The sequence below is a fragment of the Pseudomonas sp. RIT-PI-AD genome (assembly GCF_025642785.1).
Taxonomy (GTDB): Bacteria; Pseudomonadota; Gammaproteobacteria; order Pseudomonadales; family Pseudomonadaceae; genus Pseudomonas_T.
Genome location: NZ_JANZKU010000013.1, coordinates 1 through 57,208, shown reverse-complemented (window position 1 = coordinate 57,208; position 57,208 = coordinate 1). Strand labels below are relative to the sequence as shown.

The 57,208-nt window shown below is 68.1% G+C and carries 46 protein-coding genes and 1 riboswitch (1 of these 47 cut by a window edge); of the genes, 21 read left to right on the top strand and 25 right to left on the bottom strand.

The window, feature by feature from the left end; genetic code table 11:
• The 4 genes from OGL92_RS13140 to OGL92_RS13125 all read right to left on the bottom strand — a co-directional run.
• Positions 1–1,347 carry the 5' portion of an ATP-binding protein gene (locus OGL92_RS13140; RefSeq protein ID WP_263144097.1) on the bottom strand. The gene continues 531 nt to the left of window position 1, outside the view, so 1,347 of the gene's 1,878 nt are visible here — the first part of the coding sequence; it begins with the start codon at positions 1,345–1,347; its stop codon lies off the left edge, out of view.
• Between the two features lie 198 nt (positions 1,348–1,545).
• Complete coding sequence (locus tag OGL92_RS13135) at positions 1,546–2,412, bottom strand: neutral zinc metallopeptidase (protein WP_263144095.1); 867 nt, start codon at positions 2,410–2,412, stop codon at positions 1,546–1,548.
• 226 nt (positions 2,413–2,638) lie between these two features.
• Positions 2,639–3,004: a hypothetical protein gene (locus tag OGL92_RS13130; RefSeq protein ID WP_263144094.1), complete on the bottom strand. Its 366-nt coding sequence runs from the start codon at positions 3,002–3,004 to the stop codon at positions 2,639–2,641.
• An 11-nt stretch (positions 3,005–3,015) separates the two neighbouring features.
• Positions 3,016–3,432, bottom strand: a complete 417-nt coding sequence (locus OGL92_RS13125) for an NlpC/P60 family protein (protein WP_263144092.1) — start codon at positions 3,430–3,432, stop codon at positions 3,016–3,018.
• Positions 3,433–3,714: 282 nt separating this feature from the next.
• On the opposite strand from OGL92_RS13125, the gene alaC reads away from it, so the two are divergent.
• Positions 3,715–4,953, top strand: a complete 1,239-nt coding sequence (gene alaC / locus OGL92_RS13120; protein WP_263144090.1) for an alanine transaminase — start codon at positions 3,715–3,717, stop codon at positions 4,951–4,953.
• Positions 4,954–5,147: 194 nt separating this feature from the next.
• Complete coding sequence (locus tag OGL92_RS13115; RefSeq protein WP_263144088.1) at positions 5,148–6,353, top strand: hypothetical protein; 1,206 nt, start codon at positions 5,148–5,150, stop codon at positions 6,351–6,353.
• A gap of 3 nt (positions 6,354–6,356) precedes the next feature.
• On the opposite strand, the gene OGL92_RS13110 is transcribed toward OGL92_RS13115, so the two are convergent.
• The 5 genes from OGL92_RS13110 to OGL92_RS13090 all read right to left on the bottom strand — a co-directional run bounded on the left by OGL92_RS13110 (position 6,357) and on the right by OGL92_RS13090 (position 10,237).
• Positions 6,357–6,785, bottom strand: coding sequence for a DUF411 domain-containing protein (locus OGL92_RS13110; protein WP_263144087.1), 429 nt, complete (start codon positions 6,783–6,785; stop codon positions 6,357–6,359).
• Positions 6,786–6,938: 153 nt separating this feature from the next.
• Positions 6,939–7,301: a DUF4880 domain-containing protein gene (locus tag OGL92_RS13105; protein ID WP_263144086.1), complete on the bottom strand. Its 363-nt coding sequence runs from the start codon at positions 7,299–7,301 to the stop codon at positions 6,939–6,941.
• Positions 7,298–7,624 carry a sigma-70 region 4 domain-containing protein gene (locus tag OGL92_RS13100; RefSeq protein ID WP_263144085.1) on the bottom strand — a complete coding sequence of 109 codons (327 nt, stop codon included), beginning with the start codon at positions 7,622–7,624 and terminating at the stop codon, positions 7,298–7,300. The genes OGL92_RS13105 and OGL92_RS13100 overlap by 4 nt, the downstream gene beginning before the upstream one ends.
• Positions 7,625–7,736: 112 nt before the next feature.
• A complete protein-coding gene (gene trmA, locus OGL92_RS13095) occupies positions 7,737–8,822 on the bottom strand; it encodes a tRNA (uridine(54)-C5)-methyltransferase TrmA (protein WP_263144083.1) in 1,086 nt (361 codons plus the stop codon).
• Positions 8,823–8,944: 122 nt separating this feature from the next.
• On the bottom strand, positions 8,945–10,237 hold the full coding sequence (locus OGL92_RS13090; protein ID WP_263144082.1) for an NCS2 family permease: 1,293 nt from the start codon (positions 10,235–10,237) through the stop codon (positions 8,945–8,947).
• 375 nt (positions 10,238–10,612) lie between these two features.
• On the opposite strand from OGL92_RS13090, the gene OGL92_RS13085 reads away from it, so the two are divergent.
• The 3 genes from OGL92_RS13085 to OGL92_RS13075 are packed head-to-tail and all read left to right on the top strand — an operon-like array spanning position 10,613 to position 14,366.
• A complete protein-coding gene (locus OGL92_RS13085; protein ID WP_263144081.1) occupies positions 10,613–11,176 on the top strand; it encodes a (2Fe-2S)-binding protein in 564 nt (187 codons plus the stop codon).
• Entirely contained in the window at positions 11,173–12,171 is a 999-nt protein-coding gene (locus tag OGL92_RS13080; protein ID WP_263144080.1) for a xanthine dehydrogenase family protein subunit M, read from the top strand. The genes OGL92_RS13085 and OGL92_RS13080 overlap by 4 nt, the downstream gene beginning before the upstream one ends.
• Entirely contained in the window at positions 12,168–14,366 is a 2,199-nt protein-coding gene (locus OGL92_RS13075; RefSeq protein ID WP_263144079.1) for a xanthine dehydrogenase family protein molybdopterin-binding subunit, read from the top strand. Before OGL92_RS13080 ends, OGL92_RS13075 begins: the two co-directional genes overlap by 4 nt.
• Before the next feature lie 327 nt (positions 14,367–14,693).
• Here the strand turns inward: OGL92_RS13075 and OGL92_RS13070 are convergent, their stop codons facing one another.
• A complete protein-coding gene (locus tag OGL92_RS13070) occupies positions 14,694–15,914 on the bottom strand; it encodes an MFS transporter (protein ID WP_263144078.1) in 1,221 nt (406 codons plus the stop codon).
• Between the two features lie 174 nt (positions 15,915–16,088).
• On the opposite strand from OGL92_RS13070, the gene OGL92_RS13065 reads away from it, so the two are divergent.
• Positions 16,089–17,060 (top strand): XdhC family protein, encoded by a 972-nt coding sequence (locus tag OGL92_RS13065; RefSeq protein WP_263144077.1) that lies wholly within the window; start codon positions 16,089–16,091, stop codon positions 17,058–17,060.
• Positions 17,061–17,110: 50 nt separating this feature from the next.
• Here OGL92_RS13065 and OGL92_RS13060 read toward each other — a convergent pair whose 3' ends face one another.
• The 5 genes from OGL92_RS13060 to OGL92_RS13040 all read right to left on the bottom strand — a co-directional run bounded on the left by OGL92_RS13060 (position 17,111) and on the right by OGL92_RS13040 (position 22,389).
• Positions 17,111–17,914 (bottom strand): transglutaminase family protein, encoded by an 804-nt coding sequence (locus OGL92_RS13060; protein WP_263144075.1) that lies wholly within the window; start codon positions 17,912–17,914, stop codon positions 17,111–17,113.
• A 65-nt stretch (positions 17,915–17,979) separates the two neighbouring features.
• Positions 17,980–18,561 (bottom strand): TMEM165/GDT1 family protein, encoded by a 582-nt coding sequence (locus OGL92_RS13055; RefSeq protein WP_263144212.1) that lies wholly within the window; start codon positions 18,559–18,561, stop codon positions 17,980–17,982.
• A 93-nt stretch (positions 18,562–18,654) separates the two neighbouring features.
• Positions 18,655–18,773, bottom strand: a riboswitch (yybP-ykoY riboswitch).
• Positions 18,774–18,808: 35 nt separating this feature from the next.
• Complete coding sequence (locus OGL92_RS13050) at positions 18,809–20,275, bottom strand: amino acid permease (protein ID WP_263144073.1); 1,467 nt, start codon at positions 20,273–20,275, stop codon at positions 18,809–18,811.
• A gap of 85 nt (positions 20,276–20,360) precedes the next feature.
• Complete coding sequence (locus OGL92_RS13045; RefSeq protein WP_263144071.1) at positions 20,361–21,362, bottom strand: class I SAM-dependent methyltransferase; 1,002 nt, start codon at positions 21,360–21,362, stop codon at positions 20,361–20,363.
• A gap of 67 nt (positions 21,363–21,429) precedes the next feature.
• Positions 21,430–22,389 (bottom strand): 2-hydroxyacid dehydrogenase, encoded by a 960-nt coding sequence (locus OGL92_RS13040; protein ID WP_263144070.1) that lies wholly within the window; start codon positions 22,387–22,389, stop codon positions 21,430–21,432.
• Positions 22,390–22,509: 120 nt separating this feature from the next.
• On the opposite strand from OGL92_RS13040, the gene OGL92_RS13035 reads away from it, so the two are divergent.
• Entirely contained in the window at positions 22,510–23,136 is a 627-nt protein-coding gene (locus OGL92_RS13035; RefSeq protein WP_263144069.1) for a LysE family transporter, read from the top strand.
• Positions 23,137–23,164: 28 nt separating this feature from the next.
• On the opposite strand, the gene OGL92_RS13030 is transcribed toward OGL92_RS13035, so the two are convergent.
• The gene (locus tag OGL92_RS13030) at positions 23,165–23,938 is read right to left on the bottom strand and encodes a helix-turn-helix transcriptional regulator (protein WP_263144068.1); all 774 of its coding nucleotides are present in this window, start codon (positions 23,936–23,938) and stop codon (positions 23,165–23,167) included.
• A gap of 87 nt (positions 23,939–24,025) precedes the next feature.
• On the opposite strand from OGL92_RS13030, the gene OGL92_RS13025 reads away from it, so the two are divergent.
• Positions 24,026–25,210, top strand: a complete 1,185-nt coding sequence (locus tag OGL92_RS13025) for an MFS transporter (RefSeq protein WP_263144066.1) — start codon at positions 24,026–24,028, stop codon at positions 25,208–25,210.
• Here OGL92_RS13025 and OGL92_RS13020 read toward each other — a convergent pair.
• The gene (locus OGL92_RS13020; protein WP_263144065.1) at positions 25,183–26,373 is read right to left on the bottom strand and encodes a thiolase family protein; all 1,191 of its coding nucleotides are present in this window, start codon (positions 26,371–26,373) and stop codon (positions 25,183–25,185) included. The two genes, OGL92_RS13025 and OGL92_RS13020, sit on opposite strands and share 28 nt — an antisense overlap.
• A gap of 164 nt (positions 26,374–26,537) precedes the next feature.
• Here OGL92_RS13020 and OGL92_RS13015 point away from each other — a divergent pair, with 164 nt between their 5' ends.
• From OGL92_RS13015 to OGL92_RS13000, 4 genes are all read left to right on the top strand, one after another.
• On the top strand, positions 26,538–28,220 hold the full coding sequence (locus OGL92_RS13015; RefSeq protein WP_263144064.1) for a fatty acid--CoA ligase: 1,683 nt from the start codon (positions 26,538–26,540) through the stop codon (positions 28,218–28,220).
• Positions 28,221–28,446: 226 nt separating this feature from the next.
• Entirely contained in the window at positions 28,447–30,375 is a 1,929-nt protein-coding gene (locus OGL92_RS13010) for a DUF1302 domain-containing protein (RefSeq protein WP_263144063.1), read from the top strand.
• A 109-nt stretch (positions 30,376–30,484) separates the two neighbouring features.
• Complete coding sequence (locus OGL92_RS13005) at positions 30,485–31,846, top strand: DUF1329 domain-containing protein (RefSeq protein WP_263144062.1); 1,362 nt, start codon at positions 30,485–30,487, stop codon at positions 31,844–31,846.
• Positions 31,847–32,078: 232 nt separating this feature from the next.
• Complete coding sequence (locus OGL92_RS13000) at positions 32,079–34,829, top strand: LuxR C-terminal-related transcriptional regulator (protein ID WP_263144060.1); 2,751 nt, start codon at positions 32,079–32,081, stop codon at positions 34,827–34,829.
• Positions 34,830–34,870: 41 nt separating this feature from the next.
• On the opposite strand, the gene OGL92_RS12995 is transcribed toward OGL92_RS13000, so the two are convergent.
• Both OGL92_RS12995 and OGL92_RS12990 read right to left on the bottom strand, forming a co-directional pair.
• Positions 34,871–35,701: a metal-dependent hydrolase gene (locus tag OGL92_RS12995; RefSeq protein ID WP_263144059.1), complete on the bottom strand. Its 831-nt coding sequence runs from the start codon at positions 35,699–35,701 to the stop codon at positions 34,871–34,873.
• A gap of 338 nt (positions 35,702–36,039) precedes the next feature.
• The gene (locus OGL92_RS12990; protein ID WP_263144057.1) at positions 36,040–37,956 is read right to left on the bottom strand and encodes a M14 family metallopeptidase; all 1,917 of its coding nucleotides are present in this window, start codon (positions 37,954–37,956) and stop codon (positions 36,040–36,042) included.
• A 315-nt stretch (positions 37,957–38,271) separates the two neighbouring features.
• Here OGL92_RS12990 and OGL92_RS12985 point away from each other — a divergent pair, with 315 nt between their 5' ends.
• From OGL92_RS12985 to OGL92_RS12970, 4 genes are all read left to right on the top strand, one after another.
• Complete coding sequence (locus OGL92_RS12985; protein WP_263144056.1) at positions 38,272–38,916, top strand: MBL fold metallo-hydrolase; 645 nt, start codon at positions 38,272–38,274, stop codon at positions 38,914–38,916.
• Between the two features lie 113 nt (positions 38,917–39,029).
• Complete coding sequence (locus tag OGL92_RS12980; protein WP_263144054.1) at positions 39,030–39,752, top strand: OmpA family protein; 723 nt, start codon at positions 39,030–39,032, stop codon at positions 39,750–39,752.
• Between the two features lie 200 nt (positions 39,753–39,952).
• On the top strand, positions 39,953–43,672 hold the full coding sequence (locus OGL92_RS12975; protein ID WP_263144052.1) for a response regulator: 3,720 nt from the start codon (positions 39,953–39,955) through the stop codon (positions 43,670–43,672).
• 136 nt (positions 43,673–43,808) lie between these two features.
• Positions 43,809–45,956, top strand: coding sequence for an EAL domain-containing protein (locus OGL92_RS12970; RefSeq protein ID WP_263144050.1), 2,148 nt, complete (start codon positions 43,809–43,811; stop codon positions 45,954–45,956).
• Between the two features lie 24 nt (positions 45,957–45,980).
• Here OGL92_RS12970 and OGL92_RS12965 read toward each other — a convergent pair whose 3' ends face one another.
• The 4 genes from OGL92_RS12965 to OGL92_RS12950 all read right to left on the bottom strand — a co-directional run bounded on the left by OGL92_RS12965 (position 45,981) and on the right by OGL92_RS12950 (position 50,809).
• Entirely contained in the window at positions 45,981–46,895 is a 915-nt protein-coding gene (locus OGL92_RS12965; RefSeq protein WP_263144048.1) for an acyltransferase, read from the bottom strand.
• Positions 46,896–47,063: 168 nt separating this feature from the next.
• Entirely contained in the window at positions 47,064–49,142 is a 2,079-nt protein-coding gene (gene pta, locus OGL92_RS12960; protein ID WP_263144047.1) for a phosphate acetyltransferase, read from the bottom strand.
• Between the two features lie 123 nt (positions 49,143–49,265).
• Positions 49,266–50,453, bottom strand: a complete 1,188-nt coding sequence (locus OGL92_RS12955; protein ID WP_263144045.1) for an acetate kinase — start codon at positions 50,451–50,453, stop codon at positions 49,266–49,268.
• Positions 50,453–50,809 carry a DUF3565 domain-containing protein gene (locus tag OGL92_RS12950; protein ID WP_263144043.1) on the bottom strand — a complete coding sequence of 119 codons (357 nt, stop codon included), beginning with the start codon at positions 50,807–50,809 and terminating at the stop codon, positions 50,453–50,455. The genes OGL92_RS12955 and OGL92_RS12950 overlap by 1 nt, the downstream gene beginning before the upstream one ends.
• Between OGL92_RS12950 and OGL92_RS12945 the strand changes: the two genes are divergently transcribed.
• The 4 genes from OGL92_RS12945 (at position 50,778) to OGL92_RS12930 (ending at position 53,853) form a co-directional block, all read left to right on the top strand.
• Positions 50,778–51,263 carry a peptidylprolyl isomerase gene (locus OGL92_RS12945; RefSeq protein ID WP_263144042.1) on the top strand — a complete coding sequence of 162 codons (486 nt, stop codon included), beginning with the start codon at positions 50,778–50,780 and terminating at the stop codon, positions 51,261–51,263. The genes OGL92_RS12950 and OGL92_RS12945 overlap by 32 nt on opposite strands.
• Positions 51,264–51,411: 148 nt before the next feature.
• Positions 51,412–51,894, top strand: a complete 483-nt coding sequence (locus OGL92_RS12940; protein WP_263144040.1) for a glutathione peroxidase — start codon at positions 51,412–51,414, stop codon at positions 51,892–51,894.
• Positions 51,895–52,089: 195 nt separating this feature from the next.
• Entirely contained in the window at positions 52,090–52,680 is a 591-nt protein-coding gene (locus OGL92_RS12935) for a TetR/AcrR family transcriptional regulator (protein ID WP_263144039.1), read from the top strand.
• Between the two features lie 63 nt (positions 52,681–52,743).
• Positions 52,744–53,853 (top strand): NADH:flavin oxidoreductase, encoded by a 1,110-nt coding sequence (locus tag OGL92_RS12930; RefSeq protein ID WP_263144037.1) that lies wholly within the window; start codon positions 52,744–52,746, stop codon positions 53,851–53,853.
• 133 nt (positions 53,854–53,986) lie between these two features.
• Here OGL92_RS12930 and cysZ read toward each other — a convergent pair whose 3' ends face one another.
• The gene (cysZ, locus tag OGL92_RS12925) at positions 53,987–54,739 is read right to left on the bottom strand and encodes a sulfate transporter CysZ (RefSeq protein ID WP_263144035.1); all 753 of its coding nucleotides are present in this window, start codon (positions 54,737–54,739) and stop codon (positions 53,987–53,989) included.
• A gap of 176 nt (positions 54,740–54,915) precedes the next feature.
• On the opposite strand from cysZ, the gene OGL92_RS12920 reads away from it, so the two are divergent.
• Positions 54,916–56,451 (top strand): FAD-dependent oxidoreductase, encoded by a 1,536-nt coding sequence (locus OGL92_RS12920; protein ID WP_263144034.1) that lies wholly within the window; start codon positions 54,916–54,918, stop codon positions 56,449–56,451.
• Between the two features lie 443 nt (positions 56,452–56,894).
• On the opposite strand, the gene OGL92_RS12915 is transcribed toward OGL92_RS12920, so the two are convergent.
• Positions 56,895–57,208: hypothetical protein (locus tag OGL92_RS12915; protein ID WP_263144032.1), on the bottom strand; the 314-nt coding region annotated here is incomplete at its 5' end.

Sequence of the window (57,208 nt, the reverse complement as noted above, 5' to 3'; positions counted from 1 at the left end):
CAGGAAGGGCACCACCGCGTAGCGGTTGCCGTGGGCCACGGGCACGCCGAGGGTGCGGAACAGCATTTCCTCGAAGCCGCTGTCGCTGTCCAGCAGCACGTGGAGGGCGCCCTTGGACTGCAGGTCGCGGGCCACCAGGTCGCCCTGGGAGGTGGGGATGCGCACGCTGTCCATCATCAGCGCGAACAGGCGCTCGTCGCACAGCGAGGCGCCGAGCAGCGCTTCGTTGTGCCGCAGCAGCACCCGGCGCCAGGCCTCCGGCTGGCTCCGCGCGATCTCGCCGAGGCCGCTGATCAGCGCCTCGCTCAGGGCGTGCTGGATCGCCGTGTAGTGGGCGTCCCGCTGCAGGTCCTCGCGGCTGGCGGTGGGGGTCAGGCGGTTCGATTCGATCACCCCGCCGATGAAGCCGGCCCAGGGCGGCAGCAAATCGCGGGCGTCGTCGTCGAGGAGCATGCCGCGCAGGAAGATCGACAGGTTGCGGTTGTCGCTGGTGCCATAGGTGCCGCCGTCCTGGACCCACAGCAGGCCGATGGCGTCGCTGCCGCCCTCCGGGCGCAGGTCGAAGGTGCAGATCGGCTCGAAATCGTGTTCGAAGTGGGCGGCGAATTCCAGCTTGCGCCGGCGCGCCTGCAATGGATGCAGGGCACTGCGATCGTCGCGCCGCCAGGGCGGCGGCTCCGGGTTGATCGGTTCGCCCGCGCCATCCACGTGGATCGGCTCGCGCAGCAGCACGCAGTAGCGGCCGAGGATGTCGCGCAGGCGCGCGTCATGGGCGAGGGCGGCGAATTCGTCGTGCAGCTCCAGCAACACCTCGCTGCCCACCTCGCGCGGCGCGATGGGGCTGACGCTGTATTGCTCGGCGCTGCTGGAGACGTAGCAGTGGCCCTGGTCGGGCTGCTGGTAGGAGGTGGTGCGCACGCTGACCCGCTTGGCCAGGACGAATGCCGAGAGAAAGCCCAGGCCGAACATGCCGATCAACCCGCTGTCGTCGTCCTGCTGGCGCAGGGTGCGGGTGTAGCCGACGCCGACGGTGGCGAGGAACGCGTGGATCTCGTGCTCGGTCAGGCCGGCGCCGGTGTCGACGATGCGGATGGTCTTGGCGGCGCTGTCGGCGATCACGTCGATACGCGCCGCGCCTTGCCAGTCCGGCTGCTCGATCCGCCGACGGACGATGGAGTCGTGGGCGTTCTGCACCAGTTCGCGCAGCGCCACCATCGGCGTCGAGTACAGGTGCTTGCTCAGCACCGACATCAGGCCGCCGAGATCGACGCCGGCGCGGCGGATCTGCGCGGTCTGGGCGGATTCGCTGGGGGGAGTGTTCATGGCTGGGACCCTGCTACTGTTCATGCAAAGGGCGAGATGATAGCCGCATGGCGCCCTGGTGGCCTCAGTGGCGTGCTGACATGGGCGGTTACGCACCGAAAATCGGCGAGAGGCGAGGGCGAGCCAGGGACGCTGCGCGCGCGGCGGCCCTGAGGCGGGTGCGCTTGTGGCGCGTCCCTTGGCGAGCGACCCGCCTCGGCGGGTCGCCGTTTGTAGCGAGGGTCAGAGGCCGCGGGTGGCGAAGGTGTCGCAGCGCGAGAGTTCGCCCTGGTCGAACCCGGTGCGGAACCAGCGGACCCGTTGTTCCGAGGTGCCATGGGTGAAGGAGTCGGGCATGACGTGGCCGCGGGTCTGCTTCTGCAGCCGATCGTCGCCAATGGCGTTGGCCGCCTTGAGCGCATCCTCCAGGTCGCCCGGTTCAAGCCAGTTCAGGCGCTTCTGCGCGTGATAGGCCCAGACCCCGGCGAAGCAGTCGGCTTGCAGTTCCTGGCGGACCAGCAGGCCATTGGCGCCCTCCAGGCGTTCGCCGCGCTTGCGCGCCGCATCGACCTTGGCCGACACGCCCAGCAGGGTCTGCACGTGGTGGCCCACTTCGTGGGCGATCACGTAGGCCCGCGCGAAATCGCCCGACGCGGCGAAGCGGGTTTCCAGGTCGCGGAAGAAACTCATGTCCAGGTAGACCTGGCGATCTCCCGGGCAATAGAAGGGGCCCACCGCCGAGTCGGCGAAGCCGCAGGCGGAGTTCACCCCGCCGCTGAACAGTTCCAGCTTGGGCTGCTGGTACTGCTTGCCGCTCTGGGCGAACAGGGCGCCCCAGGTGTCCTCGGTATCGCCGAGGATGGCCCGGACGAAATCGGCCTGGGTATCGTTGGCCGGGGGCGCCTGCTCGCTCTGCTGGCTCACCGCCGGGCCGGTGTCCTGGCCGGCGAGCATCGCCAGCAGGTCGAGCGGGTTCTGCCCGGTGATGACGCCGAACAGCACGACGATGGCGATCCCGCCCAGGCTCAGCCCGCCGCCGATCCGCCGCCCGCCGCCGCTGCCACGTGCATCCACTACGTTGTCGCTGCGCCGCCCTTTGCCCCATTGCATGGTACTTCTCCTGTTCGCTGTGCCGAGCCGAATGGCGGATGGGCGCCCGCGTTCGGCGCGGCGCCGTCATGCCATGACCCGCGGCCGGTCGGCCACGGGTCGGAAACGTCCGGGCCCTCGCGGGCACCGGCTTCTGGTTATGGACCCGGCGCGGCGCTTTTCGTCCCCGGAAATTCATGTCCGGACCGCGCGCGCCGGGCGATGCGGGGACGGACGCCGCGCGGGCTCAGGGGCATTGGCGCGGATCGACGTCCTGCCGGTAGGCCATGGAGCCGCTGAAGGTGGTGATCCTCAAGGTGCCGGGCCGCGGGCCCGGCTCCACTGCCTTGACCAGGGACAGGTCGAGCACGCAGGCCTTGGCCAGGGTGTCGGCCTCGATGCACACCGGTCCCTGCCAGGCCTGTGGCGCCGCCTGGTCGTCGGGCTCGTAGAGCAGGACGCGGTAGCCGTCGACCTGGCGCAGGCTGTGGGGCGTCCCGCTGTCGCAGCGGGACGGCGACAGCGAGGGGGTTTCCGCGGCGCAGGCGCCGAGGCTGGCGCCCAGCAGCAGGGCGCCGAGGGCGAAGAGGGTGTGCAAGCGGTTGGGTTTCATCCGGCCTCCGGTCATTGCTGCCACGCCCAGCTGGCGTAGATCACGCGGTCGCGGTCGGTGGCGTTCCACGACCAGTTGAGGGTGGTGTTCTTCTTGCCGACCCCGCCCAGGCTGCCCCAATAGGCGGTGGGGTATTTGCCCTGGCTCAACGGGCCGTCGACGACGATCACCACGTGTCCGTTGGGATTGGCCTTGAGCCCGGCGATCACCAGTTCGCCGTTGGCCGCGTGGTCTTTCGCCTCGCGGCCGCTGGCGAGGCGTTTCCACGGCGCCCGCTGGATCTGGTCGACCATGGCGTTGGCCTGGCCGCTCAGCGGAATGCCCAGTTCGTCGGCGACGCGCTTGACGAAGCCGCTGCAGTCGCGCTTGTGGGCGGCCCAGTGCTTCTCGCACAGCGCGATGATTTTCTGTGCCTTGTCTTCGGCCATGTCCTGGTCCTTTCCTGGATTCGGTTCCGTGCCCGGCAAGCGGGGGCGGACGCCGAAGCTACCACAGGAACGCGACGCGGCGGGTGGCGCGAGTCCCGTTCGCGGCGCCGGGCAGGCATCCGCACCGATCAGGCCCCGGGTTTTGCGCAAAAAAAATCCTCGACAGGCCGACGGACGGGCTTTATGTTCGCCGCCAGGGTCCGGCTCGCGCCGGCTCCAGGCCGCCGCAGCGGCCGGCGTCGCTCGGACGGTTCCGGGCGCTTACGTATCCTCGAGGACAGCATGACCGACCCGGTTAAGCCGCGCCGTTTCGCGCGCATCGATCGCCTCCCCCCCTACGTGTTCAACATCACCGCCGAGCTGAAGATGGCCGCCCGCCGCCGTGGCGAGGACATCATCGACCTCAGCATGGGCAACCCGGACGGTCCCACGCCGCCGCATATCGTCGAGAAGCTCTGCCAGGTGGCCCAACGCGAGGACACCCACGGCTATTCCACCTCCAAGGGCATCCCGCGCCTGCGCCGCGCCATCTCGCGCTGGTACGCCGAGCGCTACCAGGTGGAGATCGACCCGGAAAGCGAAGCCATCGTCACCATCGGTTCCAAGGAGGGCCTGGCGCACCTGATGCTCGCCACCCTCGACCATGGCGACACGGTGCTGGTGCCCAACCCCAGCTACCCGATCCACATCTACGGCGCGGTGATCGCCGGCGCCCAGGTGCGCTCGGTGCCGCTGATCCCCGGGGTGGATTTCTTCGCCGAGCTGGAGCGGGCGATCCGCGAATCCATTCCCAAACCGAAAATGATGATCCTCGGCTTCCCTTCCAACCCCACCGCCCAGTGCGTGGAACTGGACTTCTTCGAGCGGGTGGTGACCCTGGCCAAGCAGTACGACGTGCTGGTGGTCCACGACCTGGCCTACGCCGACATCGTCTACGACGGCTGGAAAGCCCCGTCGATCATGCAGGTGCCCGGCGCCAAGGACATCGCAGTGGAGTTCTTCACCCTGTCGAAGAGCTACAACATGGCCGGCTGGCGGATCGGCTTCATGGTCGGCAACCCGGAACTGGTCAACGCCCTGGCGCGGATCAAGAGCTACCACGACTACGGCACCTTCACGCCCTTGCAGGTGGCGGCCATCGCCGCGCTGGAGGGCGACCAGCAGTGCGTGCTGGACATCGCCGAGCAATACCGCCAGCGTCGCAACGTGCTGGTCAAGGGGCTGCACGAGATCGGCTGGATGGTCGAGAACCCCAAGGCGTCGATGTACGTCTGGGCGAAGATTCCCCCGGCCTACGCGCAATTGGGCTCGCTGGAGTTCGCCAAGAAACTGCTGGCCGAGGCCAAGGTGTGCGTTTCGCCGGGCGTCGGCTTCGGCGATTACGGCGACGACCACGTGCGGTTCGCCCTGATCGAGAACCAGGACCGCATCCGCCAGGCGGTGCGTGGCATCCGCGGGATGTTCCGCGCCGACGGCGTGCTCGCGCCGGGTGCCCGACGCGAAGGCCCGCGCCAGGGCTGAGCGGCCGCGGTGCGACACCGGCGTGCGTTGACAAGTCGGTGCCGCTGGCTAGCGTGAACTCCGGGGCGCCACGGATAACGGCGCCCCGCAACCTCGCCGGTGGATGCGGCGAGCCGACAACCCGGGCGGCCCCTGCGTTTCCGCCGTCCGGCCCGGAGTGTCATCGACCACGTGTTCTCACAAGGAGCGTCGCCATGCACGTCCACTCGCACCCTCTCGCTTCCCATGCCCTGGCGCTGGTCTCGGCGCTGCTGGCCGGTGGGGCCTGCGCCGCCGGCCAGGGCGCGCCCAACTATGCCGGTTTCGACCGCAGCCAATGCCTGCCCTACGCCAATCCGGCGCAGGCCGCTTCGTTCGAGGGCGCGCCCCTGCTCAATCTCGTCGTGCAGGACCCGCGCGACGACAATCCGCCGCCGGTGGAGGCGATCCACGAGGTGACCATGGACACCGGCTCGGTGGGCCTGGCCCTGGATGCGGCGCGGATACCCGGCTATGCGCAGCTCAAGAGGCTGCCGGAGGCGAAGCCGGGCACGCAATTCCTGTCCAGCAGCAAGATCCTCTGGGTGGGCACCTGGGTACCGCTGCGGGTCACCTTGTTCGACGCGCAGAGGCGCCCCGTGGCGAGCGCCCGGGTCCCGGTCCTCGGGGTGGAGACCGCCGGCGTCTGCCGCGGCTACGTGAGCGGCGACGCGACCTGCAAGCAGCACGCGCTGCCGCCGGCCAAGGATCTGATCTACATGGGCGTCGGCTTCGGCCGCGAGGCGGACAGCCAGCCCCAGGGCACGCCTGACAAGAACGTCCTGCTGCACCTCGACAGCCTGGGCGGAAAAGCCCTGGCGGAGGGCCAACTGAGCCCCGGCTACATCATCGGCCGTGGCGGCATCACCCTCGGCCTGACCCCCGAGAACACCCAGGGCTTCGGCTTCGTCAAGTTGCAGCCCTATGGCGGCGGGGACGGCGACTGGCAGGCCCCGTCGATGTGCGTGAGCCTCGACCCGCAGAGCGATCGCAGCGCCAGCGGCCCGCTGTGCGTCCCCGGCAGCCTGCTGGTGGATACCGGCGTGCCGCAGAGCTACATCACCCTGCCGACGGCGATTCGCTACCGCACCGCCAAGGAGCCGGACGCCAGCGCCCGCAAGGTGTTGATCAGCGTGCTGGCCAAGGGCACCGAGGTCGAGCTGAAGATTCCCGATGCCAGCGCGCCGGTGGCTCAGGTGCGCTATCAGGTGGGCGGCACCCAGCCGGTGACGCCCTTGCAGGTGATCCCCTGGAGCAGCGACAACCGTCCGCCGTTCGTCAACACCGGGCGGCATTTCCTGCGTCAGTACCAGTTCCTCTACGACGCCCGCCAGGGCTACGTCGGCTTCAAGGCGCAGACCGACGGCTGCGGGGGCGCCTGAGCCTCAGGGGTAGTCGGCGAGGACGCGTTCGCTGCCGTCGCGGCCGACGCCAAGCACTTGATAGGGCACCTTGTAGTCGCCCGCGTCCATGCCTGGTGCGCCGGCCGGCATGCCGGGCACGGCGATGCCGAGCAGATCCGGCTGGCGGCGCAAGGCGAGGATCTCGGCGGCCGGGACATGCCCCTCGACGAATTTTCCGTCGATCACCGCGGTATGGCAGGAACCCAGGCGCGGCGGTACGCCGAGCCGGGTCTTCAGGGCCGGCATGTCGCTTTCCGGGTGATCCATCACCTTGAAGCCCTGGGTTTCCAGGTGGCCCATCCAGGCCTTGCAGCACCCGCACGCGGGGTCGCGGTAAACGTCGATGGCGAGGGGTTCGGCCGCCTGGGTGGCGGCAGCGAGCAGGCCGAAAGCGAGCAGCAGGGTGCGCATGGCGATAGCTCCGAAGGAAAGAGGCTTTCAGCATAGCGCCGGACCTCCAGGGGCAGGGTGCTACGGGACGTCGCAGGGGGGTCCCGGCAAGCGCGCGTGGCCATGGGCGACTCGCCGCACCGGGGCCGAAAGATATGGCGCCCGTCGCCCCCCTCAGGGCTGCCCGCTGTGCACCTTGTGCGCCGAGGATGGATTCGCGCCGTGGGGCGCGCGGGCGGATTCGCTCCACAGTGTCATCAGCAGCGCCAGCAGCAGGGCCCCGATGAGCGGGCGGCGCATACCCGCCAGGCGCGAGGGGGCGCGGTACCAGCCGCTGGCGCCGAGTTGGCGCGCGGGTTGGCGCAGCCCTTGCCACAGCCGCTCGACGTCGCTGAAGGCCTGCGAGTGACGCGGATCGGCGTCCAGCCAGCGGCGGAATTCGATGCGCTCGCTGGCCGGCAGCTCGGGGCTTTGCAGGCGCACGTACCAGGCGCTGGCCAGGTCCTCGGGTTCGCGGGGGCCCGGGGCTTCGCTCATCGCCGCTCCCGGGCGTAGCGCTGGCAATGCCGCAGGGCGCGGATCAGATCCCGCTCCACGGTGGGCAGCGGCACGCCGACGCGGTCGGCGATGCTGGCGTAGGACAGGCCGTCCACCCGGCTGAGCAGCAGGATTCGCTGCACGCGGCGCGGCAGGCCGCGCAGCGAATCCAGCCAGGCGCTGGCGTCCGGGGCGAGCCGGGCCGCATCCTGCGGGCGAGCCGGGGCGTGGCGCCGCACAGTGAACAGGCGGCGCAGGGCGAGGGACAGCCCGAGGGCTGGAAGGCCGAAAAGGGACAGCGGAGACGGTGTCTTGCTGGTCATGGCGGGGCACCCGTGGAAAAGAGTCGTTCCTGACGAGTGCAGCTTAGAATTGTTGAGACTTATTCTCAACTGCGGAATGCAAATTTCCCCGCCCGCCCACGTCCGGGCCCGCTCAGCGACGCTCCAGCAGCACGCCGCTTTCCATGTGATGGGTATAGGGGAACTGATCGAACAGCGCGCAGCGCGCCACCCGGTGGGTGTCGTGCAACTGGGCGATGTTGGCCGCCAGGGTCTCCGGGTTGCAGGAAATGTACAGGATGCGCGCGAAGCGCCGGGTCAGCTCGCAGGTGTCGCGATCCATGCCGGCTCGCGGCGGGTCGACGAACACACTGCCGAAGGCATAGCTCTTCAGGTCGATGCCGGCCAGCCGGCGGAACGGCCGAACCTCGTTGAGCGCCTGGGTTAGTTCCTCGGCGGACAGGCGCACCAGGGCGACGTTGTCGATGGCGTTGTCGGCGAGGTTGGCCAGGGCGGCATTGACCGAGGATTTGCTGATCTCGGTGGCCAGCACGCGGCGCACCCGGGTGGCCAGCGGCAGGGTGAAGTTGCCGTTGCCGCAATACAGTTCCAGCAGGTCGTCGTCGCGGGAGCCGAGGGCCTCGTAGGCCCAGCCGAGCATCTTTCGGTTGACCTCGCCGTTGGGCTGGGTGAAGGCGCCTTCCGGCTGGCGGTAGCGGAACTCGCGCCCGGCGACCTCGAGGCGCTCTTCCACGTAGTCGCGACCGATGACGATGCGCTGACCACGGGCGCGGCCCACCAGGCTCACACCGAGGTCGGCGGCCAGGCGCTCGGCGGCGTCCTGCCAGGCGGCGTCCAGCGGGCGGTGGTAGGCGAGGGTGATCAGCGCGTCGCCGGCCAGGGTGGTGAGGAATTCGGCCTGGAACAGCTTGAAGGACAGCGCGCCGCTGGCCTGCCAGCCGGCCTTCAGGCGCGGCATCAGTTGATTGATGCGCTGGCTGGCGACCGGGAATTCGTCGATCAGGATCGGCGTGTGCTTGTCGCCGGCGGCGAACATCGCATAGAAGCGCTCTTCGTTCTCCCGCCACAGGCGGAACTCGGCGCGCAGCCGGTAGTGCTCGTGGGGCGACTCGAAGACGTCCGGCGGCGGCGCCTGGAACGGCGCGAGCAGCTCCTGCAGGCGGGTCTTTTTCGCCTCCAGTTGCGCGCTATAGGTGGCCGGGTCGAAAGGGCGGCTCATGGGCGAATCTCGTCTGGCAGGTTGGGGCGGTTCCGCGCGGACCCCGGCGAGGGGCCGCGGGTTCGCAGCGAAGACGCCCGCCATCGGCGACGGCGGGCGTCGTGGGGCTGGAGCGGCGGCGCTTATTGATAGAAGCCGAGCTTGATCACGAACAGCACCGCCAGGATCACCAGCGCCGGGCTCAGTTCGCTCCAGCGTCCGGCGAGGGTCTTGATCGCGGCCCAGGCGATGAAGCCGAAGGCGATGCCGTCGGCGATGGAATAAGTGAAGGGCATGGCCAACGCGGTGACCAGCACCGGCGCGGCGGTGGTCAGGTCGTTCCAGTCGATCTCGGCGAGTCCGGAGGCCATCAGCACGGCGACGAAGAACAGCGCCGGCGCGGTGGCGAAGGCCGGCACGCTGCCGGCCAGGGGCGAGAGGAACAGGGCGAGGAGGAACAGCACGGCGACCACCAGGGCGGTCAGGCCGGTGCGGCCGCCCGCGCTGACCCCGGCGGCGGACTCGATGTAGCTGGTGGTGGTCGAGGTGCCCAGTAGCGAACCGCCCATGGCCGCGGTGCTGTCGGCGATCAGCGCGCGGCCCATCTTCGGCATGTAGCCGTCGGCGCGCATCAGGCCGGCCTTCTTCGCCACGGCGATGAGGGTGCCGGAGTTGTCGAACAGGTCGACGAAGAGGAAGGCGAAGATCACGCTGACCAGGCCGATGTCCAGGGCGCCACGGATGTCCAACTGGAGGAAGGTCGGCGCCAGCGACGGCGGCATCGAGAACACCCCGCCGAAGTGGGACACGCCCAGGCCGATGCCGGCCAGGGTCACCGCGAGGATGCCGATCAGCACCGCGCCGGTGACCTTGCGCGCCTCCAGGGCGACGATCAGGAAGAAGCCCAGCACCGCGAGCACCGGCGCCGGCTGGCTGAGGTCGCCGAGGGTCAGCATGGTCGCCGGGTGCGGTACGACGATGCCGGCCTTCTGCAGGGCGATCAGCGCGAGGAACAGGCCGATGCCGGCGGCGATGGCCGAACGCAGCGCCAGCGGAATGCTGTTGATGATCCATTCGCGGATGCGAAAGATCGACAGCAGGAAGAACATGCACGCGGAGAGGAACACCGCGCCCAGCGCCACCTGCCAGCTATGGCCCATGTGCAGCACCACGGTGTAGGTGAAAAAGGCGTTCAGGCCCATGCCCGGGGCCAGGGCGATGGGGTAGTTGGCGATCAGCCCCATGATGCTCGAGCCGATGGCCGCCGCCAGGCAGGTGGCGACGAACACCGCGCCCTTGTCCATGCCGGTCTCGCCGAGGATGCTCGGGTTGACGAACAGGATGTAGGCCATGGTCAGGAAGGTCGTGATCCCGGCGAGCACCTCGGTGCGGACGTCGGTGTCGTGCGCCTTGAGGTGGAAGAGTCGTTCCAGCATGGTCGTTTCCCCTGTTCGGGCTGAGGGCGGTCGGCCGCGAGAGCGCCGGCCGGCGCGGGCTGCGCGGTCGAAAAGGCGCGCATCATAGCAGTTCGCCCGGCGCGCGCGCAGTGCCGGCGACGACGCGCCGGGCAGGGCTTTCCCGCAGCGCCCTGGCAAGCGCCACGCGGCCGGCGGGGGACGAGCCGACCGCTCTGGAACGCGGCATACGGCCCGTCCGGCGGGCCTCTTCGCCGCGCGCCTGCCGGCCGTCGCGTGGCTGAACATTTTCTCCGGGCGGGCAGTCGTACCCCATAGACGCAGGTAAACCGAACTGCGCACGCCTATAGCCGACGCGGGTCCGCCCGCCGCTAGCCGATGACCCTGAGGTACCCGATGAGCGCGACCCCCACCGCGGACGGGCAAGCCATTGCCCTCCATACCATCAGCTTGACCCTGAACGGCCAGCCGCAACGCTTGCAGGTAGAGCCCTGGACCACGTTGCTGGACCTGCTGCGCGAACGCCTGAACCTGACCGGCACCAAGAAAGGCTGCGACCACGGCCAATGCGGCGCCTGCACGGTGCTGGTGAACGGCCGGCGCATCAATGCCTGCCTGAGCCTGGCGATCATGCAGGACGGCGCCGAGATCACCACCATCGAAGGGGTGGCCGACGGCGAGGCACTGCACCCCTTGCAGCAGGCCTTCATCGATCGCGACGCCTTCCAGTGCGGCTACTGCACCTCCGGGCAGATCTGCTCGGCGATCGGCATGGCCAACGAGGGCCACGCCCGCAGCCGCGCGGACATCCGCGAGGCGATGAGTGGCAACCTGTGCCGCTGCGGCGCCTACACCAATATCCTCGCCGCCATCGAGGACGCATTGCCCGCCTGCCGCGAGAAGAGCGGCCAGGAGACGGTGGTGCAGTTCCCGGCCTCGCGCCAGGGAGGTGGCCAATGACCCCCTTCGCCTACGCCAAGGCCCGCGACGTGCGGGATGCCCTGGCTCTGCACACCGCCCACCCCGGGGCGCGCTTCATCGCCGGCGGCACCAACCTGCTCGACCTGATGAAGGAAAACCTCACGCGCCCGTCGACCCTGATCGACATCAGCAACCTGCCGCTGACCGACGTCGAGGCGGAAGCCGACGGCGGGCTGCGCATCGGTGCCTTGGTCAGCAATGCCGACCTGGCCTATCACCCGTTGATCGAGCGGCGCTACCCGCTGCTGGCCCAAGCGATCCTCGCCGGCGCTTCGCCGCAGTTGCGCAACATGGCCAGCACCGGCGGCAACCTGCTGCAACGCACCCGTTGCTACTACTTCTACGACGCCGGCGTGCCCTGCAACAAACGCCGTCCCGGCTCCGGCTGCCCGGCCAAGGACGGGCTCAATCGCATCCACGCGATCCTTGGCGCCAGCGACCAGTGCATCGCCGTGCACCCCTCGGACATGTGCGTGGCGCTGGCGGCGCTGGAGGCCAAGGTGCAGGTGGCGGGCAACCGCGGCGAGCGCTGCATCGATTTCGCCGACTTCCACCGACTGCCCGGCGATCGTCCGGACCTGGACAACACCCTGGCCGACGACGAACTGATCACCGCCGTGACGCTGCCGGCGCGGGGTTTCGCCGAGCATTTCGCCTACCTCAAGGTGCGTGACCGCGCCTCCTACGCCTTCGCCCTGGTCTCGGTGGCGGCCGCGCTGGACCTGGATGTCGACGGCCGCATCCTCGAGGCGCGCATCGCCCTCGGCGGGGTGGCCCACAAGCCCTGGCGCGACCCCGAGGCGGAGCGCAGCCTGCGCGGCGCGACCTGTGACGAAGAAGCCTTCGGCCGGGCCGCCGAGGCCTTGCTGCGGGGCGCCCGGGGGCATGCCCACAATCACTTCAAGATCGAGCTGGCTCGGCGCGCGATCGTTCGCGCCCTGAGCCAAGCGGCCGCCGCAGAGGGCAACGTATGAACATGCACGTGGGCAAGCCCCTCAACCGCGTCGACGGTCCGCTGAAGGTGACCGGCCGCGCGCAATACGCCGGGGAATTCAACGTTCCGGGCCTGACCTACGGCGTGGCGGTGAACAGCACCATCGCCAAGGGCCGCGTACTGTCTCTGGACACCGACGCGGCCCTGGCGGTGGAGGGCGTTGTGGCGGTGCTCAGCCACCTGAACCGCCCGCACATGGCGGCTTACGACGAAAGCTACGAGGACATGGACTCCGCCGACGGCGCGCCCTTCCGTCCCCTGTACAACGACCGCGTGCTCTACAGCGGCCAGCCCCTGGCCCTGGTGGTGGCGGAGAGCTTCGAGGCGGCGCGCTATGCCGCCTCCCTGGTGCGCCTGGAATACGAGGAAGCCCACCACCAGACCGATATCCAGCGGGAAACCCCTCACCCGGCTCCGGCCGAACTGCCCGAGCCGCGCGGCGATGCCGACGCCGCCTTCGCCGCCGCGCCGGTCCGGGTCGAGGCGGCCTATTCGTCGCCGGTGGAGCACCACAACCCCATGGAGCCCCACGCCTCCACAGTGATCTATCAACCCGACGGCGGCCTGACCATCTACGACAAGACCCAGAGCGCGCTGAACACTCTGGAGTTCGTCTCGCACATCTTCGGTCTGGCGGACGGCGATGCGCGGGTGTTGTCGCCCTTCGTCGGCGGCGCCTTCGGTTCCGGCCTGCGTCCCCAGTACCAGGTGGTGCTGGCGGTGATGGCGGCGCTGCACCTGAAGCGGTCGGTGCGGGTCACCCTGACCCGTCAGCAGATGTTCACCTTCGGCCACCGGCCGCACACCTTGCAGCGCCTCAAGCTGGGCGCCGAGGCGGATGGCAGCCTGAAGGCGGTGGTCCACGAGGTGCTGGGCGAGACCTCGCGCTTCGAGGACTTCACCGAGCACGTCGCCGAGTGGTCGGGCGCGCTCTACCACTGCGACAACGTTCGCCTCGACTACCAACTGGCCTCGCTCGACCTGTATACGCCGCTGGACATGCGCGCGCCGGGGGCGGTGCTCGGCATCTACGCCCTGGAATGCGCCATGGACGAACTGGCGGTGGCGGCGAAGATCGACCCCGTGCAGTTGCGGGTGAAGAACTTCAGCCCGATCAACCAGAACGAGGGCAAGCCCTATTCCAGCAAGCAACTGCTGGCCTGCTACGAGCAGGGCGCCGAGCGCTTCGGCTGGAGCCGACGCAACCCCGAACCGCGTTCCATGCGCGAAGGCGAGCAACTGATCGGCTGGGGCATGGCCAGCGGTGCCTGGGAGGCCATGCTGATGCCGGCCAGCGCCAAGGCGACCCTGGCCATCGACGGCTCCCTGGTGGTGGCCAGCGCCACCGCGGACATCGGCACCGGCACCTACACGGTGATGACCCAGATCGCCGCCGAGGCCCTGGGCCTGCCGATGGACAAGGTGACCTTCAAGCTCGGCGACACCAGCCTGCCCAAGGCGCCCTTGGAGGGCGGCTCCTTCACCGTGTCGTCGGTGGGCACCGCGGTCAAGCAGGCCTGCGAGGCCCTGGGCGAGAAGCTCCTGGAAACCGCGCAGAAGCTGGAGCATTCGCCCTTCGCCGAGGCCGAGCCGGCCGACGTCGAGTTCGTCGACGGCCAGTTGCGCCTCAAGGCCGATCCGCACACCGCCATGGCCTATGGCGAAATCCTGCGGAAAAGCGGTTCGCCGAGCCTCGACGCCCAGGTGGACGCCAAGCCGGACGCGGAGCGGGACAGGTATTCCACCGGCAGCCATGCCGCGGTGTTCGTCGAGGTCAAGGTGGACGAGGCGCTGGGTACCCTGCAGGTCAGCCGCGTGGTCAGCGCCATCGCCGCCGGCCGGGTGATCAACCCGAAGACCGCGGAGAACCAGATTCTCGGCGGCGTGGTCTGGGGCATCGGCATGGCCTTGCATGAGGAAACGCAACTGGACCATCGGCTCGGACGCTTCATGAACCACAGCCTGGCGGAGTACCACATCCCGGTGCAGGCCGATATCCAGGCCCTCGACGTGATCTTCGTCGAGGAACAGGACCGCATCGTCAACCCGCTGGGCTCCAAGGGGGTCGGGGAGATCGGCATCGTCGGCGTCGCCGCGGCCATCGCCAACGCCGTCTACCACGCCACCGGCAAACGCGTGCGCGACCTGCCCATCACCCTCGACAAGCTGCTGTGAGCGCGCCGGGCGGATGGCCTCCGCCCGGAACAACCCGCTCTCGCCCTGTCCGGCACCAGCCGCGAAAACTCCCCACCCATCGCCCGTCACCGCCCCGTAGGGTGGATAACGCCTTCTTCATCCACCAGGGTGCGATCACGGCCGCCACTCACCGCCTCCATCGCGCCGCCAGCGACGTATTGCGAGCGACCTCGCCTCACTCACGTCCCGCCCACCGACGTAGGGTGGATGACGCCTTCCTCATCCACCCAGGTGCCTAAGGACTACGCGCCATCGGCGACGCACCCGCCTTCACCCTGTCGCGGTCGGCCCCGGCCGTATCGACGCTCAATCCGCCGGCGGCTGGTGCATGTGGTCGCGTTTGGCGAGGGTGGGGAAAAGCTTGATCCACAGGCCGCTGACCACCAGGGTCCCGATGCCGCCGAGGACCACCGCCGGCACGGTGCCGAGCCAAGCGGCGGTGGCGCCGGATTCGAATTCGCCGAGCTGATTGGAGGCGCCGATGAACAGGCCGTTCACCGCGCTGACCCGGCCGCGCATTTCGTCCGGGGTTTCCAACTGCACGAAGGCGCCGCGGATCACCATGCTCACCATGTCCGCCGCGCCGAGCACCACCAGCACCGCCAGGCTGAACCAGAAGGACGTGGACAGGCCAAAGGCGATGGTGGTGACGCCGAACAGCGCCACCGAGGCGAGCATCACCGGGCCGACCTTGCGTTCGATGGGGAAGCGCGCCAGCCAGAACGACATCAGCAGCGCCCCCACCGCCGGCGCCGAGCGCAGCAGCCCGAGGCCCCAGGGGCCGGTGAGCAGGATGTCCTTGGCGAACACCGGCAGCAGGGCGGTGGCGCCGCCGAGCAACACGGCGAACATGTCCAGCGAAATGGCGCCGAACACGTCGCGCCGGCTGCGGATGAAGTGAATGCCGGCGAGCAGCGATTGCCAGGAGGCGCGATTCTGTTTCAGCGGTTCCGCCCGTGCCGGCAGGCTCAGGCTGAGGGCGCAGGCCACGACGTAGAGCAGCGCGGTCGGCGCGTACACCCAGAGTTCGCCGAGGGCGAACAGCAGGCCGCCGAAGGCCGGCGCGGCGATGGTCGCCGCCTGCATCGCCGAAGCCGAGGCCGCCACCGCGCGGGGGAACAGCGCGGCCGGCACGATGTTCGGCAGCAGCGCCTGGGTGCTCGGCATCTCGAAGGCCCGCGCGCTGCCGAGCAGGAAGGCCATGGCGAAGATCAGTTCGCGGGTCACGCCGTTCAAGGCGCTGGCCACCACCAGGATCAGCGCCACCGAGGCCTGGGCGATCTGGCACAGCGCGGCGACCCGGCGCCGGTCGTAGCGGTCGGCGACGTGGCCGGTGTGCAGCATGAACAGGACCCGCGGGAGGAATTCCACCAGGCCCACCAGGCCCAGGTCGAAGACGTCGCCGGTCAACTGGTAGATATGCCAGCCGATGGCCACGGTCATGATCTGGAAGGCGCTGGCGGTGCACACGCGGGCCAGCCAGAACGCCAGGAACGGCTTGTGCCGGCGCAACAGGAGTGGGGTCATGGGGCGATACTTAGGTAGCTAACGGGCGCGCCAGCCTAGCACGGCGTGGCGCGGCGCCGAATGCCTTTCGCGCCCTCCCGCGGTTCGCGGGCGCCGGAAGGTCACGCTGAAAAGTCGACCTTGCGACGACGGCCGTGGTCCAAAACCGGGTCGAACGCACAACCGGACCCCGCCATGCACCATCTCGATCTGCAAGTCATCCAGCGCGCCCGCGCCTGGACAGGCGACGGCCACCGCGTCTGGCTATGTACCGTGCTGTCCACCTTCGGCTCGGCGCCGCGCGCGCCCGGCTCGCTGCTGGCGGCCAACGACGAAGGCGACTGGATAGGTTCGCTGTCCGGCGGCTGCGTCGAAGAGGATTTCCTCGAGCGGCTGGGCGAGGGCGCCTTCGCCGAGCCGGTCGCCCTGGTGCGCTATGGCGAGGGCAGCGACCCGCGCGCGCGGGTGCGCCTGCCCTGCGGCGGCGTGCTGGAAGTGCTGGTGGAGAACCTCGCCGCGAATGACGCGGCCCGGGCCCATCTCGCCGAACTGGAGAGCGCACTCGCCGGGCAGCGACGGCTGGTCCGCGAAATCGACCTGCCGGAGGGCGGGCGCCGCCTGCGCGCCGATTCCGGCCAGGGGCCGCGGGTCGAGCGCGACCCCCGGCAGGTGCGGATCCGCATCGGTGCCGCCCAGCGCCTGTTGCTCGCCGGCTATTCCAGCGTGGCCGAAGTGTGCGCCCGCTATGCCTTGCCCCTGGGTTTCGAAGTGCTGCTCTGCGACCCGCGGGAAGAGGTGCTGCGCGGCGTCGACCTGCCCGGCGTGGAGATTCGCCGCGAATTGCCCTCGGCGGTGATCGCCGCCGGCGCCTGTCATGCCGACACGGCGGTGGTGGCGCTGACCCACGATCCGCGCATCGACGACCTGGCGATGATCGAGGCGGTGCGCAGCGAGGCGTTCTACATCGGCGTGATGGGCTCGCGGCAGACCAGCGAAAAACGCCGCGAGCGCCTGCGCCGCTCCGGTGGGCTCAACGAAACCGAGATCGCCCGGATCATCGCGCCCATCGGCCTGGGCCTGGGTAGCAAGACGCCGGCGGAAATCGCCCTGGCGGTGCTCGCCGACATCCTCCGCGTGCGCAACGGCATCGCCCGCGACGCGCTCTGACGCCGGTCACCGAGCCCGCCGATCGCCCTGCTTGGCGGTCGGCGCCTCAGTCAGTGCAGCGCCGGCGCGGTTCCCAGGCGATGCAGGCGCTGGCTCAGTTGCAGGCGCTGGGCCGGATCCTCGCAGAGCAACAGCGCGTGCTCCAGGTCGAAACGCTCCGCCTGCGGGCAATCCAGGTGTCGATAGATGTCTGCCCGCGACAGGTGGTCGAGCAGGTTGGGCTGCCCCAGCTGCACCACCCGTTCGGCGTCTTTCAGCGCTTCCAGGCAGTCGCCCGCGTGCAGGTAGAGGGTGCGCAGGTTGCGCGACAGGCGTTGCAGCATCTGCGTGGCGCCGACCGGTTGCAGGTGGCTGACGTGCAACTGCGCCTGCGGGCCGAGCTGGCGCAGCAGCAGTTCGCGGCAGTCGCCGGTGTACAGGCGGCGGCCGCCGCAGGGGTCGAGCAGGTGGTCGGCGCCGGGTACGCGCAGCAGGAAATACCCGGGAAAACCCACTCCGGCCAGGGGAATGTCCAGGCGCCGGGCCACTTCCAGGGCGATCAGCGCCAGCGACAGGGGTTGCCCGCGCCGCCGTGCCAGCACCTGGTGCAGCAGCGCCGCGCGCGGGCGCAGGGGCAGGTCGTCGTCCTCGCGGAAGTCCAGGTCGCTGAGGCGGCGCAACAGCGGTTGCGCCAGTTCGGCGGGCGGCTTCTCCGGCAGGCCGGCGAGCACCTGCTGGCTGAGCCCGGCGATGTCGCGCAGGGCTTGCGCCGGCTGCAGCCGCGGGTCGTGCTCGGCGGCGACCCACAACGCGGCCTCGAAGGGGGCCGCGGGCGAGAGGGCGAGGCGGTCGAGACAGGCTTGGCGCGGGTTCATCGGCTTCTCCGGAGGTTCAGGCTGTTTTAGCCGGCCCTCCGGTCCGCGTCCAGTCCCGCGCGCGGTCAGAGCATGCCGCCGACCTTCAGGGCTTCGTAGGCGGCGTAGAGCGCCAGGGCGCCGAAGGCCAGGGCGGCCAGGCGGCGGATCAGCGTCAATGGCAGGCGTTCGGCGGCGAAGTTGCCGGCCAGCACCACCGGCACATTGGCCAGCAGCATGCCCAGGGTGGTGCCCAGCACCACCAGCAGGAAGTGCGGGTACTGCGCGGCGAGCATCACCGTGGCGACCTGGGTCTTGTCGCCCATTTCGGCGAGGAAGAACGCGATCAGGGTAGTCAGGAAAGGGCCGAAACGCTTGAAGCGGGCGCTTTCGTCGTCGTCCAGCTTGTCGGGGATCAGGGTCCATAGCGCCACTGCGGCGAAGCAGGCGGCGAGGATCCAGCGCAGGGTCATCGGCGAGAAGAACCCCGCGACCCAGTTGCCGACGGCGCCGGCGGCCAGGTGGTTGGCGAGGGTGGCCGCGACGATGCCGAGGATGATCGGCAGCGGTTTGCGAAAGCGCGCGGCGAGCAGCAGGGCGAGCAGTTGCGTCTTGTCGCCGATTTCGGCGAGGGCGACGATCAGGGTGGGGACCAGCAGGGATTCCAACATCAGACTTCCGGAGGGGCGGGTCGACTAATCACCATGACACGTACGACTTGCCCGCCCCGGGTCAGGTCATGCGTGTCATAGGTCTTGTCAAACCCTGGGTCTGTCTGCGCAGACCTCGGGTCGCATGCGCCATGGTCGGTGGACCAAGTATGTTGACGCATGCCTGGCGAGCGGGCGCTCGCGGGAGACTACTCCCCTAGGACGGGCGCATTCTGCCCAAGCGGGGCAGCCCCGACAAGCCTTTTCAGTCGTCGGTGCCGCGCACGTCCATCTCCTGGTAGCGCACCAGGCGGCTGCCGTGCTTGAGCCGGTAGCCCAGCCAGATCAGCAGGAACAGCGGCAGGCTGACGTAGGTGGCGGTCAGGCCGAGCCAGTCGATGCGCTCGCCGATGAAGGCCTCGTAGTTCTGCCCGAGGCTGATGAACAGGCACAGGGCGAAGGCGAACAGCGGGCCGAGGGGGAACAGCTTGGCCCGGTAGGGCAGGTCCTCGAGGCGCCGGCCCTGGGCGAGGTAGCCCTTGCGGAAGCGATAGTGCGACACCGCGATACCGAGCCAGGCGATGAAGCCGCACATGCCGGAGGTGTTGAGCAGCCAGGTGTAGACCACCTGGTTGCTGAAGGCCGAGGTGAGGAAGCACAGCGCGCCGACCAAGGTGGTGGCGTAGAGCGCGTTGCGCGGCACGCCGCTGCGCGCCAGGCGGGCGAAGATGCGCGGCGCCTTGCCGTCCCTGGCCAGGTTGTAGAGCATCCGCGTCGAGGCATACATCCCGGAGTTGCCGGCGGAGAGCACGGCGGTGAGGATCACCGCGTTCATCACCCCGGCCGCGGCGGCCAGGCCGGCGCGTTCGAACAGCAGGGTGAAGGGCGACACGCTGATGTCGCTGGCGTCGTTCTTCAGCAGGCTCGGGTCGGTGTAGGGGATCAGCATGCCGATCACCAGGATGGCGAGGATGTAGAACATCAGGATGCGCCAGAACACCTGGCGGATCGCCACCGGGATGTTCTTCTTCGGGTTTTCCGATTCGCCGGCGGCGATGCCGATCAGCTCGGTGCCCTGGAACGAATAGCCGGCGATCATCATCACCCCGACCATTGCTTGCAGACCACCGACGAAGGGCGCCTCGCCCTGGGTGAAGACGCTCAGGCCGGGGGACTCGATGCCGCTCATGATGCCGAACAGGGTGGCCAGGCCGATGCCGATGAACACCAGCACCGCCGCCACCTTGATCAGCGCGAACCAGAACTCGCTCTCGCCGAAGCCGCGCACCGAGAACACGTTGAGCAGGAAGATGATCGCGAGGAAGCCGGCGCTCCACAGGTAGCCGGGCACGTCGGGCAGCCAGAAGCTCATGATCAACTGCGCCGCCACCAGCTCCGAGGCGATGGTGATCGCCCAGTTGTACCAGTAGTTCCAACCCAGGGCGAAGCCGAAGCCGTCCTCGACGAAGCGGCTGCCGTAGGTGGCGAAGGACCCGGACACCGGCAGGTAGGCGGCCATCTCGCCCAGGCTGGTCATCAGGAAGTAGACCATCACGCCGATCAGCAGGTAGGCCAGCAGCGCGCCGCCGGGCCCGGCGGTGGCGACGGTGGCGCCGGAGGCGACGAACAGGCCGGTGCCGATCGAGCCGCCGATGGCGATCATGTTCAGGTGGCGCGGCTTGAGCGCGCGTTTCAGCCCTTCGGGGCGGGGGGCGGCGATGGGGTCGGTCAAGGGGCGGAACTCCGGGAAGCCCCGGCGAGGGGCTGCGAGGCGGCGCGTCCGGGAGGAGGCGTCGCGGCGTTGAAAGGGTGAAGGTTCAGCGGCGGCTCGCCCGGTAGACGCGGAAGCCGTCGGTGGCGGCCAGGGTCCGGCAAGCGCCGAGGTGTTCCTCGATCAGGGGCGGATACTTGAGAAAGGCATTGGCGACCATGCGCAGCTCGCCCTTCGCCAGCAGGTGGCGGCGGGCGTCGCGCAGCATGGCCTCGGTGGCTTGGTAGTCGGTGTGTACGCCCTGGTGGAACGGCGGGTTGCTGACGATCGCCGCCAGTTCGCCAGGGACCGCTTGCAGGCTGTCGGCGGCGATCACCTCGGCGTCGAGGCCGTTGGCCGCGAGGGTCAGGCGGCTGCTCTCGACGGCGAAGGCGTCCACGTCGAGCAGGTGCACCGGGCTGTCCGGGTAATGCCGTTTCAGCCAGGCGCCGAGCACCCCGGCGCCACAGCCGAAGTCCAGCAACGGGCCGCGCGGCAGGCCGTCGAGGTGCTGCAACAGCAGGGCGCTGCCCTTGTCCAGGCGGCCGTGGCTGAACACCCCGGGCAGGCTCACCACCTGCAGGGCGCCGTCGACCAGGTCGAGGCTGAAGCGTTCGGCCCAGGCCTGCGGGTCCGGTGTTTTCGGCGCCCTTTCCACCTGCGCTTCCCACAGCTGGCAATGCCGCGCGCTGTCCAGCTTGCGCGGCGCGCCGAAGGCGGCCAGCTGCTTGCCGGCGCGTTCGATGCCGGCGCGTTTCTCGCCCACCAGGAACACCTCGCCAGCGGGGCCGACCCGCGCGGCGAGGGCGGTCAGCAGGTAATCGGTGAGCTCGCGGGATTTCGGCAGGAAGAGCACGGCGACCCGGCACTCCAGCGCCGGCGCGCGGATGCCGAAGTGGCAGCGCTCGGGAAAACGCTGCTCCAGGCTGGCCTGGTCGCCGGCCTGCCAGCTCCAGCCGAGGGCGTCCGGCAGATGGCCGAGCAGGTCGTCGGCCGGCAACCCGGCCAGCAGCACCGGGCCTCGAAAGCGTTGCGCCTGGCGGAGCAGGACTTCACTGCGGGGATCCATGCGGGTCCTCCTGAAAAATCGGCGATTCTACCAGAGCGGCGCCGGGACACCGGTTTCCTTCGCGCCTTCAGCCGGCGACCACCCGCCGCGGGGCGCCGGCGAAGTACGCCGTGGCGTTCTCCGCCAGTTGGCCGACGATCCGCTGGCGCGCCTCGCGGCTGCCCCAGGCGCTGTGGGGGGTCACCAGCAGGCGTGGGATGTCCGCCGCCAGCAGCGGGTTGCCGCGGGTCGGCGGTTCCTCGCTGAGCACGTCGGTCGCCGCGCCGCCGAGGTGGCCGCGGCGCAGCGCATCGGCCAGGGCCTGTTCGTCCACCAGGCCGCCGCGCGCGGCATTGATCAGGAAGGCGCCGGGCTTCATCTGTGCCAGGCGGCGGGCGTCGATCAGGTTGCGGGTCTGTTCGGTGAGCGGGCAATGCAGGGTCAGCGCATCCACCTGGGGCAGCAGTTCGTCCAGGGGCAGGCGGCCCTCGCGCGGCGGGCGCCCAGGCAGCTGGCCGAGCAGCACGCGCATGCCGAAGGCTTCCGCCAGGCGCGCCACCGCGCTGCCCAGCTCGCCGTGGCCGAGCAGGCCGAGGACCTTGCCGTCCAGCTCGACGATGGGGTAGTCGAGCAGGCAGAACTGGCTGGCGCGCTGCCAGCGGCCCTGACGTACCGCCTGCTGGTAGTCGTCCAGGCGGGTAGCCAGAGCCAGCAGCAGCGCCAGGGTGTGCTGCGCCACCGAGGCGGTGCCATAGCCCTGGCAATTGCAGACGGTCACGCCCCGGGCGGCCGCCGCGGCGAGGTCGACGTTGTTGGTGCCGGTGGCCGATACCAGCACCAGCTTCAGCTCGGGGCAGGCGGCGAGGGTCGCGGCGTCGAGGCGCACCTTGTTGACGATCGCCACCTGCGCGCCGCGCAGGCGCTCGCCGACCTGGCCGGGCTCGCTGGCGGCGTGTACCTGCAATTCGTCGAAGGCCTGGCGCAAGGGCGTCAGGTCGAGGTCGCCGAGGTCGAGGGAACTGAGGTCGAGAAACACGGCGCGGGTCATCGGGTTACCTTCTGTGGCGGGGAGCGGTGATCCGCCAAGGGTGCCAGTCGGGCGCGGCCCTGGACAAGTCCGCCGGGTCCTGCTCAGCTTGCGGGCCCGACCATCCCCTGTGGAGCCGCCATGTACTGGACCGAATTCCTCACCGTCGCCCTGATCCATCTGCTCGCCGTGGCCAGTCCCGGCCCGGACTTCGCCATCGTGGTCCGCGAGAGCGTGACCCATGGCCGCCGCGCCGGCACCTGGTCGGCCCTCGGCGTGGGCTGCGGGATCTTCGTCCACGTCACCTATTCGCTGCTCGGCATCGGCCTGATCGTGTCGCAGTCGATCAGCCTGTTCAACGCGCTGAAATGGCTGGCCGCCGCCTACCTGCTGTACATCGGGATCAAGGCGCTGCGCGCCCGCCCGGCACCGCCGGCGAGCCTCGACAGCGAGCCGGCGCCACCGCGCAGCGCCCGCGGCGCCTTCGTGTCCGGGTTCGTCACCAATGGCCTGAACCCCAAGGCCACGCTGTTTTTCCTGTCGTTGTTCACCGTGGTCATCGACCCGCACACGCCACTGGCAATCCAGGCCGGCTACGGGCTCTACCTGGCGGTGGCCACCGGGCTGTGGTTCTGTCTGGTGGCGCGGCTGTTCAGCCAGGCGCGGGTGCGGGCCGGCTTCGCCCGCCTGGGGCACTGGTTCGATCGGCTGATGGGCGTGGTGCTGGTCGGGCTGGGCATCAAGCTGGCGTTCACCAGCCTGCGCTGAGCCCTCGCGCTTCCTGGGTCGGGCCCGGCTAAGGGCGGACCTCGGCGAGACGGCCGAGGCGCGCCAGGTAGTCGCGGGGGTTCTCCCCCAGCAGCCGGTGGAACATGGCGCTGAAGGCGCGGGCGCTGCCGTAGCCGAGGTCCTGGGCGACGCGCTGGACGCTGTCGCCGGCGAGCAGGCGCGGCAGCGCCTCGGTGAGGCGCAACTGTTGGCGCCATTCGCTGAACCCCATGCCCAGCTCCTGGGCGAACAGGCGCGCGAGGGTGCGCGAACTGGCCCCCACCCGCTGGCCCCAGTCCTCCAGGGTGTAGGGGTGCTCGGGGCTTTCCAGCAAGGCCCGGCAGATGCTTTGCAGGCGCCGGTCGACGGGCATCGGCAGGTGCAGCGGCATGCGTTCGAGGGCGGCGATCTCATGCAGGGTCAGCGCCTGTACCAGGGCAGACACGGCGTCCTCGCCGGGGCGCTGCTCCAGGTGGATCGCCCGCAGGATCAGCTCGCGCAGCAGCGGCGTCACCGACAGCACGCAGCAGGTCTCCAGGCCCGCCGGGGCCGACGCGAGGTACAGGGTGCGCATCTGCACCGCGCCGGACATGAAGATCTCGTGTTCCACCCGCGGCGGTATCCACACCGCGCGGGTCGGCGGGATCACCCAGGCGCCCTTGGCACTGACCAGGCGCATCAGGCCTCGCGCCGCGTACAGCAGTTGCGCGGTGGCGTGGCGGTGGGACGGTACGTGGGCGCCGTCGGGGTAGTCGCGGGCGAGGGCGACGAAGGTGGCGCCCGGGGTGGGTTGAAAGAGCATGGCGGATTCGCTGACTTTTCTGTCAGATAGGCGATTGGCTGCCAACCTAGCATGGCCTGGCACCCCATCGCCAGAGTGGCCCTCGCCATGAATCGACCTCGTACCGTGATCCGTTTCGTCAACGCCGCCCATGTGCTCGACCACATGTTCATGCTGATTTTCCCCGCCGCCGTGCTGGGCATGACCGCCACCTTCGGGCTCGGCTACGCCGAGCTGATCGGGCTGTCCCTGGGCGGTTTCATCGCCTTCGGCGCCTGCTCGCTGCCCGCCGGCTGGCTGGGCGATCGCTGGAGTCGCCGGCAGATGCTGCTGCTGTTCTTCCTCGGCCTGGGCGCGTCGGCGATCCTCACCGGGTTGAGCGATTCGGTGCCGGTACTGGTTGGCGGGCTGACCCTGATCGGCGTCTTCGCCGCGATCTACCACCCGGTGGGCACCGCCATGCTGGTCGCCCACGCGGAAAACCGCGGGCACGCGATCGGCGTCAACGGCATGTGGGGCAACCTCGGCGTCGCCTTCGCCGCCCTGCTGACCGGCTTCCTCACCGCCCATTTCGGCTGGCGCGCGGCCTTCATCCTGCCGGGCGCGGTGTCGCTGGCGCTGGGCCTGTGGTTCGCCCTGTGCGTGAAGGACGAAGCCTCGCCGGCGGCGTCGGCCGCGCCCTTGCGCGGGCAGGAAGCCGGGCAGGTGTCCAGGCGCCGGGTGTTCGGCATCCTCGCGCTGGTCACCGCCACCAGCGGGCTGGTGTTCAACGCCACCACGGTGACCTATCCCAAGCTGTTCCAGGAGCGCCTGCACGATCTGCTCGGCTCGCCGGAAACCCTCGGCCTGGTGGTCAGCCTGGCCTATGCCTTCGGCGCGGTGGCGCAACTGCTGGTCGGGCGCCTGCTGGACCGTTTCAGCCTGAAGCTGCCGTTCGTGGCGTTGACCCTGTGCCAGGCGCCGCTGCTGGTCGGCCTGGCCTATGCCGAAGGGGCGAGCGTGATCCCGCTGGGCGCGGCCTTCATGTTCGCGGTGTTCGGCCAGGTGACGGTGAACGATTCGATGGTCGCGCATTTCGTCGCGCCGCAATGGCAGTCGCGGGTCTTCGCCTTGCGCTATTTCCTGTCCTTCGGCGCCAGCGCCGTGGCGATCCCGCTGATCGCCTTCATGGAACCGCGCCAGGGACTGATCGGGCTCTATCTGTTGCTCTCGGGTTTCGGCCTGGCGACCTTCCTCGCCGCGCTGGTCTTCCCGCACACCCCGGCCTACTCGGCCCAGCGCAGCGCGGCCTGATCCGGGATCAGTTCCACCGCCAGGGCGGTCGCCTCGCCGCCCCCCAGGCACAGGGTCGCCATGCCGCGCCGGCCGCCGGTGTTGCGCAGGGCGTTGATCAGGGTGAGGACGATCCGCGCGCCGGTGGAGCCGACCGGATGGCCCTGGGCGCAGGCGCCGCCGTAGATGTTCACCCGCGCCGGATCGAGGCCGTACTCGGCGATCGCCAGCAGGGTGACCAGGGCGAAGGTTTCGTTGATCTCGTACAGGTCGACGCTGTCCGGGCGCCAGCCGGTCTTGCGGAACAGGTTGCGCAGCGCGCCGAGGGGCGCCAGGGCGAAGTCCGCCGGGTCCTGGCTGTGGCTGGCGTGGGCGACGATCCGCGCCAGCGGCCGCACGCCGTGCCGGGCGGCTTCCGCGGCGGTGGTCAGCAGCAGCGCGCTGGCGCCGTCGGCGATCGAGCTGGCGCTGGCGGCGGTGATGCTGCCGCCCTCGGCGAACGCCGGCTTCAGGCTGTGGATGCGCTCGGCGCGGGCGCCTAGCGGCTGTTCGTCCTGGCTCACCAGCACCTCACCCTTTCGGGTGGCGACCCGCAGCGGGACGATTTCCGCGTCGAGAGCGCCCGCCTGGATCGCGGCCCGCGCGCGGCGCAGCGACTCCAGGGTGAAGGCGTCCATGGCGGCGCGGTCGACGCCGCAGGCGTCGGCGGTGGCCTGGGCGAAGACCCCGACCACCTGGCCGCTGCCGGGATCTTCCAGGGCGTCGACGAACAGGTGCGGGCGCGGCTCGCCGGCCTTCGCCCCCTTGTGCAGCAGGTAGGGGGCGTTGGACATGCTCTCCATGCCACCGGCGATCACCATCCGCGCGCTGCCGGCCTTGAGCTGGTCGTGGGCGAGCATCAGGGCCTTCATCCCCGAACCGCAGAGTTTGTTGATCGTGGTGCAGCCCGCGCTGGCCGGCAGGCCCGCGGCGAGCGCCGCCTGGCGGGCCGGGCCCTGCTTGACGCCGGCCGGCAGCACGCAGCCGAGCAGCACTTCGTCGACCTCCGCGGCGGCGATGCCGGCGCGCGCCAGGGTGGCGCGGATGACGCTGGTGCCCAGCTCGACCGCGGAAAGGCCGGCGAGCGCGCCCTTGTAACTGCCGATGGGGGTGCGGGCACCGCTGATGATCAGGATTTCGCTCATGACAGGTTCCGTGACGGGGTCGGCATCGGCGCGAGGATCTCGCGGCCAAGGCTGCCTGCGGGAGGCCCTCGCGGGCAAATCATTCTTTTGACTGATTGATGCGCCGACGCCCCGTTCTAGAGTGCCCCGACTCCATAACAATAATCAGGCGTGCAGGTATTTCCATGTTGCAGACCCGTGTCATCAAGCCGACCGAGGACGCATATCGCTATCCCTTGCTGATCAAGCGGCTGTTGCTGTCCGGCAGCCGCTACGAGAAGACCCGCGAGATCGTCTACCGCGACCGGGTGCGCTACAGCTACGCCACCTTCGACGAGCGCGTCGCGCGCCTGGCCGGCGCCCTCGAGGCGGCCGGGGTGAAGGCCGGCGACACGGTGGCGGTGATGGACTGGGACAGCCATCGTTACTTGGAATGCATGTTCGCCATCCCGATGATCGGCGCGGTGCTGCACACCATCAACATTCGCCTGTCGCCGGAGCAGATCCTCTACACCATGAACCACGCCGAGGATCGCTTCGTGCTGGTCAACCGGGAGTTCGCGGCGCTCTACCAGGGGATCGCCGGGCAGTTGAACGACGTGCGCGGGACCATCCTGCTCAGCGACACCGATGCCGAGGGCGTCGAGTTGCCGGGCCAGCTCGGCGAATACGAGGCGCTGCTGGCGGCCGCCAGCCCCCAGTACGCCTTCCCGGATTTCGACGAAGACTCGGTGGCCACCACCTTCTACACCACCGGCACCACCGGCAACCCCAAGGGCGTCTACTTCACCCACCGGCAACTGGTGCTGCACACCCTGTCCCTGGCCAGCGCCCTGAGCGCCCAGGACAGCACCCGGCTGATGGGCAGCGGCGACGTCTACATGCCGATCACCCCGATGTTCCACGTGCACGCCTGGGGCGTGCCCTATGCGGCGACCATGCTCGGGGTGAAGCAGGTCTACCCGGGGCGCTACGACCCGGAGCTGTTGGTGGACCTCTGGCGCCGCGAGCGGGTGACCTTCTCCCACTGCGTGCCGACCATCCTGCAGATGGTGCTCAACGCTAAGGGCGCCCAGGGCCTGGATTTCAACGGCTGGAAGCTGATCATCGGCGGCAGCGCGCTGACCCGCAGCCTCTACGAGACCGCCCTGGCCCGCGGCATCCAGCTCACCGCGGCCTACGGCATGTCGGAGACCTGCCCGCTGATCTCCGTGGCCCACCTGAACCAGAACCTGCTGGCGGGCAGCGAGGACGAGCGGGTCGCCTACCGGATCAAGGCCGGCGTCCCGGTGCCTTTGGTGGAGGCGGCGATCCTCGACGACGAGGGGCGCTTCCTCCCCGCCGACGGCGAAGCCCAGGGCGAGCTGGTGCTGCGCGCACCCTGGCTGACCCAGGGCTACCTGGGCGAGCCGGAGAAGAGCGCCGAGCTGTGGCGACACGGCTGGCTGCACACCGGCGACGTCGCCACCCTGGATGACATGGGTTTCATCGACATTCGCGACCGCATCAAGGACGTGATCAAGACCGGCGGCGAGTGGCTCTCGTCCCTCGAGCTGGAGGACCTGATCAGCCGGCATCCGGCGGTGCGTGAAGTGGCGGTGGTGGGGGTGCCCGATCCGCAATGGGGGGAGCGACCGTTCGCCCTGCTGGTGGTGCGCGAGGGACAGTCCCTGGACGTGAAAGCGTTGAAAGCGCATCTCAAGCCCTTCGTCGAGCAAGGCCACATCAATAAGTGGGCTATACCTACCCAGATCGCCCTTGTTACTGAAATTCCCAAGACCAGCGTGGGCAAGCTGGACAAGAAACGCATCCGCCTGGAAGTGCCCCGCTGGCAAGGCGAGGAGAGTGGATTCCTCTCCACCCTTTGAGCCAGCGGGGCCCTTCCCGCCGTAGGGCGGAGCCCGACCAAGCAAGCGCTTGGCTTGGTAATTGCTGTGCTCGGGCGGGCACTTTCCGGCACGGGAGAAGGGCAGTCGAACAGACTGCCCGGTCACGCCGGCGCGACGCTGCAAATCACACTTTCGAGGGATCAAGCGTCGATAGCCGCTGGCTATAGTCCGGCAGCCATAACAAAAAACACATGGAGTCTCGTCGATGACCACAAGAAAACCGCTCTGGCGCCTGGCCAAACTGCCAGTGGCCGTCAGCCTCGCGTCCACCCTCGCCGGTCCGGCATCCGCGGTGACGTTCAACATCGGCGAGATCGAGGGGCAGTTCGACTCCTCGCTGTCGGTCGGCGCCAGCTGGGCCACCGAGAAACCCGACCGGAATCTCATCGGGGTCAACAACGGCGGCAAGGGGTTGTCGCAGACCTCCGACGACGGCCACCTGAACTTCAAGCGTGGCGAGACCTTCTCGAAGATCTTCAAGGGCATCCACGACCTGGAGCTGAAGTACGGCGACACCGGTGTGTTCGTCCGCGGCAAGTACTGGTACGACTTCGAGCTGAAGGACGAGAACCGGCCGTTCAAGGACATCGACGACCACAACCGCAAGGAGGGCGCCAAGTCCTCCGGCGCGCAGATCCTCGACGCCTTCATCTACCACAACTACAACATCGCCGACCTGCCGGGTTCCGTGCGGGTGGGCAAGCAGGTGGTGAGCTGGGGCGAGAGCACCTTCATCCAGAACGGCATCAACTCGGTCAACCCGGTGGACGTTTCCGCCTTCCGCCGTCCCGGCGCGGAGGTCAAGGAAGGCCTGATCCCGGTCAACATGTTCTACGTGTCGCAGAGCCTCACCGACAACCTCTCCGCCGAAGCCTTCTACCAACTGGAGTGGGACCAGACGGTGGTCGACAACTGCGGCACCTTCTTCTCCCAGGCCGACGTGGTGGCCGACGGCTGCGACATGAACCTCGCGGTGCTGAGCAACGACCCGTCCTCCATCGCCCTGATCAACGGCATCCTCGGCCCGTCCGGCCTCGGCGTGACCCCTTCGCCCTGGAACGAGGGCCTGGTGGTACGCCGCGGGCCCGACCGCGACGCCCGCGACAGCGGCCAGTTCGGCTTCGCCCTGCGCTACTTCGCCGAAGAGCTGAACACCGAGTTCGGCGGCTACTTCATGAACTACCACAGCCGCTTGCCGATCTTCAGCGGCCAGGGCGCCTCGGTGGCCGCCGCCAACACCATCAACCGGGTGTCCACCGCCGCCGCCGGGCTGGTCGGGCCGGCCACCGCGGCCCGCCTGGCCGCCGCCGCCATGGCCGGCAACTCCAGCTACTTCGTCGAGTATCCGGAGGATATCCGCCTGTACGGCCTGAGCTTCTCCACCACGCTGCCGGAAGGCACCGCCTGGAGCGGCGAGATCAGCTACCGGCCGAACGCGCCGGTGCAACTGAACACCACGGACATCCTCTACGCCGGCCTCAACCCGATCAGCATCGGCGGCACCAGCCCATACTCCAACGCCTCGGTGCTCGAAGGCCTGGCCGGCGAGGACCTGCACGGTTACCGGCGCAAGGAAATCACCCAGTTGCAGACCACCTTCACCCACTTCTTCGACCAGGTGATGGGCGCCGAGCGGCTGACCCTGGTGGGCGAGGTGGGCTGGACCCACGTCGGCGGCCTGGAAAGCAACTCCGATGCGCGCTATGGCCGCGACCCGGTATTCGGCCCCGGCCCGCTGGCCGGCAGCCTGTCCGGCATGCGCACCTGCGAGGCGCTCAACGCCAGCACCCTGGGCGCCACCAACGTGCCCAACGTCAGCCGCAGCTGCGAGAAGGACGGCTTCACCACCGCCGACTCCTGGGGCTACCGCGTGCGCGCGATCTGGGACTACAACGACGTCTTCGCCGGGGTCAACCTGAAGCCCAACGTGGCCTGGTCCCACGACGTCGACGGCTATTCGCCGGGCCCGGGCGCCAACTTCGAGGAAGGCCGCAAGGCGGTCAGCCTCGGGGTCGATGCCGAGTACCAGAACACCTACACCGCCAGCCTGTCGTACACCAACTTCTTCGACGGCAAGTACAGCACGGTGGAGGACCGCGACTTCGTCGCCCTCAGTTTCGGAGTGAACTTCTAACCAGCAGTGCCGCTGACCGGCCCCATCGCAGGGCCGGCGTGGAAAGAACATCACGACCTTTGTCCTCGTCCCGCGAGAGCGGGCAGGACCCTCGAGGAAGACTGTGCATATGACTAAAACAAGAATGTTGCTGCAAACCCTGGCGCTTTCCCTGCTCGCCGGCAGTGTGATGGCGGCGGTCTCGCCGGAGCAGGCGGCCACCCTCGGCACCAGCCTGACCCCCCTGGGCGCGGAAAAGGCCGGCAACGCCGACGGCTCGATCCCCGCGTGGACCGGCGGCCTGCCGAAGAACGCCGGCACGGTGGACGCCAAGGGCTTCCTCTCCGACCCTTATGCGGCGGACAAGCCGCTGTTCACCATCAGCGCGCAGAACGTCGAGCAGTACAAGGCCAAGCTGAGTCCCGGCCAACTGGCGATGTTCAAGCGCTATCCGGAAACCTTCCGCATGCCGGTGTACCCCAGCCACCGCAGCGCCAGCGTGCCGGACAGCGTGATCGAGGCGACGAAGTACAACGCCTCCCACACCAAGCTGATCCAGGGCGGCAACGGGCTGGAGGATTTCCGCACCGCCAACCCCTTCCCGATCCCGCAGAACGGCCTGGAAGCGATCTGGAACCACATCACCCGCTACCGCGGCGGCAGCGTGCGCCGGCTGGTCACCCAGGCCACCCCGCAGCCCAACGGCTCCTACAGCCTGGTGTACTTCCAGGACGAATTCGTCTTCCGCGACCAGCTCAAGGACTACGACCCGGCCAAACCGAGCAACGTGCTGTTCTACTTCAAGCAGCGGGTGACCGCGCCCTCGCGGCTGGCCGGCAACGTCCTGCTGGTCCACGAGACCCTCGACCAGGTCAAGGAACCGCGTCTGGCCTGGCTCTACAACGCCGGCCAGCGCCGCGTGCGCCGTGCGCCCCAGGTCTCCTACGACGGCCCGGGCACCGCGGCCGACGGCCTGCGTACCTCCGACAACCTGGACATGTACAACGGCGCGCCGGATCGCTACGACTGGAAGCTGGTGGGCAAGCAGGAGCTGTACATCCCCTACAACAGCTACAAGCTGGATTCGCCGAACCTGAAGTACAGCGAAATCATCAAGCCCGGCCACATCAACCAGGACCTGGCGCGCTACGAGCTGCACCGCGTCTGGCACGTGACCGCGACCCTGAAGTCCGGCGAGCGGCACATCTATGCCAAGCGTGACTTCTTCATCGACGAGGACACTTGGCAAGCCGCGGTGATCGACCACTACGACGGCCGCGACAACCTGTGGCGCGTGGCGGAAGCCCACTCCCAGTACTACTACGACAAGCAGGTCCCCTGGTACACCCTGGAAACCCTCTACGACCTGCAGTCCGGCCGCTACCTGGCGCTGGGCATGAAGAACGAGGAGAAGCAGGCCTACGAGTTCGGCTATTCCGCTTCGGAAAGCGACTTCACCCCGGCGGCCCTGCGCCAGGCGGGCGTTCGCTGAGGCGCCTCGACGCGTAACGGAAGCCGGCCCCGCGCCGGCTTCTTTTTGTCCGCGGGTCGTCCGTCGGCCCGTCCGCGACCTTCCGTCGCAACCCGCGTCCGCCTGCGTGCCAGGGCCTTCCCGGCCGGCCCGACGAGCGCGCCGCGCACACGCGCACTTCTAATGCCCCGCCCAAGCCGCTAGTCTCTCGTCGTTCGCGCCCGCTGGCGCAATAACACTACAAGAGGCGGACATGACCGACCCATCGTGCACGATGCCGCCGGCCAGGGGTGAAGCCGCGGCGGTCGACAGCCGTTTCTTTCGCCCACCGCTGCCGGCCGGCCACGTCTCGCGGCCACGCCTCTGCGCCCGGTTGCGCCAGGGCGTGGAGGGCCGTTTGCTGCTGGTCAGCGCGCCGGCGGGCTTCGGCAAGAGTTCCCTGGCCATCGAATTCTGCGAGGAGTTGCCGGGGCACTGGCGCAGCCTGTGGCTGAGCCTGACCTCCCGCGACAACGACCCCGGGCGCTTCCTCGAACGCCTGCTGGAAGGCCTGCGCCAGTTCTTCCCAGCGCTCGGCGAGGACGCCCTGGCCGTGCTGCGGCTGCGCCAGCGCCATCAACCCTTCGCCTTCGAGGAGTGGCTGGACGGCTTGCTCGAAGAGCTCGCCGACCGCCTCGACTCCCGCGCGCCCCTGCTGCTGGTGCTGGACGATTACCACCTGGCCCAGGGCGCGGTGCTCGATCGCTGCCTGCAATTCGTCCTCAACCACCTCCCGGCGGGCATGCTCCTGCTGGTGACCAGCCGCCAGCGACCGGATTGGCACTTGGCGCGCCTGCGCCTCAGCCGGCACCTGCTGGAGCTCTCGGAGCAGGACCTGCGCCTGACCGCCGAGGAAAGCGCGGCCTTGCTGCAGGGCCAGGGCGCGCAACTGAGCCGCGAGAGTCAGGAGCGCCTGCTGCGGCGCAGCGAGGGTTGGGTCGCCGGCCTGCGCCTGTGGCTGCTGGCCAGCCAGGACGCGCCCGACCCGGAAGGCCTGGCCCGCGAACTCAACGGCGCCGAAGGGTTGATTCGCGACTACCTGCTGGAAGAGGTGATCGAGCGCCAGCCGGCCGAGGTCCAGGGCTTTCTCTACGAAACCGCCGCCCTGGAGCGTTTCTGCGGCGAACTCTGCGACAGCGTGCGCGACGCCCACGACAGCGCGGCGATCCTGCGCTACCTGCAAGCGCACCAGGTATTCCTGGTGCCGCTGGACGAGCAGGGCCAGTGGTTCCGCTACCACCATCTGTTCTCCGATCTGCTGCGCGCACGCCCGGCGGTGGCCCTGGCGCAGCCCCAGGCGAGCCTGCACCTGCGCGCCTGCCGCTGGTTCAGCGCCCAGGGCCTGCTGGACGAGGCGGTGGAGTACGCCCTGCGCGCCGGCCGGCCGGACGTCGCCGCCAGCTTGGTGCAGAACCTCTCCGAGGAGCAGCTGCTGGCCGAACAGAACGTGGCCATGCTGCTGCGCTGGAAGCGCGACCTGCCCGACAGCCTGCTGGCCAGCACCCCGCAGTTGATCATGCTCTACGGCTGGGCGCTGGCCCTGGCCTGCCAACTGGACGCCGCCGAGGAGCTCAGCGGCCGCCTGTCGCGTTTCCTGCCGGCGCCGAGCGCTCATGCGCAGCGTGGCCTGCTGGCGCAATGGATGGCCCTGAGCGGAGTGATCGCCCGGGGCCGGGGCGACCTGGCGCGGGCCGAGTCCTTTTGCGGCGAAGCGCTCGGCGTGCTGCCCTGCGAGCGCTTCGGCCAGCGCCTGCTGTGCCTGTCCACCCTGGCCAACATCGCCATGGCCAACGGCGACCTGTGGCGCGCCCGCGGCCTCAATCGCGAGGCGATGGAGCTGGCGCAACGGGTCGGCAACCCGCTGTTCGAGGCTTTGAGCCTGTATGACCGCAGCCGTGTATTGCAGGCCCGTGGCGAGGTGCACCGGGCGCTGGACGAGGTGCGCGAGGGCCTGGCGCGGCTACGCGGCCTGCCGGCGCAGCGTTTCTACGCGGTGCGCGCGCGCCTGACCATGTACGACGGCTACCTGCATGCGCTGCGGTTGCAGCCCGAGGCGGCGCGGGCGCTGTTGCAGGCGGGCATCGCCGAGGCGCGCGCCTGCCGCGACGCCAGCCTGCTGATCGGCTCCTGCGTGCTGGCCGGGCTGGAGGGGCGGCTGGGTCACTTCCGCACCGCGTTCGCCCTGCTCGCCGAGGCCGAGCGGCTGATGCACATCTGGGACGTGCCGCCGATCTACTACCTGGCGATGGTCACCCTGTGCAAATGCGAACTCTGGCAGGCCCAGGGACAACTGGAACTGGCCGGGGTCTGGCTGGGCCGCCTGGCGGAGACCTACGGCGGCGACCAGCCCGCCGCGGCCCCCGAGAGCCATCCGCAACTGCCCCTGTACATCGACCTGCAACGTGCCGCCCTGGCGCGTCGGCAAGGCGATGGGGCCGAGGCCGAAAGCCGGCTGCGCGCCCTGGCCCAGCGCGCCGCCAACCGTGGCGGCCAGGTGCCGATGCTGACCGCGCACGCGCAACTGGCCCTGCTGCTGTACCGTGCCGGGCGCCAGGCGGAGGCGCGCGAGCAGGCGCTCGCGGCCCTCGACGCGAGCGGTGGCGGTGCGCTGCTGCCCTTCGAAGCCTTGCTGCGCCAAGAGCCCGGCTGGTTGCGCGAGCTGGCGACGACACCGCCGGCCTGCGCCGCCCGCGCCGGGGTGCGTGGGGAATTGCTGGCGTTGCTGCCGGAGCCGCCGCGCGCGGAGTCGGCCGCGGAAGCCACCCTCGCCGAGCCTCTCAGCGGCCGCGAGCTGGCGGTGCTTCAATGGATCGCCCAAGGGTGCTCGAACCAGGAAATCAGCGAGCGGCTGTTCATTTCCCTGCATACCGTGAAGACCCACGCCCGGCACATCAACAGCAAGCTCGGCGTCGAGCGGCGGACCCAGGCGGTGGCGCGGGCCAAGGCGCTCGGCCTGCTGTCCTGACCGGCGCGCCGGCGAACCCGGTTCGTGTCGCGCGGCGACGGTCAGGCCGCGGCGCCCTGGTCGAATTCGCGGCGGGTGCGTTCCAGCAGGTCCAGGTTGTCGTGCTGCCAGGGATGGAAGCCGGCCTTGAAGAAGTCCAGGTAGGCGCCGATCAGCGAGCGGAAAAACCCACCGCGTCCCCACATCCAGCGCAGGCCGTCGCGCCAGATCCGCGGCTTCCACAGCAGGCCGTCGCGGCGCAGCATGTGCACCAGCCCGCGCAGGGTGTCGCGCATGAAGAACCAGGAGGCCATGAGCATTGCCCGGCGCAGCATGGCAGGGTCGCCGCCGACCTGGGTGTAGACGTCGAACGCCACCGCCTTGTGTTCGGTTTCCTCCAGCGCATGCCAGCGCCACAGGCGCACCAGTTCTGGATGGGCGCCTTGCAAGTGGCGCGGATTCTTCAGCAGGCCGTCGGCCATGATCGCGGTGAGGTGTTCCAGGGCCACGGTGGCCGCCAGCTGACGGTGCGGCGAGAGTTTCGTCTGGGTGAAGCGGATGCGCCGGCGGGCGCGTTCCTCCATCGGCTGGATGTCGTAGCCGAGATCGCGCAGGCGCTGGCTGTAGGCCAGATGCTCGCGGCTGTGATGACCTTCCTGGCCGATGAAGCCGCGAATCTGCTCCTTCAGCACCGGGTCCTCGATGGCCTCGCGGAACTGCCGCACCGAGTCGATGAAAAAGCGCTCGCCATCCGGGAACAGCACCGACATGGCGTCGAACAGGTGGGTCTTGAAGGCGTCGCCGCCGTGCCAGTGGCGCGGCAGCGGATCGGGCAGGGCGAATGCCAGGTGCCGGGGACGGATCGACAAGCCTTGCGGGGTGGTGCTGGCCATGGGCGTGGCTCCGGTGTGCCTGAAGCCTGAAGCATGGCGGGAGAAATGGAATGCGCACAGGTCGCAGTCGCCAATTCGCAGGTCATTTGCGCCGATGAGTCCCTGGTGGGCGGCATTCGGATGCGCGGTAGCCGCGCATTCCCCGGTCGAGGCACCGGGACGCCCGGGCGCCGGGCGTCCCCATGGCGGTGTCTGCCCGGCGAATGCCGGGAACGCCCCGGCCGATCGAGGGGCTTTCCCTCGGACTCGCGAGCCGGTCTTCTCGGCGCATGCTCTACCGCTAGAGAAGACGGGACGGCGCGGATACGCCATCCATGTCGCGGAACGGCTAGGTGGGCTCAGCGGCGCTCGACCCGGCCGACCGGGTACAGATAGGCATTGGCGTCGTAGAACGGGGTGCGTTGATAGAACCATTGCAGACGAGCATCGGCATCCTTGGCGAAGGCTTCGTCGGTGTCCAGCCTGTGCTGGAATTCCGCCTTCAGCTTCGGGTCCTGCTCCAGCATGCGCCGCGCCATCGGCTCCATCACGTATTCCTCGGGTTCTTCGGCGACCACCAGCGTCGAGTTGAAGAAGCCCCAGGACCAGAACGAGTCCGGGCTAGCGGGCTCGAGCAGATCCATGGCCAATACGCCGAGCGGTTGCCGGACGTCGATGACCGCCGAGCCGGCCGGAAAGGTTTGCAGGCGCTTGATCGGCTTGGCGGTGCCGCTGACCAGCAGATGGCCTTCATAGCCAGGGATCCGGTTCTTGGCCGCCCGGTCCGGTTCGAAGCCGCCGGCGAGCTCGATGTCGTCCATGCGGTACAGGGTGACTTCGATCGGCGTCGGCTTGTCCAGGGTCTTCATGGCGATGCCGTGGGCCCGCAAGCGGTCGATCACCTCGCCCCATTGCACCGGCACGATGTACTCGGCGGGCCGGGCGACGCTCAGGTCCGGCACGTCGTTGGCGGTGACCGGCACCTCCATCTCGAGCGGCTCGTTGGTCCACTTGATGGTCTTCCGGCCGGTGATCGGCGACAGCGCTTCGCTGTAGGCGCCGGTGGTGAAACGCACCGGCTTGGGTGTGCCCGGCTTCCAGGTCAGGGTGACCCTGTCGTCGGCCAGCGCCTTGGCGCGGTCCGCGGCAATGGCGGTTTTCAGCGATTCGGCATTGCTGCCGATCGAGTCGAACATGGCTTTGAGCATCACATAGTTGCCGAGCACCTGAGTCCTGTACGGATGCAGCGCGTGCTGCTCGATCAGCACCGAGGGCACGTTGCGGATGTCGCCGTACTGGTTCGAGAAGCGGGCGAGATCGGTGCGGTACGGGTAATAGCCCTGGGTCGGGTCCTGGTTGTCGTTCAGGCTGATGCACTCGTGGATCTGGTGGCCGTAGCGCCGCACCTCCTCGTAGACCCGCGGCTGCATCAGCGTATCCATCCAGCGCGTGGCGGCTGGCGACCAGCCATCGCCGTTGTGGCAGTAGGAGCTGTCGTACGGGTACATGGCGCCATCGGTCGAGTGGGTATCGGCGAAAAAGCTGAGCTCGTAGTGATTGAACACCCAGGCGACGTTGCGGATTTCGGCGCTGTCGAGCTTGGTGAAGTCGCGGTTCAGGTTCAGATTTTGGCCATTCACCCGCCAGCCAGTGATGTCCGGGCCGTTCTGATTGATCCGGCCATAGGCGCTGGTGCGCATGTCGCCGTCGACGTTCAGGGTCGGGATGAACAGGATGTTGATCTTGTCCAGGAGCGCCGCCAGCGGCTTCTTGCCGGTGGTCATGTCGCGCAGCAGCATGAACATCGCGTCCTTGCCGTTGGCTTCGCCCGGATGGATCTCGGCCTGGACCAGAACCGTCGGTTTACCGGACGCCTTCAACCCCTCGGCGCTCTTGTCCGCTGAGGTCGACGCGACGGCCAGCAGCATGTCATAGCCTTCGCCGCTCTTTTCCGGCATCCAGGTCAGGGCGATCGCGCCCTCGGATGCCGCCGCCAGCTTATCCATGTACTCGCGCGTCTGCGTGTAGGTGCTGGTGCGGTGGAAGTCGCTGGCCTCGGCGACGGTGGCGAGCGGATGGTCGGCACCGACCAGGAATCGGGTGCTGCTCAGCGTCTGCTCGAACATCGGCGGCAGAATGCGCGCCTTGGCGGCGGGAAGGGCGGTCGAATCGTCGACATAGCCGGGCGCCTGGGGCAGGTCTGCCAGCGCCGGCAGGCCCATGAAGGCGAGGGCGCCGGCGGCGAGGGCGAAACGACGGGAATAAGCGTTGTGCATGCGGTGCTCTCCGTAGCGGATGGGTGTGCAAGTGGAGCCGATGACGCCTGGGCTCCCGCTGCTGGCTGCAAGCCGGCAGAGGGCGGCGATCGGCTGGGTACCGGCCTCCTGCCGCTGGCCTGTGCCGGGGATGATAAGGGCATCGAGTGTCCCGAAGGCGAAGCTCATCGCCCGCTCCACCTGTTCTCGCCCCCGCGGTTATTGAAAGTGCCGATCCAGGAGGCCACCCTTATGCCCGGCCAGGCGCCATCGGCGCGGTCTGCGAAACAGTCGGCACCGCATGCATTGCGGCAAACAGCTTCACAAGGAACCTCCATGCAACCCGAGAAACCCGCGCTCATCCGCGAAACCTTTCCCGTCGGCCCCTTGCAGTGCAATTGCACGCTGATCGGCGATCCCGTCGGCAAGACCGCCATCGTGATCGATCCGGGCGGCGATCATCAGAAGATCGTGGCGCGGCTGGCGGCCCATGGGTTGAAGCTGGTGGCGATCATCCATACCCATGCGCACCTGGATCACTTCCTCGCCTCGGGCGAATTGAAGAAGGCGACCGGCGCCACCCTGCACCTGCATAAGGAGGATCGCTTCCTCTGGGACAACCTGGAGATGCAATGCCAGATGTTCGGCGTGCCCTTCAAGCCGGTGCCGGCGCCCGACCAGTGGCTGGCGGACGACGAGGCGCTGGCCTGTGGCTGCGGGGTGGCGCTGCATACTCCCGGGCATACGCCGGGCTCCATGAGCTTCTGGTTTCCCGAGGCCAAGCTGCTGATCGCCGGGGATACCCTGTTCCGCCGCGGGGTCGGCCGGACCGACCTGTGGGGTGGCGACCAGGGCGCGCTGATCCGCTCGATCCGCCAGCGCCTGTATCGCCTGGACGAGGACGCCACCGTGGTCGCCGGCCATGGCCCGGACACGCGCCTGGGCGACGAAATGCGCGAGAACCCCTTCGTGCGCGCCTGAACCGCGGTCCCGCGCGGCTCGACTTTCCAGGCTCGGGGAATTTCCGAAATTTCCGTCCCTCTAACCCGGGTCATCGCCACGCAAGTGGCCGCCCTGTACCAGGAGCCTTTCGAATGCCAATGCTGAGTCGCTCGATCATCGCCGCTACCACCCTCGCGCTGCTGGCCGGCTGCGCGTCCAACAACCCTTACGAGAACCAGGGCGGCGGCGGTAACAAGACCGCCACCTACGGCGGCCTGGGCGCGCTGGCCGGCGCCGTCGCCGGCGCCGCCATCGATCACAACCACCGTGGCAAGGGCGCGCTGATCGGCGCCGCGGTGGCCGGCGCGGCGGGCGCGGGCTACGGCTACTACGCCGACCGCCAGGAAGCGGAGCTGCGCAAGAGCATGGAGGGCACCGGCGTCCAGGTGCAGCGCCAGGGCGACAACATCCAGTTGATCATGCCCGGCAACATCACCTTCGCCACCGACTCCTCGGACATCGCCAGCAACTTCTATACGCCGCTGAACAACCTGGCGACCTCGTTCAAGCAGTTCGACCAGAACAGCATCGAGATCGTCGGCCATACCGACAGCACCGGTTCCCACGCCCACAACATGGACCTGTCGCAGCGCCGCGCGCAGAGCGTGGCCAACTACCTGCTCGCCCAGGGCGTCAACCCACAACGGGTGACCACCCGTGGCATGGGTCCGGACCAGCCGGTGGCAAGCAACGCCAACGAGGGCGGTCGCGCGCAGAATCGTCGGGTGGAGGTCAACCTGCGGCCGCTGCCAGGCGCGCAGGTCCAGCAACAGCCCGGCACGGCGCAACCGGGCACGGTCCAGCAGTACCCCTGACTCGCGCGCGAGTCCGTTCGAGAAAGGCCTCTTCGCGAGGCCTTTCTTGCCTTCGCCGTTCGTCGCGTGTGGGCTGGCATGAGGCCATTCCACGCATTCCTGTCTAGACTGCGACGAGAACTCGTCAGTAACTCGGCGTCAAAAAGCCTCGCCGAGCCCGTTACCGCCGAGCATAAAAAGACGGACCGCGCGGAGGTCGCATGGAAGAAAGGCCCATTCCCGTTAAACGTAGGACGCTGCTGCCGCTGGGGGCGACCCTGGTGCTGCTGTTCTGCCTGAGCGGGCTGGTGCTGTGGCAATGGTTGACCCTGGAGGCGCGCAACCAGCGCGAGTACGAGCAGCGCTTCGACATGGAGGCGCAGGAGATCGCCAAGCGCATCGGCACGCGCATGGAATCCTACGAAATGGTCCTGCGCGGCATGGCCGGGGTGATGGTCGGTTCCGGCGAGGTCTCCATGGACGAATGGTCGCGGGCCGCCGAGCAACTGCAATTGCAGGAGCGTTATCCGGGCATCCAGGCCGTCGCCTGGGCGCGTTACCTGCGCGACGACGAGGTGCAGGGTTTTCTCGACGAATTGAATGCCCAGGGCCGGCAGGATTTCCATGTGTTCCCGCCCGGCCCGCGCGAACACTACCTCACCGTGGACTACATCAGCCCGCTGGACTGGCGCAACCGCCGGGTAGTGGGCTACGACATGCTCACCGAGGAGACGCGCTTCGCCGCCATCGACCGTGCGCGCCTGAGCGGCGAGCCGATTCTCACCGCGCCGCTGCGACTCAAGCAGGAAACCGAGCGCGACATGCAGAGCGGTCTGCTGTTCTACCTGCCGGTGTATCGCCCCGGTGCGCCCATCACCACCGAGGACGAGCGACGCGACGCGCTGTTCGGCACGGTCATGGGGGCTTTCCGCGTCCGCGACCTGATGGACGGCATCCTCGGCGCGCAGGGCGCGCTGTTCCACGTCGAGCTCAAGGACCTCCAGGCTCCCGACACCGTGTTGCTCAACGGCCGCGACGCCTCCGAGAAGAGTCGCTTCGAGTGGCAGGAAAACCTCCAGGTGTACGGCCGCACCTGGCAGGTGAGCGTCCACAGCCGCCCGCAGTACGAGGCATCCCTGGGCCACGATCGCCTGGCGTTCAGCCTGTGGACGGGGTTGGCGGCCGCGGCGCTGCTGTCGATCCTGGTGGGCGGCTACCTGTACTCCCGGGAGCGCGAGCTGGAATCCAACCAGGAGACCGCGGAGCAGTTGCGCGAGCGCGAGGAGCGTTTTCGCCTGCTGCTGGAGCGCCTGCCGGTGGCCACGCTGTTGTGCGGCCTCGACGGGCGCATCGAGATCGCCAACCGCAGCGCCGGCGAATTGCTCGGCTGCTCGGCCGACGCCCTGCTCGGCGAACGGGTGCGCCGGTTCCTGCCGGAGCTCGGCGGCATCGACGGCCTGACCCAGGACAGCGCGTTCGGCGAGCTGGGCGAGTACCAGGCACGCCGCGAGAACGGCGACGTGATTCCGGTCAGCCTCAGCCTGAACATCCTCAGCCACGAAGGGGGCGCGGGCTATCTGCTCAACCTGGTCGACCTGCAGGCACGCAAGATGGCCGAGGAACGCTTCCGCCTGGTGGTCGAGGCGTCGCCGAATGCCATCGTGCTGGTGGACAGCAAAGGCCACCTGGCGCTGGTCAACCGCCAGGCCGAGCAGATGTTCGGCTATACCCGCCAGGAACTCATCGGCCAGCCGGTGGAGATTCTCCTGCCCATGCCGCTGCGCGAGGGCCACGTCAAGCTGCGCCAGGACTTCCTGGACAACCCCGAGCCGCGGCGGATGGGCAAGAACCGCGAGCTTTTCGGCCTGCGCCGGGACGGCCACATGATCCCGCTGGAAGTGGGGCTGTCGCCGATCCGCAGCGGCCAGGAAAACATGGTGCAGGCGGTGATCATCGACATCAGCGAGCGCAAGGCCGCCGAGCAGCGCCTGCGCGACCAGGCCGAGCAACTGATGCTGGCCAATCGCTACAAGTCGGAATTCCTCGCCAACATGTCCCACGAGCTGCGCACGCCGCTGAACAGCATCCTCATCCTCAGCGACCAACTCCGGCAGAACCTCATCGGCAACCTCACCGAGAAACAGGTCAAGCATGCGGACATCGTCTATCGCGCCGGCAACGACCTGCTGCAACTGATCAACGACGTGCTCGACCTGGCCAAGGTCGAGGCCGGGCGCATGCAGCTCAAGCTGGAGCCGGTGAACGTCCAGGACATGCTGGTGGAAATCGACGGCAGCCTGCGGCCGATGGCGGAGGTCAAGGGCCTGCAATTGATCTCCACCGTGGCGCCGGACGTGCCGCGGGTGATTCACAGCGACCGCGTGCGCCTGCACCAGATCCTGCGCAACCTGCTGTCCAACGCCCTGAAATTCACCGAGCACGGCGAGGTGGAGCTGAGGGTGGAGGTCGAACCGAACGGCGGCCAGCAGGACCACGAAGTGCTGCTGTTCATCGTCCGCGATACCGGCATCGGCATCGCCGCGAACCAGCACGAGCGGATTTTCCAGGCCTTCCAGCAGATCGACGGTTCCACCAGCCGGCGCTTCGGCGGCACCGGCCTGGGCCTGGCGATCACCCGCCAGTTGGTGCTGGCGCTGGACGGCGACGTCAGCCTGGAGAGCGCGCCGGGCGAAGGCACCACCTTCACCGTGCGCCTGCCGGTGGCCGTGGCCATCGTCGAGGAGCGCGAGGAGGACGGGCCGCCGGTGCGAGGGGGCAAGGGCGAGCCGCTGCTGATCGTCGAGGACGACGTCAATTTCGCCGCGGTGATCGCCGAGAGCGCGCAGAGCCATGGCTTTTCCACCGTGCATTGTCGCAGCGGCAAGCAGGCGATCCAGCTGTTGCAGGAGGAGCGCTTCAGCGCGGTGATCCTCGACATCCTGTTGCCCGACATCAGCGGCTGGCAGATCTATCGGCAATTGCGCAGCCAGGCCAACCATCACAGCACCCCGGTGCACATCATTTCCTGCGTCCCGCAGCCCTTGGACTGGATCGAGGACGGCACCCGCTACCTGGTCAAGCCGATCGGCCGGGCCGACCTGGAGCAGGTGTTCCACGACTTGCAGAAGGTCAGCGCGGAACCCCACCGCCTGCTGCTGGTGGAAGACGTCAAGCAGGAGCGCGAGCACTACGGCGAGCACCTGCGCCAGCTCGGCTTCGAGGTGACCGCCCTGTCCACCGGCGAGGCCGCCCGCGCCGCGTATCGGGAGGGGCATTACGACGCCCTGGTGATCGATCTTAACCTGCCCGACCAGGATGGCTTCGACCTGCTCGAGGCCCTGCACCTGCTGCGGCCGCTGAACGGCACCCGGGTGGTGATCAATACCGGCGTCGACGTCAACCAGCAGGCCTTGCAGCAATTGCGCCGCTACTCCGCGGTGGTGGTGCGCAAGGCCGGGCCCGACCTGAAAGGCCTCAGCGCCGCGGTACAGGGTTTCCTCGACAGCGTGCGCGAGCCGATCGCGGCGAGCGGAAAGCCACCCCTGGAAGGGCGCCGGGTCCTGCTGGTGGACGACGACGTTCGCAATCTCTACGCCCTGAGCGCGTTGCTCGACGAGGTGGGGCTGCACATCACCACGGCGCGCGACGGCCAGGAAGCCATCGACTGTTACCTGCGCGAGCCCTTCGACGTGATCCTCATGGACATGGCCATGCCGACCATGGACGGCTACACCGCCACCCGCCTGCTCAAGGAGCAGCACGGCTGCAACGTACCCATCATCGCCTTGACCGCCCATGCGATGAAGGGCGACCGGGAGAAGTGCATCACCGCCGGAGCCGACGATTACCTGGCCAAGCCGGTGGCGCGCGAGGACCTGCTCGACCTGCTATACCGCTGGCTGGTGTTGATGGGGGATCAATCGCCGCCGGCGCAGTCATAACCGAAGGGAGCTCGAAAGGCGCGGATGGCTGTGGCGCCGTAGTTGAACTCGAGGGGCGCGCCGTCGTGGCGGCTGCATCCCGCGCAAGACCACCGGCCGCCGGGAACGGTGGGGATTCGTTTGGGGAGAAGGTGTCATGGCCAACGCGCAGCTTAGAATCGTTCCCGACCGCAACGTGTTGCTGGTGGTGGACGACCGCCCGGAAAACCTGGTCGCCATGGAGGCGTTGCTGGAGGAAGGCGACTGGGTGGTGCGCTGCGTGGATTCCGGCGAAAAGGCGCTCCAGCAGTTGCTCGACGACGAAATCAGCCTGGTCCTGCTCGACGTGCAGATGCCCAACATGGACGGTTTCGAGGTGGCCCGGCTGATGCGTGGCAGCCCGCGCACCCGCTATACCCCGATCATCTTCGTCTCGGCCATCGCGCATACCCAGGAAGCGGTGCTGCGCGGCTACACCAGTGGTGCGGTGGATTTCATCCTCAAGCCGTTCGATCCCCAGGTGCTGCGCCACAAGATCCATTCGCTGCTGGCCCACGAGCGCAACCGCCGCGACCTGGTGCACCTGACCCAGCAACTGGACACCGCGCGGGCGTTCAACGCATCGGTGCTGGAGAACGCCGCGGAGGGTATCCTGGTGGTCGGCGAGGACGGCCTGATCAACTTCGCCAACCCGGCCATGGCGCAGATGCTCCACGGCTCGGTCACCGACCTGGAAGGCACGCCGCTGTTGTCCCGCCTGCAAATGGCCGACATGCCCGACGACTGGCGACTTTCGGATTTCTACCGCTATTGGAAGCGCGGCGAGGTGTACCGCCTGCACGACGCCAACCTGCGCACCTTCAACGGCGAGCTGCTGCCGGTGGCCTTGTCCAGCTCCCCGCTGCCGCGCCTGCAACGGTCGATGGTGGTGCTCGCGCTGGACATGTCGGTGGTGCGCCGGCTGCATGCGCAACTGGAGTCCCAGGCGATCACCGACGCCCTCACCGGGCTGCTCAACCGCCGCGGTTTCCACCAGGCGGTGGACGCGTCCCTGGCGCGCATCGGCCGCAGCGGCAAGCGCATCGCCGTGCTCTATCTCGACCTCGACGGCTTCAAGCGGATCAACGACTCCCTCGGCCACGACGCCGGCGACCAGGTGCTGCGCCGGGTCGGCGAACAGCTGAAGAGCTGCATGCGTCCCTACGACGTGCTCGCGCGCATGGGCGGCGACGAATTCACCGCCCTGCTGGACTCCCTGGACCATCCGGAAGACGCCGCGCGGGTCGCGGAGAAGCTGATCGAGCTGGTCTCGGTGCGTTACCGGGTCGACGGGATCGACGTCACCCTCGGCGCCAGCGTCGGCATCGCCTGCTTCCCCGAGTGCGGCCAGACGGTGGACGGCCTGTTGCGCGCCGCCGACATGGCGATGTACGAAGCCAAACGCGCCGGACGCCAGCAGTACCGCTTCTTCTCGCCGGAAATGAACGGTCGCGCACGCTCGCGGCTGATGCTCGAGGAAAGCCTGCGCAACGCCATCGAGCAGGACGATTTCGTCCTGGTCTACCAGCCCCAGGTGTTCCTCGACAGCGGCAAGCTCCGCGGTTTCGAGGCGCTGTTGCGCTGGCAGCACCGGGTGGCCGGCACCGTGGCGCCGAACGTGTTCATCCCGTTGCTGGAGGAAACCCGCTTGATCAACCGGGTCGGCGACTGGGTGTTCCGCCAGGGCGCGCGGCAGTGCTGCGAATGGCGCGAACGCTTCGGCGAGGACCTGGTGCTGAGCCTCAACGTCAGCCCGGTGCAGTTCGGCATGCCGCAACTGGTGGAAGACCTGCGCCAGGTGCTGGAGTCCAACCAGTTGAAACCGTCGCAACTGGAGGTGGAGGTCACCGAAAGCGCGCTGATGCAGGACCTCGACAATACCCGCGAGCAGTTGCGCCAGCTGCGCTCCCTGGGCGTGCGGATCGCCATCGACGATTTCGGCACCGGCTACTCGTCGCTGGCCTACCTGCGCCACTTCGAGCTGGACACCCTGAAGATCGACCGCCTGTTCATCGCCAACATGCTCGATTCGCCCCGCGATGCGGCGGTGGTCAGCACCATCATCGACCTGGGCCGACACCTCGGCCTGGAGGTGATCGCCGAAGGGGTGGAGACCCACGCCCAGCGCCAGTGGCTGATCGAGCACCGCTGCTCGATCATGCAGGGTTTCCTGGTCGCGCCGGGGCTCGCCTTGAAGGACGCCAACGAGTTCCCGCCGCAGCTGGACTGGGACTCGCTGCCGCCGGACAAGCCCGCCGTCCCCTGATCGCCGCCGTCGTCCCGGCGGATTTCAGCGGGGCGCGGCGGGCGGGTATTCCAAGTGCAGGCGGGCGAGCTTCTCGTCCTTCTCCTGCCACAGGCGGTTGACCCATTGCTGGAATTCCAGGCGATAGCCTTCGTCGGTGCTGTAGTTGCGGCCGAGGAACGGGGTGGGGATCTCCAGTTGCTCGTAACGCACCACCACCTGGCGTACCTGGCCGCTGAGGAAGGCCCAGAAGCTCGGCGCGCCGTCGGGGTAGTGAATGGTGATGTTGACCATCGACTTGAGCTGCTGGCCCATGGCGTCCAGCACGAAGGCGATGCCGCCGGCCTTGGGCTTGAGCAGGTAGCGGAACGGCGAGCCCTGTTCGTCGTGCTTGGCGCGGGTGAAGCGTGTGCCTTCGAGGAAGTTGAACACCGCCACCGGTACATCGCGGAATTTCTCGCAGGCGCGGCGGGTGGTGAGCATGTCCTCGCCCTGTTTCTCCGGGTGTTTGGCCAGGTAGGCCTTGGTGTAGCGCTTCATGAAGGGGAAATCCAAGGCCCACCAGCACAGGCCGATCACCGGCACCCAGATCAGCTCGCGCTTGAGGAAGAACTTGAAGAAGGGCATGCGCCGGTTGAGGGTGTGTTGCAGCACCAGGATGTCCACCCAGCTCTGGTGGTTGCTGGTCACCAGGTACCAGCCGTCGTAATTCAACTGCTCGCGGCCCTGCAGGTCCCACTGGGTCTTCTGGGTCAGCCACATCCAGCCGCTGTTGCAGGCGATCCAGGATTCCGCGGTCCAGTTCAGCATGGCGTTGCAGGCCTTGCGCACCGGCTTGAAGGGCAGGCACAGCTTGACCAGCGCGGCGATGAACAGCAGCCAGCACCAGAACAGCGTGTTGGCGAACAGCAGCAGGTTGGCCAGGATGCCGCGCAGCACGGCAGGCAGAAAACTCAGCATGGACGGATCGAGCCTCCAGAGGGGTGCGCGGACGCACCGATGAAATCGGAGAACCGTCCGTAATCCCTCACGGCGGTCGGAAAGGCGCAATGGTTAACGCTCGTGCACTGAACTGCAAGCCTCGACACCGACCCTCGGTCGCCGCGCCGGACGCGGCGACCGGCGACTTCAGGGTTTGGCCGCGGCCTGGATCGCGGTCAGGGCGATGGTGTAGACGATGTCGTCCACCAGGGCGCCCCGCGACAGGTCGTTCACCGGCTTGCGCAGGCCTTGCAACATCGGCCCCACGCTCACCACCTGGGCACTGCGCTGCACCGCCTTGTAGGTGGTGTTGCCGGTGTTCAGGTCGGGGAAGACGAAGACCGTGGTGCGGCCGGCCACCGGGCTGTTCGGCGCTTTCTGCCGGGCGACGCTCTCGATGGCGGCGGCATCGTACTGCAAAGGCCCGTCGATCAATAGCTGCGGCTGCTGTTCCCGCGCCAGGCGGGTGGCCTCGCGGACCTTCTCGACTTCCTCGCCGCTGCCGGAGTCGCCGGTGGAGTAGCTGATCATCGCCACCCGCGGCGGGATGCCGAAGGCCGCCGCCGAGGTGGCGCTCTGCAGGGCGATTTCCGCCAGCTCGGCGGCGCTGGGGTCGGGGTTCACCGCGCAGTCGCCGTAGACCACCACCTGGTCCGGCAGCAGCATGAAGAACACCGAGGACACCAGGTTGTAGCCGGGCGCGGTCTTGATCAGCTGCAAGGCCGGGCGGATGGTGCTGGCGGTGGTGTGGATGGCGCCGGAAACCAGGCCGTCGACCTCGTCCAGGGCGAGCATCATGGTGCCGAGGACCACGCTGTCTTCGAGCTGCTGCTCGGCCATCGGGGCGTTCAGGCCCTTGCCCTTGCGCAGGGCCACCATCGGTTCGATGTAGCGACCGCGGATCAGGTCCGGATCGAGGATTTCCAGGCCGGGCGGCAGCTCGATCCCCTGGGCCTGGGCGACCGCCATGACGTCTTCGGGTTTTGCCAGCAGCACGCAGCGGGCGATGCCGCGCGCCTGGCAGATGGCGGCGGCCTGCACGGTGCGCGGCTCGCTGCCCTCGGGCAGGACGATGCGCTTGTTGGCCAACTGGGCGCGCTTGACCAGTTGATAGCGGAACGCCGGCGGCGACAGGCGCAGCTCGCGCGGGGTGCCGCAGCGGGCGCGCAGCCAGTCGTGGTCGAGGTGGCCGGCGACGAAATCGGTGACCTTCTCCGCGCGCTCGCGATCGTCCACCGGGATTTCCTTGTTCATCCGCTGCAGGTTGTTCGCCGTGTCGTAGGAGCCGGTGGCCACCGTCAGCACCGGCAGGCCGGCCTGCAGCGCGCCCTTGCACAGCTCCATGATCCGCGGGTCGGGCGGGAAGTCGCTGCACAGCAGCAGGCCGGCCAGCGGCATGCCGTTCATGGTGGCCAGGCTGGCGGCGAGGATGATGTCGTCGCGGTCGCCCGGGGTCACCACCAGCACGCCGGGCTTGAGCAGGGGCACGGTATTCGGCACGGCGCGGGCGCACAGGACGATCTGCTGCACCCGGCGCTGTTCGTACTCGCCGGCGTTGAGCACTCGTGCATTGAGCAGGTCGGCGACGTCGCGGGTGCGCGCGGCGTTCAATTCGTCGTTCCAGGGGATGCAGCCGAGCAGCCGGAAGTCCTCGCCGCGCAGCAGCGCGGAATGGGCGCGCAACTGGTCGGCGAACTCGACGTTGCGCACCTTGTTGAGGATCAGCCCGATCACCTTGGGATCCTTCGGCCCGCCGAAGGACTGCGCCTGGATTTCCACCCGGTCGGACAGTTCGCTGAGGCTTTCCTCTTCCGGCGCCGAGACCAGCACCACCTCGGCGTCCAGGCTCTTCGCCAGGTGCGAGTTGACCCGCGCGGCGTAGCTGGCGTGGCGGGTCGGCACCATGCCTTCGACGATCACCACGTCCTTGTCCACCGCCGCCTGCTGGTAGAGGCTGATGATTTCCTCCAGCAGGTCGTCGAGCTGGCCATCGCCGAGCATGCGCTCGACGTGGGCCAGGGCCAGTGGCTTCGGCGGCGTCAGCCCATGGGTGCGGGCGATCAGTTCGGTGGAACGCTCCGGACCCTCGTCGCCGGGATGCGGCTGGGCGATGGGCTTGAAGAAACCGACCTTGAGGCCGGCGCGCTCCAGGGCCCGGACCAGGCCCAGGCTGATGGAGGTGAGACCGACACCGAAACCGGTGGGGGCGATGAAGAATGTGTGCATCGAGCTTCCTTTGGGGCGAGTTCCGCGCCCTGCTGGCGGCCCGCGCGCGACGGGGCGGACCGGGACTGATGGAGGCAGTGGAAGGCCGGCGCGAGCCCGGTGGCAGGCGCGCGCGGCGCCTGGCTACTGGTCGAGCAAGGTCAGGGTGTCCAGGGCGATCTGCCGCTCCTCGTTGGTCGGCACCACCAGCACGCGCGGGTGGCCATAGGCGTGGATCGGGCCGGCGACGCCACGGATGCAGCGCGCATTGGCTTCTTTGTCCAGCGCCAGATTGAACAGTTTCAAATGGCTGAGGGTCTTGCTGCGGATCAACGGCGAGTTCTCGCCGATGCCGCCGGTGAACACCAGGCCATCCAGTTGCGGCAACGCGCAGCTCATCGCCGCCAGGGACTTGGCCAGGCGGTAGCAGAACACCTCGATGGCCAGGGTCGCGCCGGCGTGGCCTTGTTCCCGTGCCTGTTCCAGGCTGCGCATGTCGTTGGACAGGCCGGACAGGCCGAGCAGGCCGCTGTCCTTGTTCAACATGCGGTCGATCTCCTCCAGGCTCCAGCCGAGGGTGCGCGCCAGGTGGCCGTGCAGGTTGGGGTCCACGTCGCCGCTGCGGGTGCCCATCGCCAGGCCTTCCAGCGGCGTCAGCCCCATGCTGGTGTCGCGGCTCTGGCCGTTGACCACGGCGCAGGTGGAGCAGCCGTTGCCCAGGTGCGCGATCAGCCAACTGCTGTCGCCGCTCGCCAGGCCGGCCATTTCCGCGGCGCGGCGGCTGACGTAGCGATGGCTGGTGCCGTGGAAGCCGTAGCGGCGCACGCCATGCTCGCGGTAGAGCGTTTCCGGCACCGCGTAGCGATAGGCGTGCTCCGGCAGGCTCTGGTGGAACGCCGTGTCGAAGACCGCGACCTGCGGCAGGTTGGGGTAGAGGCTCAGCGCCGCCTCGATGCCCTGCAGGCTCGCCGGGTTGTGCAACGGCGCCAGCGGGGCGATGGCGCGGATCGCGGCGATCACCGAGGGCTCCAGGCGTTGCGCCGAGGTGAAGTGTTCGCCGCCGTGCACCACGCGGTGGCCGATCCCGTGCAGTTTGCCGCCGGCGGCGCCCTGCACCAGCGGCAGCAATTGCGCCAGCGCCGCGCGGTGGTCGCCCTTGGGGATCATCAGGCTGTCCTGCTCGCCACCGCGTTGCCAGCGCAACACCGCCTCGCGGCTGCCCAGGCACTCGGCCAGGCCGTGCAGGGGAAACTGTGAATGGGCCTCGTTGACCAGGGCGAACTTGATCGACGAACTGCCGCAGTTGATTACCAGGATATTCCGTGCCGGCATCAGTCTTCCTCGTTGAACGTGTTTCGATTCGGAGCCCCGGCATCGCGCGTCGCCGCGCACCAGCCGCAGGCGAACGGCTGGCCCAGGTGGGCGTCGCGTCGGCGGGGATCGAGCACCCAGGCGCGATTCTGCCACGGCGGCTGGTGACGCAGATGCTGAGTATGCCCGCACGACAGTTCGGCCACCCAATGCCCCTCGGGGTCGCGGTGGAAGCCCGTCAGGCGGGGAAGGGCGGGCGTCCGTCCGTCAGGGCTCGGGTCGCTTTCAGCGTCCCCGCCGAGTAGACTTGTGCCTTCTTCTATCTTTTGCAAAAGGTCTTGCACCATGCTGATCGCCGCCAATAAGGCTGTCTCCATCGACTATACCCTGACCAACGACGCCGGTGAGGTGATCGACAGCTCCGCCGGCGGCGCGCCGCTGGTGTATCTGCAGGGGGCCGGCAACATCATCGTCGGCCTGGAGAAAGCCCTGGAAGGCAAGCAGACCGGCGACGAGCTGGACGTGGCGGTGGAGCCGGAGAACGCCTACGGCGAATACAGCGCCGAGCTGGTGGCGACCCTGGACCGTTCCATGTTCGAAGGCGTCGACGAACTGGAAGTCGGCATGCAGTTCCACGCTTCCGGTCCGGACGGCGGCATGCAGATCGTCACCGTGCGCGACATCGACGGCGAGGAAGTCACCGTCGACGGCAACCACCCGCTGGCTGGCCAGCGCCTGAACTTCAAGGTGAAGGTGGTCGACGTGCGCGACGCCAGCGCCGAAGAGATCGCCCATGGCCACGTGCATGGCGAAGGCGGCCATCACCACTGATACACGACGCGACTGCCCGCACCTCCTTACGACTTATGGTTATCGCAAGGGGGCGTCCGGCTGCTAAGCTGAGTGAACCGAAAAAGGCGCCTGCGGGCGCCTTTTTCGTCCGTCGTATGGAATTCGCGGTGTTATCGAGGAGTTAGTCATGAGTGCCTTTCACGACCTCAATCTACGTGCGTTGGACGGCCAGGAATTGCCGCTGGCGCCCCTCAAGGGCCAGGTGGTGCTGGTGGTCAACGTGGCCTCCAAGTGTGGCCTGACCCCGCAGTACGCCGGGTTGGAAAAACTCTACCAGCAGTACCGCGACAGGGGCTTCAGCGTGCTCGGGCTGCCCTGCAACCAGTTCGCTGGGCAGGAGCCGGGCAGCGAGGAGGAAATCCGCGAGTTCTGCGAGCTGAACTATGGGGTGAGCTTCCCCCTCGGCAGCAAGCTGGAGGTCAACGGCCCCGGCCGCCATCCGCTCTACCGCCTGCTGGCCGGCGAGGGCGCCGAGTTCCCCGGCGACATCACCTGGAATTTCGAGAAATTCCTGGTGGGTCAGGACGGCCGCGTCCTCGCCCGTTTCTCGCCGCGTACTCTGCCCGAGGACCCGGCGTTGATCCAGGCGATCGAGAAAGCCCTCGGCTGACCTCGCTCGAATCGCGGATGCCACCGTCCGCGATCGCCCCCTCTCCCGCGTTTTCCGTCGACACGACGCTTCCAGCCCGGCGGGCCCGCCGCCCCGATCACTCCCGGCCATGCCGCACTGGCGCCGTTTCTGATCGCCGATCAGTGCGGTCAATAGTGCTAGGCGGGGCGAGACGACCGGTCATATGCTCCGTGCATGCAAAGCCTACGACTCGACAAACGTGACCTGATCCTCGCCCGGGGCGCCCAGGTGATGATCCGCCGCGGCTACCACGGCACCGGCGTGCAGGAGATCGTCCAGGCCGCGGGTATCCCCAAGGGCTCCTTCTACCATTACTTCAGCAGCAAGGAGGACTTCGCCCTCCAGGCCCTGGATCATCTCTACGCGCCACGGTTGCGCCGCTACGCCCAGGCGCTCGCCGACCCCGGGCACAGCCCGCGGGCGCGCATCCTCGGCTACTACCGCGACCTGCTGGCGCATTTCGCCGGCCGGCAGCCCCAGGCCTACCATTGTTTCATCGGCAGCCTGGGCTTCGAGATGGCCGAGTCGTCGCCCGCCATCGGCAGCCGGGTGGATGCCATCCTGCAGAGTTCCGCGGACCTCCTGCGCGATTGCCTGGAGGCCGCCCGTGCCGCCGGGGAGCTGGCCGCCGACGAGGATTGCGCCAACCTGGCCGCGTTCATCGCCAATGCCTGGCAGGGTGCTCTCACCCGGTTGAAGACCGGCAGCGACACCGCGCCCATCGAGGCCTTCATCGCCCGTCTCGAACGGCTGTTGCAGCCATGAGGCATTCCGCACATTCCCATCACCTTCACAGACGACCGGCCGCGTGGCCGGCAGAGGACACCCATGAGCGCTTCCGTTGATGCCCTGTTCGAACCCTTCCGGCTCGGCTCCCTGAACTTGTCGAGCCGTGTCGTGATGGCGCCGATGACCCGCTCCTTCTCGCCGGGCGGGGTACCCGGCGACCAGGTCGTCGAGTACTACCGGCGCCGTGCGGCGGCGGGCGTCGGCCTGATCGTCACCGAGGGCACCACGGTGAACCATGCGGCCGCCAACGGGTATCCCCACGTCCCGCGGTTCTACGGCGAGGACGCCTTGGCCGGCTGGAAACGCGTGGTGGACGCCGTGCATGGCGAGGGCGGCAAGATCGTCCCGCAGCTCTGGCACGTCGGCAACGTGCGGCGCCTGGGCACCGAGCCGGACGCCAGCGTGCCGGGCTACGGTCCGATGGAAAAACTCAAGGACGGCCAGGAAGTGGTGCACGGCATGACCGAGCAGGACATCGCCGAGGTGATCGCCGCGTTTGCCCAGGCGGCCCGCGACGCCCAGGCGATCGGCATGGATGGCGTGGAAATCCACGGTGCCCACGGCTACCTGATCGATCAGTTCTTCTGGGAGGGCAGCAACCAGCGCAGCGACGCCTACGGCGGCGACCTGGCAGGCCGCTCGCGATTCGCCGTCGAGTTGGTGCAGGCCGTCCGCGCCGCGGTCGGCCCGGATTACCCGATCATTTTCCGTTTCTCCCAGTGGAAGCAGCAGGACTACAGCGCCCGGCTGGTGCAGACCCCGGAAGCCCTGGGGGAATTCCTCGCGCCCCTGGCCGCCGCCGGCGTGGACATCTTCCACTGCTCGACCCGGCGTTTCTGGGAGCCGGAATTCGAGGGCTCCGCCCTCAACCTGGCGGGCTGGACGCGCAAGTTGACCGGCAAGCCCACCATCACCGTCGGCAGCGTCGGCCTGGACGACGAATTCCTCGCCTTCATGGTGAAGACCGACAAGGTCGCCCAGCCCGCCGGCATCGAAGGCCTGCTGGAGCGCTTGAATCGCGACGAATTCGATCTGGTGGCGGTGGGGCGCGCCCTGCTGGTGGACCCGGATTGGGCGGTCAAGGTGCGCGACGGGCGCCAGGGTGACATCCTGCCGTTCAGCCGCGAAGCCCTGACCCAACTGGTGTAGCGACACGGTTCCGGCGCCCGGCGCCGGAACGACCAGGTTCCACTTTGCCCCGGCACAGCGGGGCTTTTTTATGTCCCTGCGATCATTCGCGATCTGCGTCGACCGGGGTCGAGCCCGGCCGCCGCGAGGCTGCTCAGCGGGACGCGGCGAGGCGCCGTTCGCCGCCTTCGCGGACCCAGAACAGCGTGGCGCCGGCTACGGCGGCCGGCATCATCAGGATGTTCACGAAGGGCACCAGCAACGCGAGGTAGACCGCGCCACCGAAGCCCAGGCTGCGCCAGCGCTTCTCCCGCAGCCAGGCGAGCATCTCGTCCCAGCTCAGCTTGTGGTTGTCCGCCGGGTAGTCGATGTACTGGATCGCCATCATCCAGATCCCGAACAGGATCCACAGCGGCGTGGCCACCAGGTTCACCACCGGGATCAGGGTCAGGATCAGCAGGACCAGGGCCCGCGGCAGGTAATAGGTCAGCTTGCGCAGCTCGCGCTTCAGGGTGCGCGGCACCATGGCCAGCAGTTCGCCCCAACTGAAAGGCGGGAAGTCGTCGCGGCCGCGGGCCACCACTTCCACCTTCTCGGCGAGAAAACCGTTGAAGGGCGCGGCGATGATGTTGGCCAGCAGGGTGAAGGTGAAGAACAGGATGACCAGCACCAACACCACGAACAGCGGCCAGAGGACGTATTGCAGGAAGGCGAGCCAGGCCGGCAGGTTCGGCATCAAGGCATCGACCCAGCCGCCGAACGCCCGGACCGCGACGAGTATCAGGCCGACGAACAGCACCAGGTTGAGCGTCAGCGGCAACAGCACGAGCCCGCGCAGGCCGGGACGCATGATCAGTTTCAGGCCTTCGCCGAGGTACTGCGGGCCGCTGAGGGCGGGGGCGAGCATGGGACACTCCATCGCAAGGGACACCGGCGCGACGTTACCGGCTTTGTCGCGAGGGGGAAAGGCCGTATCGACCGCGCTCGGCGCTTGCGTCGAAGCCTGACCGCTGGCGCGATCGGCTGAAACCTTGGACGGGTCGCCGGGTTCGAAATCCCTAAATTGTTTCAGGGGATTGACCCATGCACAGATTAAGACGCGTCGCCACCCTCGCCGATCTACCGCAGGATCGCGGCACCCGCGTGGAAGTGGACGACACTGCCATCCTGCTGGTGCGCGACGGCATGCAGGTACATGCTTACCAGGCGACATGCCCTCACGCCGGGGCGCCCCTGGAAAGGGGCGTCCTGTGCGCCGGGCGGATCATCTGTCCCTGGCACAAGGCCAATTTCCGCGTCGCCGATGGCAGCCTGTGCGAACCCCCGGCCCTGGACGACCTGGCCCGCTACCCGGTGCGGGTGGACAAGGGCGATGTGTACGTCTCCAGCAGTGCGATCGATGTCGCCCATCCGCCCCGGGGCGAGGACGCCCGGACCTTCGTGGTGATCGGCGCGGGAGCCGCCGGCACCGCCGCGGTCGCCGCCTTGCGGGACGCGGGCTACGCCGGGCGCCTGCTGCTGATCGGCGCGGAGCCCGACGCGCCGTACGACCGGACCGCTCTGAGCAAATTCGTCATCGCCGGGGAAATGCCGCCGGCGGACGTGCCGCCCTTGCGCCCGGACGACTGGTGGCAGCGTCGGGATGTCGAGCGGATCACTGCCAAAGTGGTGCGGCTGAAGGCGTCGGCCCGGGAAATCCGCCTGGCCGACGGGCGCACGCTGAACTACGACGCCGCCCTGCTGGCCACCGGTGGCCAGGCGAAATCCCTGGAAGTGCCCGGTCACGATCTGCCGGGCATTCACCTGCTGCGCAGCCGTGCGCAGGCTGCGGCGATCCTCGCCGACCTGCGCCCCGGCGCGCATGCGGTGATCGTCGGCAACAGCTTCATCGGCCTCGAGGCGGCGTCCGCCCTGCGCAAGGCCAAGGTCGAGGTGAGCGTCGTGGCGCCCCACGGCATTCCCTTCGCGAAGCCGTTCGGCGAGCGCCTGGGGCGGATGTTCCGCGCGCTGCACGAAGCCCACGGGGTGACCTTCCACAGCGAAACCGAGGTGGAGCGTTTCGAGGGCGAGGGGCGCGTGCGCACGGTGGTCCTGAAGGACGGCAAGCGCCTAGCGGCCGACCTGGTGATCCTTGGTGTCGGCGTGAGCCCGGCCACCGATTTCGTCGAGGACATCGCCCGCGAGGAGGATGGCGGCCTGCGGGTCGATACCCGGATGCGCCTGGCCGAAGGGCTCTGGGCCAGCGGCGATATCGTCCGCTATCCCTACCGGGGGCAGCAGGTACGCATCGAGCACTGGCGCCTGGCCCAGCAGCAGGGCCGTCTGGCAGCTGCCAACATGCTCGGCGCGCAACAGGCCTTCGAGGCGGTGCCGTTCTTCTGGACCTACCATTTCGGCAAGCGCTTCGAGTACCTCGGTCATGCCGAGAAATGGGACGAGGAATTAATTGAGGGCGACTTGGGGCAGCAGTGCTTCATCGCCCTATTGATTGTTGCTAGTCAAGTCCAGGCAGTCATCGCCTGTCAATATGAACGTGCGACGGCTCGTTTATGTGAAGAAATTAATGGTTCGCTAAGTGTTGAACGGGCGCAGCGTTTAATTCGAGAGTCAATTAAATGAATAAATATGCTACTTCTCGATCTCGTCGATTTTTTCGAGATATGTTTGCCCGCTCCATGTTAATGTTAGGTTGTTTCCGCATTGGATATCCGACATTTGATTTGGACCCTTGTCAATAAGAGATATGCTCTCGCACATAAAATCCACAGCAATCGAAGTCCCTCTTATAAGGAGGCTGAAAGTCAGTATAGGTTGCGAAAGCTGTTCTTCATTATGTGCTTCGCACTCGGCTGACGAACAAGCCGCTGGTGGTGTTTGGCTATTGTAAACATAGTCTAAACGGTCCAGTTTGCCGTCGTGATTGATATCTACCGAGATACTGGATTCTAGGTAGGGTGTCTCAGGTTGCTGCTCTTGTATAAGCTTTGCTGAGAGTAAAACAGAAGAACTTGCTCCAATGGCTAGGGGGGATATTATAAGAAAAATAAGACCTTGTTTCATAGTTATCCAGCCTCAGCCTGGCCGGCTTCGTAAAAGCTTACTATGTTGGTTGCGATTTCTCGCTTCGTTATAACACCATCTTTATTGCGATCATGGAATCGGTTTTTATTATAAGTATTGCTTTCACCCTCTTTGTAAATGGCTTGATCTAGTGTTTTCTTTATTATTTGAGGGCTGAAGATTGAATAATAAACGTCTTCAAGTGACCATTTGTTTGTAGTAATGCCTACCTCTCTTGCCTTTAGTTTGAAGTAACGTTCAATATAGGCCAACTGCTCAATATGACTCATCCCTAAGAGATTATGAGTAGTGGTGC

Bases quoted from the DNA above. Each gene is read 5' to 3' on its own strand.
- OGL92_RS13005 (WP_263144062.1), top strand. From the start codon at position 30,485: ATGACTAAAACAAGAATGTTGCTGCAAACCCTGGCGCTTTCCCTGCTC.
- OGL92_RS13115 (WP_263144088.1), top strand. From the start codon at position 5,148: ATGCACGTCCACTCGCACCCTCTCGCTTCCCATGCCCTGGCGCTGGTC.
- OGL92_RS13015 (WP_263144064.1), top strand. From the start codon at position 26,538: ATGTTGCAGACCCGTGTCATCAAGCCGACCGAGGACGCATATCGCTAT.
- OGL92_RS13030 (WP_263144068.1), bottom strand. From the start codon at position 23,938: ATGCTCTTTCAACCCACCCCGGGCGCCACCTTCGTCGCCCTCGCCCGC.
- OGL92_RS13100 (WP_263144085.1), bottom strand. From the start codon at position 7,624: ATGACCAGCAAGACACCGTCTCCGCTGTCCCTTTTCGGCCTTCCAGCC.
- OGL92_RS12930 (WP_263144037.1), top strand. From the start codon at position 52,744: ATGAGCGCTTCCGTTGATGCCCTGTTCGAACCCTTCCGGCTCGGCTCC.
- OGL92_RS13085 (WP_263144081.1), top strand. From the start codon at position 10,613: ATGAGCGCGACCCCCACCGCGGACGGGCAAGCCATTGCCCTCCATACC.
- trmA (WP_263144083.1), bottom strand. From the start codon at position 8,822: ATGAGCCGCCCTTTCGACCCGGCCACCTATAGCGCGCAACTGGAGGCG.
- OGL92_RS13020 (WP_263144065.1), bottom strand. From the start codon at position 26,373: ATGAGCGAAATCCTGATCATCAGCGGTGCCCGCACCCCCATCGGCAGT.
- OGL92_RS13075 (WP_263144079.1), top strand. From the start codon at position 12,168: ATGAACATGCACGTGGGCAAGCCCCTCAACCGCGTCGACGGTCCGCTG.
- OGL92_RS13025 (WP_263144066.1), top strand. From the start codon at position 24,026: ATGAATCGACCTCGTACCGTGATCCGTTTCGTCAACGCCGCCCATGTG.
- OGL92_RS12945 (WP_263144042.1), top strand. From the start codon at position 50,778: ATGCTGATCGCCGCCAATAAGGCTGTCTCCATCGACTATACCCTGACC.
- OGL92_RS12995 (WP_263144059.1), bottom strand. From the start codon at position 35,701: ATGGCCAGCACCACCCCGCAAGGCTTGTCGATCCGTCCCCGGCACCTG.
- OGL92_RS13110 (WP_263144087.1), bottom strand. From the start codon at position 6,785: ATGCGCACCCTGCTGCTCGCTTTCGGCCTGCTCGCTGCCGCCACCCAG.
- OGL92_RS13130 (WP_263144094.1), bottom strand. From the start codon at position 3,004: ATGAAACCCAACCGCTTGCACACCCTCTTCGCCCTCGGCGCCCTGCTG.
- pta (WP_263144047.1), bottom strand. From the start codon at position 49,142: ATGCACACATTCTTCATCGCCCCCACCGGTTTCGGTGTCGGTCTCACC.
- OGL92_RS12955 (WP_263144045.1), bottom strand. From the start codon at position 50,453: ATGCCGGCACGGAATATCCTGGTAATCAACTGCGGCAGTTCGTCGATC.
- OGL92_RS13065 (WP_263144077.1), top strand. From the start codon at position 16,089: ATGCACCATCTCGATCTGCAAGTCATCCAGCGCGCCCGCGCCTGGACA.
- OGL92_RS13125 (WP_263144092.1), bottom strand. From the start codon at position 3,432: ATGGCCGAAGACAAGGCACAGAAAATCATCGCGCTGTGCGAGAAGCAC.
- cysZ (WP_263144035.1), bottom strand. From the start codon at position 54,739: ATGCTCGCCCCCGCCCTCAGCGGCCCGCAGTACCTCGGCGAAGGCCTG.
- OGL92_RS12950 (WP_263144043.1), bottom strand. From the start codon at position 50,809: ATGGAGACAGCCTTATTGGCGGCGATCAGCATGGTGCAAGACCTTTTG.
- OGL92_RS12975 (WP_263144052.1), top strand. From the start codon at position 39,953: ATGGAAGAAAGGCCCATTCCCGTTAAACGTAGGACGCTGCTGCCGCTG.
- OGL92_RS13045 (WP_263144071.1), bottom strand. From the start codon at position 21,362: ATGGATCCCCGCAGTGAAGTCCTGCTCCGCCAGGCGCAACGCTTTCGA.
- OGL92_RS12990 (WP_263144057.1), bottom strand. From the start codon at position 37,956: ATGCACAACGCTTATTCCCGTCGTTTCGCCCTCGCCGCCGGCGCCCTC.
- OGL92_RS13035 (WP_263144069.1), top strand. From the start codon at position 22,510: ATGTACTGGACCGAATTCCTCACCGTCGCCCTGATCCATCTGCTCGCC.
- OGL92_RS12935 (WP_263144039.1), top strand. From the start codon at position 52,090: ATGCAAAGCCTACGACTCGACAAACGTGACCTGATCCTCGCCCGGGGC.
- OGL92_RS12980 (WP_263144054.1), top strand. From the start codon at position 39,030: ATGCCAATGCTGAGTCGCTCGATCATCGCCGCTACCACCCTCGCGCTG.
- OGL92_RS12985 (WP_263144056.1), top strand. From the start codon at position 38,272: ATGCAACCCGAGAAACCCGCGCTCATCCGCGAAACCTTTCCCGTCGGC.
- OGL92_RS13105 (WP_263144086.1), bottom strand. From the start codon at position 7,301: ATGAGCGAAGCCCCGGGCCCCCGCGAACCCGAGGACCTGGCCAGCGCC.
- OGL92_RS12970 (WP_263144050.1), top strand. From the start codon at position 43,809: ATGGCCAACGCGCAGCTTAGAATCGTTCCCGACCGCAACGTGTTGCTG.
- OGL92_RS13040 (WP_263144070.1), bottom strand. From the start codon at position 22,389: ATGACCCGCGCCGTGTTTCTCGACCTCAGTTCCCTCGACCTCGGCGAC.
- OGL92_RS13135 (WP_263144095.1), bottom strand. From the start codon at position 2,412: ATGCAATGGGGCAAAGGGCGGCGCAGCGACAACGTAGTGGATGCACGT.
- OGL92_RS12940 (WP_263144040.1), top strand. From the start codon at position 51,412: ATGAGTGCCTTTCACGACCTCAATCTACGTGCGTTGGACGGCCAGGAA.
- OGL92_RS13060 (WP_263144075.1), bottom strand. From the start codon at position 17,914: ATGAACCCGCGCCAAGCCTGTCTCGACCGCCTCGCCCTCTCGCCCGCG.
- OGL92_RS13000 (WP_263144060.1), top strand. From the start codon at position 32,079: ATGACCGACCCATCGTGCACGATGCCGCCGGCCAGGGGTGAAGCCGCG.
- alaC (WP_263144090.1), top strand. From the start codon at position 3,715: ATGACCGACCCGGTTAAGCCGCGCCGTTTCGCGCGCATCGATCGCCTC.
- OGL92_RS13080 (WP_263144080.1), top strand. From the start codon at position 11,173: ATGACCCCCTTCGCCTACGCCAAGGCCCGCGACGTGCGGGATGCCCTG.
- OGL92_RS13070 (WP_263144078.1), bottom strand. From the start codon at position 15,914: ATGACCCCACTCCTGTTGCGCCGGCACAAGCCGTTCCTGGCGTTCTGG.
- OGL92_RS12965 (WP_263144048.1), bottom strand. From the start codon at position 46,895: ATGCTGAGTTTTCTGCCTGCCGTGCTGCGCGGCATCCTGGCCAACCTG.
- OGL92_RS12920 (WP_263144034.1), top strand. From the start codon at position 54,916: ATGCACAGATTAAGACGCGTCGCCACCCTCGCCGATCTACCGCAGGAT.
- OGL92_RS13010 (WP_263144063.1), top strand. From the start codon at position 28,447: ATGACCACAAGAAAACCGCTCTGGCGCCTGGCCAAACTGCCAGTGGCC.
- OGL92_RS13090 (WP_263144082.1), bottom strand. From the start codon at position 10,237: ATGCTGGAACGACTCTTCCACCTCAAGGCGCACGACACCGACGTCCGC.